The sequence below is a fragment of the Bradyrhizobium sp. LVM 105 genome (assembly GCF_003957705.1).
GTDB lineage: Bacteria > Pseudomonadota > Alphaproteobacteria > Rhizobiales > Xanthobacteraceae > Bradyrhizobium > Bradyrhizobium frederickii.
Map to the genome: position 1 here is coordinate 1 of NZ_QZMV01000010.1, position 57,671 is coordinate 57,671.

Annotated in this window: 44 protein-coding genes and 1 pseudogene (1 of these 45 running past the window's edge); 30 read left to right on the forward strand and 15 right to left on the reverse strand. The window is 64.8% G+C overall.

The window, feature by feature from the left end; all coding sequences use genetic code 11:
• Positions 1–184: 184 nt before the first annotated feature.
• The 6 genes from D6B98_RS25050 to D6B98_RS25075 form a co-directional block, all read right to left on the reverse strand.
• Positions 185–670, reverse strand: a complete 486-nt coding sequence (locus D6B98_RS25050; protein WP_126259570.1) for a peroxiredoxin — start codon at positions 668–670, stop codon at positions 185–187.
• 108 nt (positions 671–778) lie between these two features.
• Positions 779–1,351: a DUF924 family protein gene (locus D6B98_RS25055; RefSeq protein ID WP_126259571.1), complete on the reverse strand. Its 573-nt coding sequence runs from the start codon at positions 1,349–1,351 to the stop codon at positions 779–781.
• Positions 1,352–1,363: 12 nt separating this feature from the next.
• The gene (locus D6B98_RS25060) at positions 1,364–3,049 is read right to left on the reverse strand and encodes a long-chain fatty acid--CoA ligase (RefSeq protein ID WP_126259572.1); all 1,686 of its coding nucleotides are present in this window, start codon (positions 3,047–3,049) and stop codon (positions 1,364–1,366) included.
• Between the two features lie 188 nt (positions 3,050–3,237).
• Entirely contained in the window at positions 3,238–4,764 is a 1,527-nt protein-coding gene (locus D6B98_RS25065) for a D-alanyl-D-alanine carboxypeptidase family protein (RefSeq protein ID WP_126259573.1), read from the reverse strand.
• Between the two features lie 189 nt (positions 4,765–4,953).
• Positions 4,954–6,750: a glucan ABC transporter ATP-binding protein/ permease gene (locus tag D6B98_RS25070; RefSeq protein WP_126259791.1), complete on the reverse strand. Its 1,797-nt coding sequence runs from the start codon at positions 6,748–6,750 to the stop codon at positions 4,954–4,956.
• Between the two features lie 86 nt (positions 6,751–6,836).
• On the reverse strand, positions 6,837–7,889 hold the full coding sequence (locus D6B98_RS25075; protein ID WP_126259574.1) for an ABC transporter substrate-binding protein: 1,053 nt from the start codon (positions 7,887–7,889) through the stop codon (positions 6,837–6,839).
• A 228-nt stretch (positions 7,890–8,117) separates the two neighbouring features.
• Here D6B98_RS25075 and D6B98_RS25080 point away from each other — a divergent pair, with 228 nt between their 5' ends.
• The 7 genes from D6B98_RS25080 (at position 8,118) to D6B98_RS25110 (ending at position 13,922) form a co-directional block, all read left to right on the forward strand.
• Positions 8,118–8,477, forward strand: coding sequence for a hypothetical protein (locus D6B98_RS25080; protein WP_126259575.1), 360 nt, complete (start codon positions 8,118–8,120; stop codon positions 8,475–8,477).
• A gap of 118 nt (positions 8,478–8,595) precedes the next feature.
• Positions 8,596–9,000 carry a phosphoribosyl-ATP diphosphatase gene (gene hisE, locus D6B98_RS25085; RefSeq protein ID WP_126259576.1) on the forward strand — a complete coding sequence of 135 codons (405 nt, stop codon included), beginning with the start codon at positions 8,596–8,598 and terminating at the stop codon, positions 8,998–9,000.
• Between the two features lie 45 nt (positions 9,001–9,045).
• Complete coding sequence (locus D6B98_RS25090; protein WP_205680526.1) at positions 9,046–9,648, forward strand: YqaA family protein; 603 nt, start codon at positions 9,046–9,048, stop codon at positions 9,646–9,648.
• A gap of 47 nt (positions 9,649–9,695) precedes the next feature.
• Positions 9,696–10,235 carry a hypothetical protein gene (locus tag D6B98_RS25095; RefSeq protein ID WP_126259577.1) on the forward strand — a complete coding sequence of 180 codons (540 nt, stop codon included), beginning with the start codon at positions 9,696–9,698 and terminating at the stop codon, positions 10,233–10,235.
• A 131-nt stretch (positions 10,236–10,366) separates the two neighbouring features.
• Positions 10,367–11,767, forward strand: a complete 1,401-nt coding sequence (locus tag D6B98_RS25100; RefSeq protein ID WP_126259578.1) for an aspartate ammonia-lyase — start codon at positions 10,367–10,369, stop codon at positions 11,765–11,767.
• A gap of 266 nt (positions 11,768–12,033) precedes the next feature.
• Entirely contained in the window at positions 12,034–13,002 is a 969-nt protein-coding gene (locus tag D6B98_RS25105; protein WP_126259579.1) for an NAD(P)H-dependent flavin oxidoreductase, read from the forward strand.
• 146 nt (positions 13,003–13,148) lie between these two features.
• The gene (locus D6B98_RS25110; RefSeq protein WP_126259580.1) at positions 13,149–13,922 is read left to right on the forward strand and encodes a thioesterase family protein; all 774 of its coding nucleotides are present in this window, start codon (positions 13,149–13,151) and stop codon (positions 13,920–13,922) included.
• 341 nt (positions 13,923–14,263) lie between these two features.
• Here the strand turns inward: D6B98_RS25110 and D6B98_RS25115 are convergent, their stop codons facing one another.
• The gene (locus tag D6B98_RS25115) at positions 14,264–15,826 is read right to left on the reverse strand and encodes an AMP-binding protein (protein ID WP_126259581.1); all 1,563 of its coding nucleotides are present in this window, start codon (positions 15,824–15,826) and stop codon (positions 14,264–14,266) included.
• A 121-nt stretch (positions 15,827–15,947) separates the two neighbouring features.
• On the opposite strand from D6B98_RS25115, the gene D6B98_RS25120 reads away from it, so the two are divergent.
• The 4 genes from D6B98_RS25120 (at position 15,948) to D6B98_RS25135 (ending at position 18,982) form a co-directional block, all read left to right on the forward strand.
• Positions 15,948–16,922 carry an NAD(P)H-dependent flavin oxidoreductase gene (locus D6B98_RS25120; RefSeq protein WP_126259582.1) on the forward strand — a complete coding sequence of 325 codons (975 nt, stop codon included), beginning with the start codon at positions 15,948–15,950 and terminating at the stop codon, positions 16,920–16,922.
• A 140-nt stretch (positions 16,923–17,062) separates the two neighbouring features.
• Positions 17,063–17,311, forward strand: coding sequence for a hypothetical protein (locus tag D6B98_RS25125; protein WP_126259583.1), 249 nt, complete (start codon positions 17,063–17,065; stop codon positions 17,309–17,311).
• Positions 17,312–17,447: 136 nt separating this feature from the next.
• Positions 17,448–18,167: a hypothetical protein gene (locus tag D6B98_RS25130; RefSeq protein ID WP_164718850.1), complete on the forward strand. Its 720-nt coding sequence runs from the start codon at positions 17,448–17,450 to the stop codon at positions 18,165–18,167.
• Between the two features lie 86 nt (positions 18,168–18,253).
• Positions 18,254–18,982 carry a hypothetical protein gene (locus tag D6B98_RS25135; RefSeq protein WP_126259584.1) on the forward strand — a complete coding sequence of 243 codons (729 nt, stop codon included), beginning with the start codon at positions 18,254–18,256 and terminating at the stop codon, positions 18,980–18,982.
• 60 nt (positions 18,983–19,042) lie between these two features.
• On the opposite strand, the pseudogene D6B98_RS40960 reads toward D6B98_RS25135, so the two are convergent.
• A pseudogene (locus tag D6B98_RS40960) lies at positions 19,043–19,266 on the reverse strand (hypothetical protein); the annotation flags it as partial.
• Positions 19,267–19,352: 86 nt separating this feature from the next.
• On the opposite strand from D6B98_RS40960, the gene pcaB reads away from it, so the two are divergent.
• The 3 genes from pcaB to D6B98_RS25155 all read left to right on the forward strand — a co-directional run bounded on the left by pcaB (position 19,353) and on the right by D6B98_RS25155 (position 22,828).
• Positions 19,353–20,714, forward strand: coding sequence for a 3-carboxy-cis,cis-muconate cycloisomerase (gene pcaB, locus D6B98_RS25145; protein ID WP_126259585.1), 1,362 nt, complete (start codon positions 19,353–19,355; stop codon positions 20,712–20,714).
• 113 nt (positions 20,715–20,827) lie between these two features.
• On the forward strand, positions 20,828–22,075 hold the full coding sequence (locus D6B98_RS25150) for an aminopeptidase (protein WP_126259586.1): 1,248 nt from the start codon (positions 20,828–20,830) through the stop codon (positions 22,073–22,075).
• Between the two features lie 303 nt (positions 22,076–22,378).
• A complete protein-coding gene (locus D6B98_RS25155) occupies positions 22,379–22,828 on the forward strand; it encodes a cupin domain-containing protein (protein ID WP_126259587.1) in 450 nt (149 codons plus the stop codon).
• A gap of 160 nt (positions 22,829–22,988) precedes the next feature.
• Here the strand turns inward: D6B98_RS25155 and D6B98_RS25160 are convergent, their stop codons facing one another.
• Together D6B98_RS25160 and D6B98_RS25165 are read right to left on the reverse strand one after the other, a co-directional pair.
• Positions 22,989–23,510, reverse strand: a complete 522-nt coding sequence (locus tag D6B98_RS25160) for a hypothetical protein (RefSeq protein WP_164718851.1) — start codon at positions 23,508–23,510, stop codon at positions 22,989–22,991.
• A 65-nt stretch (positions 23,511–23,575) separates the two neighbouring features.
• Positions 23,576–24,388: an MBL fold metallo-hydrolase gene (locus D6B98_RS25165; RefSeq protein WP_126259589.1), complete on the reverse strand. Its 813-nt coding sequence runs from the start codon at positions 24,386–24,388 to the stop codon at positions 23,576–23,578.
• Between the two features lie 122 nt (positions 24,389–24,510).
• Here D6B98_RS25165 and D6B98_RS25170 point away from each other — a divergent pair, with 122 nt between their 5' ends.
• Positions 24,511–25,695: an acyltransferase family protein gene (locus D6B98_RS25170; RefSeq protein ID WP_126259590.1), complete on the forward strand. Its 1,185-nt coding sequence runs from the start codon at positions 24,511–24,513 to the stop codon at positions 25,693–25,695.
• A gap of 20 nt (positions 25,696–25,715) precedes the next feature.
• On the opposite strand, the gene D6B98_RS25175 is transcribed toward D6B98_RS25170, so the two are convergent.
• Together D6B98_RS25175 and D6B98_RS25180 are read right to left on the reverse strand one after the other, a co-directional pair.
• Positions 25,716–27,242, reverse strand: coding sequence for a permease (locus D6B98_RS25175; protein WP_126259591.1), 1,527 nt, complete (start codon positions 27,240–27,242; stop codon positions 25,716–25,718).
• Positions 27,239–27,988, reverse strand: a complete 750-nt coding sequence (locus D6B98_RS25180; protein WP_164718852.1) for an ABC transporter ATP-binding protein — start codon at positions 27,986–27,988, stop codon at positions 27,239–27,241. Before D6B98_RS25180 ends, D6B98_RS25175 begins: the two co-directional genes overlap by 4 nt.
• A 275-nt stretch (positions 27,989–28,263) precedes the next feature.
• Between D6B98_RS25180 and D6B98_RS25185 the strand changes: the two genes are divergently transcribed.
• The 6 genes from D6B98_RS25185 (at position 28,264) to D6B98_RS25210 (ending at position 35,058) form a co-directional block, all read left to right on the forward strand.
• Positions 28,264–29,139, forward strand: a complete 876-nt coding sequence (locus tag D6B98_RS25185; RefSeq protein ID WP_126259593.1) for a branched-chain amino acid ABC transporter permease — start codon at positions 28,264–28,266, stop codon at positions 29,137–29,139.
• A gap of 5 nt (positions 29,140–29,144) precedes the next feature.
• Positions 29,145–30,296 (forward strand): branched-chain amino acid ABC transporter permease, encoded by a 1,152-nt coding sequence (locus D6B98_RS25190; protein WP_126259594.1) that lies wholly within the window; start codon positions 29,145–29,147, stop codon positions 30,294–30,296.
• Entirely contained in the window at positions 30,293–31,051 is a 759-nt protein-coding gene (locus D6B98_RS25195) for an ABC transporter ATP-binding protein (RefSeq protein ID WP_126259595.1), read from the forward strand. Before D6B98_RS25190 ends, D6B98_RS25195 begins: the two co-directional genes overlap by 4 nt.
• A gap of 3 nt (positions 31,052–31,054) precedes the next feature.
• Positions 31,055–31,843, forward strand: coding sequence for an ABC transporter ATP-binding protein (locus tag D6B98_RS25200; RefSeq protein WP_126259596.1), 789 nt, complete (start codon positions 31,055–31,057; stop codon positions 31,841–31,843).
• Positions 31,844–31,938: 95 nt separating this feature from the next.
• Positions 31,939–33,777, forward strand: a complete 1,839-nt coding sequence (locus tag D6B98_RS25205; RefSeq protein WP_126259597.1) for an AMP-dependent synthetase/ligase — start codon at positions 31,939–31,941, stop codon at positions 33,775–33,777.
• An 81-nt stretch (positions 33,778–33,858) separates the two neighbouring features.
• The gene (locus D6B98_RS25210) at positions 33,859–35,058 is read left to right on the forward strand and encodes an ABC transporter substrate-binding protein (RefSeq protein ID WP_126259598.1); all 1,200 of its coding nucleotides are present in this window, start codon (positions 33,859–33,861) and stop codon (positions 35,056–35,058) included.
• 130 nt (positions 35,059–35,188) lie between these two features.
• Here the strand turns inward: D6B98_RS25210 and D6B98_RS25215 are convergent, their stop codons facing one another.
• Positions 35,189–36,313 carry a lysozyme inhibitor LprI family protein gene (locus tag D6B98_RS25215; RefSeq protein WP_126259599.1) on the reverse strand — a complete coding sequence of 375 codons (1,125 nt, stop codon included), beginning with the start codon at positions 36,311–36,313 and terminating at the stop codon, positions 35,189–35,191.
• Between the two features lie 110 nt (positions 36,314–36,423).
• Complete coding sequence (locus tag D6B98_RS25220; protein WP_126259600.1) at positions 36,424–37,155, reverse strand: transglutaminase-like cysteine peptidase; 732 nt, start codon at positions 37,153–37,155, stop codon at positions 36,424–36,426.
• A 621-nt stretch (positions 37,156–37,776) separates the two neighbouring features.
• On the opposite strand from D6B98_RS25220, the gene D6B98_RS25225 reads away from it, so the two are divergent.
• Positions 37,777–46,386, forward strand: a complete 8,610-nt coding sequence (locus D6B98_RS25225; RefSeq protein WP_126259601.1) for a VCBS domain-containing protein — start codon at positions 37,777–37,779, stop codon at positions 46,384–46,386.
• A gap of 144 nt (positions 46,387–46,530) precedes the next feature.
• A complete protein-coding gene (locus tag D6B98_RS25230; protein WP_126259602.1) occupies positions 46,531–48,762 on the forward strand; it encodes a CHASE2 domain-containing protein in 2,232 nt (743 codons plus the stop codon).
• A 270-nt stretch (positions 48,763–49,032) separates the two neighbouring features.
• Here the strand turns inward: D6B98_RS25230 and D6B98_RS25235 are convergent, their stop codons facing one another.
• On the reverse strand, positions 49,033–50,628 hold the full coding sequence (locus D6B98_RS25235; RefSeq protein WP_126259603.1) for an ABC transporter substrate-binding protein: 1,596 nt from the start codon (positions 50,626–50,628) through the stop codon (positions 49,033–49,035).
• Between the two features lie 198 nt (positions 50,629–50,826).
• Between D6B98_RS25235 and D6B98_RS25240 the strand changes: the two genes are divergently transcribed.
• From D6B98_RS25240 to D6B98_RS25270, 7 genes are all read left to right on the forward strand, one after another.
• Positions 50,827–52,485 (forward strand): ABC transporter substrate-binding protein, encoded by a 1,659-nt coding sequence (locus D6B98_RS25240; RefSeq protein WP_126259604.1) that lies wholly within the window; start codon positions 50,827–50,829, stop codon positions 52,483–52,485.
• 190 nt (positions 52,486–52,675) lie between these two features.
• On the forward strand, positions 52,676–53,629 hold the full coding sequence (locus tag D6B98_RS25245; RefSeq protein WP_126259605.1) for an ABC transporter permease: 954 nt from the start codon (positions 52,676–52,678) through the stop codon (positions 53,627–53,629).
• Positions 53,630–53,844: 215 nt separating this feature from the next.
• Positions 53,845–54,747, forward strand: coding sequence for an ABC transporter permease (locus tag D6B98_RS25250; RefSeq protein WP_126259606.1), 903 nt, complete (start codon positions 53,845–53,847; stop codon positions 54,745–54,747).
• Between the two features lie 196 nt (positions 54,748–54,943).
• Positions 54,944–56,005 (forward strand): ABC transporter ATP-binding protein, encoded by a 1,062-nt coding sequence (locus tag D6B98_RS25255; RefSeq protein WP_164718853.1) that lies wholly within the window; start codon positions 54,944–54,946, stop codon positions 56,003–56,005.
• The gene (locus tag D6B98_RS25260) at positions 56,002–56,199 is read left to right on the forward strand and encodes a hypothetical protein (RefSeq protein WP_126259607.1); all 198 of its coding nucleotides are present in this window, start codon (positions 56,002–56,004) and stop codon (positions 56,197–56,199) included. The genes D6B98_RS25255 and D6B98_RS25260 overlap by 4 nt, the downstream gene beginning before the upstream one ends.
• Positions 56,196–57,611: an amidase gene (locus D6B98_RS25265; RefSeq protein WP_126259608.1), complete on the forward strand. Its 1,416-nt coding sequence runs from the start codon at positions 56,196–56,198 to the stop codon at positions 57,609–57,611. Before D6B98_RS25260 ends, D6B98_RS25265 begins: the two co-directional genes overlap by 4 nt.
• Positions 57,608–57,671, forward strand: the beginning of a protein-coding gene (locus D6B98_RS25270; protein WP_126259609.1) for an ABC transporter ATP-binding protein. The gene runs 911 nt beyond the window's last position; the window shows 64 of its 975 coding nt (coding positions 1–64); the start codon lies at positions 57,608–57,610; its stop codon lies beyond the right edge, outside the window. Before D6B98_RS25265 ends, D6B98_RS25270 begins: the two co-directional genes overlap by 4 nt.

The following is a 57,671-nucleotide window of genomic DNA, read 5'->3' on the forward strand; positions in this document are numbered from 1 at the left end:
CATCAATCGACTTGACCAACGGCCAACCTGTCAGTGATGTGTCCGAACAGGTGTCAGCCATGTCCCCGGACTAAACATAAGGCGGGCGATCCAGTATTCCAGAGGCGGGTGTGATTGAGAGGCCGCGGCGTACTGGATGCCCCGGTCAAGCCGGGGCATGACAGCGTCTGTTGTCGCGAAGCGCTTACAGCTGCCCGAGCAGCGTATCGCCGCCGGAGACCTCGACCTTGCCGGGCATCGCCTCGAGGTTCAGCTTCTTGACCACGCCGTCCTCGACCAGCATCGAATAGCGCTTGGAGCGGATGCCGAGGCCGTTGGCGGAGGCGTCGAGCTCCATGCCGATCGCCTTGGCGAAGTCGGCATTGCCGTCGGCGAGGAAGATGGCCTCGTCGCGCTGGTCGGTGTCGCGCTTCCAGGCGTTCATGACGAAGGCGTCGTTGACCGAGACGATTGCGATGGTGTCGACGCCCTTGTCCTTCATGGCATAGGCGTTGAGGAAGATGCTCGGCAGATGCATCTTGTGGCAGGTGCCGGTGTAGGCGCCGGGCACCGCGAACAGCGCCACCTTCTTGCCCTTGAAAATATCGTCGGTGGTCTTCACCTGCGGGCCTTCCGCCGTCATCACGCGGAATTTGGCCTCGGGCAGCTTGTCGCCAATCTGGATCGCCATGGTCAGTCTCCCTGAAAATCGGTCCCGCTTTTTAGACCGTGCGGCGGGGCTGCACAATATTGCCGGCGGTGAAAGCGGCGGAGGCGGCGGCTCTTCACCTCGATGTCATCAGCCGGAAAAGCCGCCACTGTCGAGGAAGGCCTGCTCTTCCTCGGTGGACGAACGCCCGAGGACGCGGTTGCGGTGAGGGAAGCGGCCGAAGCGGCGGATGATGTCGGCATGCTCCCGGGCGTATTTCAGGTTCTCGGCATTGTCAGCTTCGTTGGCATTGTCGGCGTTTTGAAACAGCGCGACGCAATGCAGCTGGTCGGCCAGGTGCTCCGAATGCATGAAGGGCAGATAGAGGAATTCGAGCAGGATCGGATCGACCCTGGTGTCGACACCTCGATCGATGGCGCGGCGAGCAACCTCGCGCGCCAGCGCGTCGCTGGCAAAGGCCTCGGGCGTGCCGCGAAACATGTTGCGGGGAAATTGGTCGAGGACGATGACGAGCGCCAATGCGCCTGCGTCACTGTCTTCCCATGATGCCAGTTCGCCGGCGACCGCCTTCTGCCACAGCGCAAGAAAGCGGCGCCTGATCTCCGCGTCGAAAGCGTCGTCGCGCTTGTACCAGCGCTCGCGGCCGGCATCGCGCCAAAAGGTGAGAATTCCTGATGGCGCGATATCGCCGACGTCCGTCATCGGCGGTGCAGCCTACGCCGCCTCTGCCTTCTTCTCGTCGCGCAGCTGCCGGCGCAGGATCTTGCCGACATTGGTCTTGGGCAGGTCGGTGCGGAATTCGATGTGCTTGGGCACCTTGTAGCCGGTGAGCTGCTCGTGACAGAACTTGATCACCGCCTCGGCGGTGAGGTTGGGATCCTTCTTCACCACGAAAGCCTTCACCGCTTCGCCCGATCTGGAATCGGGGATGCCGATCACGGCACATTCGAGCACGCCCGGATGGCTCGCGATCACCTCCTCGATCTCGTTCGGATAGACGTTGAAGCCGGAGACCAGGATCATGTCCTTCTTGCGGTCGACGATCTTGGTGTAGCCCTTCTCGTCCATGATGCCGATATCGCCGGTGCGGAAATAGCCGTCCGCGGTCATCACCTTGGCGGTCTCCTCCGGCCTGTTCCAGTAGCCCGACATCACCTGCGGACCCTTGGCGCAGATCTCGCCGGGCTGACCGAGCGGGATCTCGTTGCCGTCGTCATCGCGGATCGAGATCCAGGTCGACGGCACGGGGATGCCGATCGACCCCGTGAATTCGGTTGCCGTTGCCGGATTGCAGGTCAGCGTCGGCGAAGTCTCCGACAGGCCGTATCCCTCGGCGATGAAGCAGCCGGTGATCGCCTTCCATTGATCGGCCACGGGGCGCTGCACCGCCATGCCGCCGCCGTTGGAGATCTTCAGCTTGGAGAAGTCGAGCTTCTTGAAGTCGGGATGGTGCATCAGGCCGTTGTAGAGCGTGTTGACGGCCGGGAAGCTGTTGACCTGGTATTTCGCCAGCTCCTTGATGAAGCCGGGAATGTCGCGCGGGTTGGGGATCAGGAGATTGCATCCGCCGGCGCGGACCGCGAGCAGGTAGCAGGCCGTCAGCGCGAAGATGTGGTAGAGCGGCAGCGCGCAGACGATCATGAGCTGATCGACATGCGGCGGCGCGGCGAGCGCCGGCTGCAGCCAGGCGTCGTTCTGCAGGACGTTGGCGACGATATTGCGATGGAGCAGTGTGGCGCCCTTGGAGAGGCCGGTGGTGCCGCCGGTATATTGCAGGAAGGCGACGTCGCCCGGCGAGAGCTTGGGCTTGCTGAAGGTCATGCCGCGGCCGGCGGACAGCGCGTCGTTGAAGGAGACCGAGCCCGGCAGCGACCACGCCGGAACCATCTTCTTGACGCGGCGAACGACCAGATTGACGATCACGCCCTTGAAGCCGAGCAGGTCGCCCATGCTGGCGACGATGACATGCTTCACCGCCGTCCTGGCGATCACCTGCTCGACCGTGTGGGCGAAATTCTCCAGCACGATGATGGCTTCGGCGCCGGAATCCTTGAGCTGGTGCTCGAGTTCGCGCGGGGTGTAGAGCGGGTTGACGTTGACGACGGCGAAGCCGGCACGCAGCACCGCGGCGGTCGCAACCGGATATTGCAGCACGTTCGGCATCATGATGGCGACGCGGGCGCCACGCTGCAGCCCGCGGCCCTGCAAGTAGGCCGCGAGCGCGACCGACATCTGGTCGAGGTCGCGGTAGCTGATCGACTTGTCCATGCAGATGAACGCCTTGCGGTCGGCGAACTTGGTGAAGCTCTCCTCCAGCAGGTCAACCAGCGACGCGTATTGGGTCGGCTCGATATCGGCGGGCACGCCGGGCGGATATTGCTTGAGCCAGATGCGCTCCATGGAAAACTCCCCTCATTGACCAGAGCCCGTTGTGTCTCGGGCTTGCCTCATTACCGCCAGTATCGAGCCTGCCTGAACCGCTGGCAAGCCGTCGACGCTTAGGGCAAAGGTCGGAAGGTGGCTACCGGAATCGTCGCGAACGGCTGCCGCAGGTGCGAAGCCGGGCCGGATCGGCCCGGGGTGCGCCGTTAACTGTTGTTGGCCGGCTTGGCCGCGGGCTTGGTCGCGGCCTTGGGCTTGGCTGGCTTCTGATCGCCGCTGGCCGCAGGCTTCTCGGCGGGTTTAGCCGCCGCATCAGGCTTGGCGGCAGCATGCTTGGGCGCTGCCGGCTTCGCCGTACTCTTAGGATCGCTCTTGGGGTCGCTCTTTGCGTCGGTCTTGCCGTCGCTCTTGCCATTGTTCTTGACCCCAGCCGGCTTGGCATCCGGCTTCACCGCTGCGGTCTTGGTGTCCTTGCTGGCGTCCTTGGCCGCGTCTTTCGGCTTGTCGGCCGCATCCGGCTTCTTGGCCACGCGCGACTTCTTGCCACGCGGCTTGGAGGACGCCGCCTGCTGGTCGGCATCGGCCGCGACCGCCGCGATCAGGGCGGTGCCGGTGCGGGTCGGGCCGGTATAGACCAGCACGGGCTCGGTCGGCGCCGCCGCCGAGGCCATCAGCTCGGAGGCCTTCATCAGGGGCGGCTGCAGGCCGGCGGTGAAGAAGGTCACCTGGGCTTCGCCGCCGGTGGCCGAGGCCGATCCTGATGCGCCGCCATTGGCGGCAATCAGCGCATCGTCGTCGTCGCTGGCCGGCCGCTTGCGGTGCGGCCCGCACATCTCGTCGCGCAGGTTCGGCGGCGAGGCGTCGACCGGCACGAGGTTATCGACCGTGCCGAGCGAGGGACGCAGCCAGGTGAGATTGTCCTGGGCAAAACCGCGCTCCAGCAGCTGTGCCGCCTTCACCGCGCGCGCCGTGCCGGAGCCTGCGCCCAGCACCACAGCGATCAGCCGGCGGCCGTTGCGCGTGGCCGAGGCGACGAGATTGTAGCCGGAGGCGCAGATGAAGCCGGTCTTGAAACCGTCGGCGCCGGGATAGCGGCCGATCAGCTTGTTGAAATTACCGGTGATGCGCTTGCCGAAGCGGATCGCCGGGATGTGCACGAAATATTCGTATTCCGGCAGGTCGCGCAGGAACGCGCGCGCGAGGATGCCGAGGTCGCGCGCCGACGTGATCTGGCCGTCGGCGGGCAGGCCGTTCGGATTGACGTAGCTGGTCTGCGTCATGCCGAGCCTCTTCGCGGTATTGTTCATTATCGCGGAGAAGCCGTCGATCGAACCGCCGACGCCTTCGGCCAGCACCACGGCCATGTCGTTCGCCGACTTGACCATCATCATCTTCAGCGCGTTGTCGACGGTGAGCTGCGTTCCCGGGCGGAACCCCATCTTCGAAGGCGATTGCGAGGCCGCGACCGGCGAAACCGTGAGCAGCGTGTCGAGCGTCAGTCTGCCATCCTTGACCGCCTTCAGCGTCACATAGGCGGTCATGATCTTGGTGACGGAGGCCGGATACCAGGGAATGGTGGCGTTATCCGCCTGCAGCACCTTGCCGCTGTCGGCCTCGATCAGCAGCAGCGCTTCGGCGCTCGCCGCGCGCGGCGCCAGCAGCGCGGCGCATGCGACACTCGCAGCGACCAGGTTGAACAAGGATTTGCGAAGCAGCGGGCGTAGGGCGTGCACTATCCGATTCCGGTCCTTGGAGATCCGCCGGTTCCCGGGGTTCTCGTGATCTGATTGTCGGTTCTGAAAATCCAGCGCCGCCGCTTGCGGCGCCGCAAACCTATACCGGCTGATGCGTCGAGAATAGGGGGCTGGGTGCGGTATTCCGCAATGAAATAGGCCGAATTTCGACGGCGCCGTGGGGACTTGCTAGGGGGATTTGGCTGCCGTCGCGGCAGCCTCAGAGGCCGTCACGCTGGCCCGTGCGTTTTCCTGCACCATGAACTGAGCCCGGGCGAGCTCGGCAAAATGGCCGCCTTTGGCCACCAGTTCATCGAAAGTTCCGCTTTCGATCACCCGGCCGTTCTCGAACACGAGGATCCGCGTGGCGTTGCGGATGGTGGAAAGGCGATGGGCGATCACGAAGGTGGTGCGGCCCTTCATCACTTCGTCGAGAGCGGCATTCAACTTGGCCTCGGTGATGGCGTCGAGCGCGGAGGTGGCTTCGTCCAGGATCAGGATCGGCGGGTCCTTCAGCAGCGCGCGGGCGATCGACAGGCGCTGCCGTTCGCCGCCGGACAGCATGCGGCCGCGCTCACCGGCATTGGTCTCGAAGCCGCCGCTGCGCTCGATGAATTCGAGCGCCTGCGCGCGCGCCGCCGCCTGGCGCATCTCGGCCTCGGTCGCATCCGGCTTGCCGACGCGCAAATTCTCCGCGATCGACCGGTTGAACAGCAGCGCCTCCTGGAACACAACGCCGATGTTCCGCCGCAGCGAGGTCAGCGTCACGCCGCGCACGTCCATGCCGTCGATCTTGATGACGCCGGATTGCGGGTCGAAGGCGCGATGCAAGAGCGCGATCGCGGTCGATTTGCCGGCGCCGGTCGGGCCGACCAGCGCGATGGTCTGGCCGGGCAGCGCGGTGAAGGTGAGATCCTCGATCGCCGGCCGCTTGCCGTCATAGGAGAAGGTGACGTCGTTGAACTCGACGAGGCCCGACAGCCTGCCGGCATCGATCGCGTCGGGCCGGTCGTGCACCGCGGGCACGGCGTCGAGCACATTGAAGAACTCGCGCAGGCGCGGAGCTTCCATGAACACGTTGTTGATGAAGCTCACGACCTGCTCGAGCTTCTGGATCAACATCGTCGCGAAGCTCACGAACATCACGATCTCGCCGACCGATGTCAGCCCCTGGTCGTGCAGCGCGATGCCGAAGGTGAAGATCGCCAGCACCGTGATGGTGGTGGAGGCGCGGGTGATCACCGTCACCAGCGCCCACCAGGACAGCACCGGCATCTGCGCCGCGAGCAGCTCGTCGGCGACGGAGCGCAGGCCTTTGACCTCGGATTCGACGCGCACGAAGCTCTGCACCAGCGCGACGTTGCCGAGCGCATCCGACGCGCGCGCGGAAAGCTCGCTGTAGTGCTCCTCGACCTCCATCTGCATGCCGAACGTCCTGCGCACCACGAAGGTGGTCAGCGCCGTGAAGACGATGCAGAGCACGAACAGCAAGATCGCGAGGCGCCAGTTCAGGTAAAGCGACAGTGGCAGCAGCACCAGGACAGAGAGGATCGCGGCAAAATGCTCGCGGAAGAAGCCGAGCCACAGCCGCCACAGCGCGTCGGTGCCGTTGAGCATCACCTTCATCAGCCGGCCCGAATGGGTGCCGGAGTGGAACGTTAACGGCAGTTGCAGGATGTGCTCGAAATAGTCGGTCAGCACCGCCTGGCGCTGACGGTGCGAGAGCCGGTCGGCTTGCAAGGCCACGAGCGCGCTGCACAGGATGGTGAAGAGCCCGAACCCGACCCAGGCGGCCAGGAACGGCCAGGCCGAGTTCGAGCCGGCCACGGTCTTGCCGGAGAGCACGTCGACGATCCGGCCGAACAACACGGGTTCGGCGAATTGCGAGGCCGCCAGCAGAAGATTGGCGACCGCGAGCAGCCAGCCCAGCCGCGCCTCGTTGCCGAGCAACTCGAGAACGCGGGTATAGAGGCGCAGGATGGACATGTGGGTGACGAAACTCGAGCGGATGACGGAGCTCATATTCTAAGCAGGGATCGCGCGCGAGATATAGCCGAAGCTGCCGGTTTTTCTCAATTGATCAGCCGCCCCGCGACCGGCGGCAGGAATTGGTCGTCGAAAATGTCGCCGGGGGTCGGCCGCTTGCGGAATTTGAAGTCCTGCGCGATCTGCTCGATCGAGCGCTGCAGGCGCAGCGGCTCGATACCGCCGAGCCCGTTGCGTTTGACCTCGTCGGTCAGGATGTCGTCGGCAAGGACGGCGCGCAGGCGTTCCAGCTCCAGGTCGCGGTCGCCGCCGTCGATGCGGCTCGCGGCCTCGTCCGCCGCGCGCGCCGGCTCCTTGACGGTTGCGGCGATGCCGGCGATCAAGGCGCGGACGAAGCCTTTCACGGCGTCCGGCTTTGCCGCGGCGAAGGCGGCATTGGCCACCACGGCGAAGCCATAGGCCTCGCAGCCGTAATCGGCATAACGCAGCACGACGAGATCGGCACCGGGCACGCCGCGATCGCGCAGGTTCACCGCCGAGAGATGGCTGAAGCCCGCGACGGCATCGACCTGTCCCGCGGACAGGATCGGCTCGCGCACGGCCGCGCCGATCTTGTGGAATTTGACGCGCGATGCCTTGATGCCGTTCTGCTGCGCCAGCGCCGGCCACAGCCGCATCGACAGATCGCCCTCGGCAACCCCGACGGTCTTGCCGTCGAGATCGGGCAACAGATGGATGCCGCGGCTCCTGCGCGCCACGATCGCGTAAGGCGCGCGGTTGAACAGCACGAACACCGCCTTGACCGGCGCCGCATCCTCCTTGTCGCGAAACCGGATCAGCTCGTTGATGTCGACGAGCGCAAGCTCGCTGTCGCCTTTGGCGACGCGTGCGAGTGCCTCCGGCGATCCGGTCGCGCTGCCGAAGGACACGTTGAGACGCTCGGCGCCGAACCTGCCGTCCTTCGCGGCAAGGAAGAACGGCGCCATGCTCGCGTCGGGCGGGCGGTCGAAGGTGAAGTGAATGGCAACGGAGGGCGGCGCAGGCGACTCGGCCGCGCCGACACCGCGTGGACTCAGTGCCGCAAGCGAGATCGAGAGGGTCAGCAGGCAACGAAGCGCGATCGTCTTGAATTGAGACATCGGTTGCGCCGGTCCCGCATTGTTATGGTTTCGTGACGCTTGCAGCGCCGGCCGACGACACCGTGCGCGCGCCAACATGAACGGCGGATGAGCGGCGGTTGCGTCACGATTACGCAACCCCGTTCAGCTTGTGTTGGGGTTGGGGAACCCAACTTAGGTCATGCGGGTTTGAAAGGCATGAGCCTGTCCGCAGGCGTCCGTTCCAGGTCCCAAAGGAGGGCCCAAGACATGTTCGACCGATTCTCCAAGATTGCGGGCCGCAAGGCCGTTCTTGCTACCGCCGCCGTGGTGGCTCTGACTGCCGCTGCACCCAACGCCTCCTACGCGGGCGGCCGTCATTGGCACGGTGGTGGTGGCGGCGCCGCCGCTGCTGCGATGTTCGGCCTGGCCGCGACCGGCCTGGCGATCGCAGCCAGCCGCAATGCCTACGCCTATGATCCGGGTCCGGGTTACTATTACGACAGTGGCCCGGTCTATTACAGCAGCCCCGGCTATGGTCCCTATTATTACGACTCGAGCAGACGCTACACCTATGGCGGCTACAAGAATCCCTGCGCCCACGGCTATTCCGGCTACAGCTGCTATTAACCGGTCGGCCATGCGTCATCGGCGAACAGGCCGGCGCGCTTGCCGCGCCGGCCTGTTTTCTGCTTTTATTGTCGAGCGTTAACACGCCGGCCATTTGTTTAGAGTAGTTTTGAGTACCATGAGTGATTCGCTTGAGCGGCTATATCTGGCTGTGCTCGCGGCCAGGGATCTTGATCCGGCAACATCGCGGACCGCCCGGCTGTTTCAGCGTGGGCCCTCGCAAATGGCAAAGAAGCTCGCTGAAGAGGCCATCGAGGTCGTGATCGATGCCGTCAATGGCGACTCCGAGGCCGTGATCCGGGAAAGCGCCGACCTCTTGTACAATCTCACCGTGCTCTGGGCCTCAGCCGGCGTGCGCCCCGAGGACGTCTGGCGCGAGATGTCGCGGCGGGAAGATATGCTCGGCATCGCCGAGAAGCTGCCGAAATCCTCAATGAAACTGCCCAAGGTCGCGTCACCGCGCGTGGCGGCCAGGCGGCCAATTGTCGCGCTCGAGGGGCGTGCTGCGCGCAAGCGCCACTAGAAACGTCACAATTCGCCTCAATCTCGGCATGGACAAATCCGTCCCATGGTGCTTCATCGCGGCGCCATGCTGAAACGTATCTACGACTGGTGCATCGACGCCGCCCACAAGCCCTACGCGCTCTGGATCATGGGTGTCGTCTCCTTCGCCGAAAGCTCATTCTTTCCGGTCCCGCCGGATGTGATGCTGATTCCGATGTCACTGGCGCGCCCGCAGCGCGCCTGGCTCTATGCGGCGGTCTGCACCGCGACGTCGGTGCTTGGCGGCATCGTCGGCTACGCCATCGGAGCGCTGCTGTTCGACTCGGTCGGCCAGTGGCTGATCCAGGTCTACGGCCTCGGCGACAAGGTCGACGCCTTCCGCGCCTCCTATGCGGAATGGGGCGCGGTGATCATCCTGCTCAAGGGGCTGACGCCGATCCCCTACAAGCTCGTCACCATCACCTCGGGCTTTGCCGGCTACAACATCATCCTGTTCATCCTCTGCTCGATTATCGCCCGTGGCGGACGCTTCTTCGTCGTCGCGATCCTGCTCAACCGCTATGGCGACTGGATCCGGGTTCGGATCGAGAAGCATCTCGGATTGTGGGTCGCGCTCGGTGCCATCGTGCTGGTGCTCGGCTTCGTGGTGGCGGTCAAGTTGATCTAGGCGCTGGCGGCTTTGCCGCAGGGCCGGCTTCGGCTACGGTTGCCGCCATGATGGTTCGATCCGGCAATCCGGCGGTGCGGCTCGGGACGCTGATGTCAGCGGCGCTGCTGCTCCTCCTCAGTGGCGGCGGCATCGGATGGACGCAATCTGCACCGCCATCGCTCGGCCTCCAGCAGCAGGGGGGGCCGGCCGCGCCGTCGCCCTCGACGCCGGCCTCTTCCGCCGCGCCGGCACGCGAGGAAAATCCCGGGCTGATCAATGAAATGGGCAAGCTGTTCGACAAGCTGCCCTCGATCCTGCCGCCGATCAAAAGCCCCAGTGAAACCATGAACGACCTGTCACGGCTGGCCAAGCCCTCGACCATGGTGTCGGGGCGCGTGGCCTGCCCGCTCTCGTCGAACGGCGCGCCCGACTGCAAGCAGGCCGCCGACCAGCTCTGCCAGAGCAAGGGCTACAAGGAAGGCAAGAGCCTGAATGCCGATTCCGCGGAAAAATGCTCAGCCAAGGTTCTGATCCCCGGCCGGCAACGCAAACCGGACGACTGCCGCACCGATACTTTCGTGACCAGCGCGCTGTGCCAGAACTAAAGCGCGATGCGACTAGGATGAATCATCATCGCGCTTTAGGTTGTTGTTTAAGCATGATCTTTTCGGAAAACCGCTGCGCACTTTTCCGGACCATGCTTTAGAGGACGTCGCGCGAGCAGCAAGGAGCGCCCATGAGTCGTACGGAGCAGGACTTCCTCGGACCGCGTGAGATCGCCGACGACATCTATTACGGCGTCCAGACCATCCGGGGTAAGGAGAACTTCCACATCACCGGCATTTCGATGAACCAGGAGCCTTACTTCGTGAAGGCGCTCGGTTACGTCAAGAAGGCCGCCGCGATGGCCAATCGCGATCTCGGCGCGATCGACGCCAGGGTCGCGGACGCGATCATTCTCGGCTGCGACCGCGTCATCGCCGGCGAGATGATGGATCAGTTCGTCACCGACTTCATCCAGGGCGGTGCCGGCACCTCCACCAACATGAATGCCAACGAGGTGATCGCGAACCTCGCGCTGGAATCGCTCGGCTTCGGCAAGGGCGACTATCAGCACGTCAGTCCCAACGACCACGTCAATTACGGCCAGTCGACCAACGACACCTATCCGACTGCCTTTCGCCTCGCGCTGATCCTGCGGCTCGAGAGCTACATGACCGCGCTGCGCCAGCTCCAGGAAGCTTTCTTCAGCAAGGGGCGCGAGTTCGACCGTGTTCTGAAGATGGGCCGCACGCATCTGCAGGATGCCGTGCCGATGTCGCTCGGCGCGGAATTCCGGGGCTGGGGCACCACGATCGGTGAGGAGGTCGACCGCATCTCGGAAGCGCGTGCGCTGCTGCGCGAGATCAATCTCGGCGCCACCGCGATCGGCACCTCCGTCACGGCTGCGGTCGGCTATCCCAAGCTCGCGGTCCGGCATCTGAGCGCGCTCACCGGCGTCGACTTCATCCTCGCCGGCGATCTCGTCGAGGCGACCTCGGATACCGGCGCCTATGTGCAGCTCTCGGGCGTCCTGAAGCGCACCGCGAGCAAACTGACGAAGATCTGCAACGACATCCGCCTGCTCGCCTCGGGCCCGCGCGCCGGCTTCAACGAGATCAACCTGCCGCAGTTGCAGCCGGGCTCTTCGATCATGCCCGGCAAGGTCAATCCCGTGATCCCCGAAGTGGTCAACCAGACCAGCTTCCTCGTCATCGGGCTCGACACGACGGTGACGCTCGCGGCCTCGGCGGGCCAGCTCCAGCTCAACGTGATGGAGCCGGTGATCTCGTTCGCGCTGTTCTTCTCGATCCGCACCATGGAACGCGCGGTCAACAGCCTGCGCGAGAATTGCGTCGTCGGCATTACCGCCAACGAAGAGCACACCCGCAACATGGTGCTGAACTCGCTCGGCATCGTCACGGTGCTGAAGCCGCTGCTCGGCTACAAGCAATGCGCCGAGATCGCGCGCGAGGGCTACAAGAGCGGCAAGTCGCTACACCAGATCGTGGTGGTCGAGCGCAAGCTGCTGACGCAGGAGAAGTGGGACGAGATGTTCTCGTTCGAGCGGCTGATCAATCCGGATTTGCTCGGGTAGCTGTCAGTGACCACAGTTCTCTCCTCGTCATTGCGAGGAGCCCTTGCGACGAAGCAATCCAGGACTGCTTCCGCGGAGACAGTCTGGATTGCTTCGCTACGCTCGCAATGACGGAGGAGAGATGTGGGGTTAAGAATTCCGCTGCTTGGAATTGCGGCAGCGGCATCCGTGACGGCGTCAAAACGCAATACTTGACAGTGGAAAGATTGCCTTGTTGGTATGGCGCCCAACCTTCCATTGACCGGCCAACAGAGGATCGTCTCGCAATGTCCATGCCTGCCTTGTTCAAAGGGCGCCTGTCGATCCCCGTGATCGGCTCGCCGCTCTTCATCATCTCGGTGCCCGATCTGGTGATCGCGCAATGCAAGGCGGGGGTGGTCGGTTCGTTTCCGGCGCTGAACGCGCGGCCGCCGGAGCTGCTCGACGAATGGCTGGCACGGATCACCGAGGAGCTCGCGGCCTATGACCGCGCGCATCCGGAACGGCCGTCGGCGCCGTTTGCGGTCAACCAGATCGTGCACAAGTCGAACAACCGGCTCGACCACGACATGCAGCTCTGCGCCAAGTACAAGGTGCCGATGATCATCTCCTCGCTCGGCGCCCGCGAGGAGCTGAACCAGGCCGTGCACGGCTGGGGCGGCATCGTCTTCCACGACGTGATCAACCAGAAGTTCGCGCACAAGGCGATCGAGAAAGGCGCCGACGGCCTGATCCTGGTCGCGGCCGGGGCCGGCGGCCATGCCGGCACCATCTCGCCGCTCGCTTTCGTTGCCGAGACCCGCAAGTGGTTCGACGGCCCGATCGCGCTGTCGGGCGCGATCGGCAACGGCCAGGCGATCCGCGCCGCGCGCATCCTCGGTGCCGACTTCGCCTATATCGGCTCGGCCTTCATCGCCACCAAGGAGGCCAACGCGGTCGAGCGCTACAAGGAGATGATCGCCGGCTCGAGCGCCGACGACATCGTCTATTCCAACCTCTTCACCGGCGTGCACGGCAATTATTTGAAGCCCTCGATCCTCGCCGCCGGCATGGATCCGGAGAACCTTCCGACCTCCGATCCCTCCAAGATGAATTTCGGCACCGACGCCTCCGGCGAACGCGCCAAGCCGAAAGCCTGGAAGGAGATCTGGGGGAGCGGCCAGGGCATCGGCAGCATCGACAAGGTGCTGCCTGCAGCGGAGCTGATCGCGCGCTTCAAGAAGGAATACGACGAAGCGATCGATCCGCCGTTGTGACGATCTCGTGTCCCGGACGCGCTGCAGCGCGCAACGCTGCTGCGCAGAGCCGGGACCCACCGCAGCAACGTATGGACCCCGGATCAGCAGCGCACCGCTACGCGCGGCACAGCATCCGGGGAACGTCAACCGAGGCTGATTGAACGATGACCGCCATCTACCGCGTCGACGGCGACAGCGTCGTCACCAGCCCGGATGCCGCCGGCCCCTGGGATCGGCGCATGCAGCACGGCTCGGCGCCGGCTTCGCTGGTGACGTGGGCGGCCGAGCGCGTTCCGACGCCGGCTCCGATGGACATCGCGCGCGTCACCATCGACCTGATGCGCCCGGTGCCGGTGGCGCCGCTCACGATCGCGACCGAGGTCCTGCGCGAGGGCCGCAAGATCCAGCTCTGCAACATCAAGCTGCTTGCCGATGGCGTGCAGGTGGTCGGCGCGACCGTGCTCAAGATCCGGCGCCAGGCACTGGCGCTGCCCGACGATGTCGAGGAGCTGCCGGTCACGCTGCCCTCGCCGGAGGACTCGCTGGCCGAGGATGGTCACGCCGCCACCAGCCCGTTCGTGCGTTCGGTCTCGATGCGTGCCGCGCGCGGCCGCTTCGGTCAGGCCGGCGCCGGCGCGATCTGGTTTCGCGTCGATCATCCGCTGATCGAGGGGGAGCCGATCTCGCAGGCCATGCGCGCCGTGGTCGCCGCCGATTTCTCCAACGGCACCGCCTCGACGCTCGACTTCCGCGCCTGGACCTACATCAATGCCGACCTCACCGTGAGCTTCGCGCGTCAGCCGGTCGGCGAGTGGATTCTGCTCGACGGCGAGTCCTGGATCGGCGCCGACGGCACCGGGCTTGCAATGTCGCGCCTTGCCGACCGCCAGGGCTATTTCGGCCGCGCGGTGCAGAGCCTGGTGATCGAGAAACGTTGAGGCGTGACGGCAAGCGTCGCTGTTCGGGCCGCCCAATTGAACGGCAGGCTTCCGCCGCCGCGGAAGGGATGCAAGGTCGTGTTCGACCGGGGCATCCTGCCAGTTCACATTCCGTAGAAGATCTTGATCTCCCACAGCACCACAATGATAGCCGTGATCAACGTGATCGCGGCGACTGCACTTTCCAGGGAAGCGACTCTCATCTCTTACTCCGCTTCCCAGCCCCGTCAGCGGTCTAGGTGATTCCCCGATTCGGCGGCAATTGCGTGCGCCGCGCCGCCATCCACTCCGTTCCGCGTTGTGGTGTCCGGGACACAGTGGCCCCGTAGAATCCCGGGTATTTATCCCACCATCCGGTCCCGGCCGCTCCAGAAGCCTGCGCGCAGCACCTTCTTGTCGACCTTGCCGACTCCGGTCATCGGCAATTGCTTGACGAACTGGATCTGCTTGGGCGCATGCGCCGAGCCTTTTCGCGTCTTGACCAGGTTGATCAGCTCGTCCGGATCCGGCCTTGCGCCCTCGCGCGGCACGACGATGGCGGTGACGGCCTCGCCCCACTTTTCGTCGGGAATGCCGACGACCGCGACCATGGCGACATCGGCATGTTGCGACAGCACGTCCTCGACCTCGCGCGGGAAGATGTTGAAGCCGCCGGTCACGATCATGTCCTTCTTGCGGTCGAGAATGAACATGTAGCCGCGCTCGTCCTGGCGCGCGATGTCGCCGGTGTGGACCCAGCCGTTCTTCAGCGTCTCGGCGGTGATGTCGGGCCGTCTCCAGTACTCTGCCATCGCATGCGGGGCGCGCACGCAGATCTCGCCGGCCTCGCCCGTCTTCACCTCCCGGTCGTTGTCGTCGAGAATCCTGACCTCGCACGCCGCGATCGGAAAGCCGCAGGACAGGAACAGCTCCGGCGTCTTCGGATCGTGATCCGCCTTGCGCAGCACCGAGACCGGATAGCATTCGGTCTGGCCGTAGAGCTGCGAGAACACCGGTCCGATGCGCTCGATGCCCTCGACCAGCCGGCTTGGCGACATCGCCGACGCCCCGTAGAGCACCAGCTCCAGCGAGGACAGATCGGTTTTGTCCAGCACGGGATGATCGAGCAGCACGTAGATCATGGTCGGCACGAACAGCGTGAAATTGATGCGTTCGCGTGCGATCGTCGTCAGCACCGCCTCGGGATCGAAACCTTTGAGCATGTGCACGGTGCCGCCGCGCATCAGGGTCGGCAGCACTTTCGTGCCGGCCACATGGCTGATCGGGGCGACGGTGAGGTAGCGTGCCGCGTCGGGGATTTCGAAATCGGCGAGGATCGCGGCCGCGGCTCCGGCATTCTCGCGGTGATAGCGCAGCGCGCCCTTGGATTTGCCGGTGGTGCCGCCTGTGTAGTTCAGCGTGGAGAGATCATCGAGGCTGGCGAGGTTCCGCGCGCTGGCGTGTCCCGCGCTCTCGATGGCTGCCAACAGATCGGCACCGTAACCGGCCCAGCCCATGGTGAAGATGGCCTTCAGCCGCGGCGCTCTCGCCGCAAGCTCGCCACCGCGGTCGCGGAAGGCGGCCGCATCGACCACCAGCATCTCGGCTTCGGAATCATCGAGCTGGAACAGCTGGTCCTCCAGCGATCCCAGCGGATGCAGCCAGGTGATGCAGAGCCGCGACAATTGCGCGGCGACGCCGGCGCACCAGGTGTCGGCGCGGTTCGCGGTGAGGAAGGCGACGCGCGCGCCCGCCTGCAAGCCGAGACGCATGAAGACGCCCTGGATGCGTCCGATGAGGTCGATGGTGCCCTGATAGCTCAACGATCCGCCGGGCCAGGCGAAGGCGGTGCGGCCGGGATAGCGCGACAGCGCCCGTAGCGTCTGCGCACAAGTCGGGGACGATGCGTGGAGCGGATCGGACATATGTTTCCTCGTTGCTTGTCACCGGCTTCTGACGTGCCAATGTTGCCGATGACGCTAGCACACGGACTGCGGGAGGAAACCACAAAGCCCGCGAGGAGGCATGCGTGACAAGGAGATTTGCGTGACGTCAGATCGGCTGCAACGCTTCGGCGATCGTCTCGCTCTGCCGCTGATCGCAGCGCCGATGTTCCTGGTGTCGGGCGTCGAGCTCATGGTCGCCGCGTGCCGGAGCGGCGTGATCGGCAGCTTCCCCACCGCGAATTGCCGCAGCACGGACCAGCTCGATGAATGGCTCACCACCATCGAGACGCGGCTGTGCCAGCACGAAGCTCAGACCGGCCGCAAGGCAGCGCCGCTCTGCCCGAACCTGATCGTGCATCGCTCCAATGCGCGGCTGGAGCAGGATCTCGCGGTGCTGCTGCGGCACAGGCCGGAGATCGTCATCACGTCGGTCGGCTCGCCTGCGCCCGTGGTGAAGCCGCTGCACGATGCCGGCGCGCTGGTACTGGCGGACGTCGCTTCCATCCGCCATGCCGAACGTGCGGCGGAAGCAGGCGTCGACGGACTGGTGCTGCTCACCGCGGGCGCCGGCGGGCAGACCGGCTGGCTCAACCCATTCGCCTTCGTCCGCGCGGTGCGCGCGTTCTATGACGGCGTCATCGTGCTCGCGGGCGGCATCAGCGACGGCCGCGCGCTGTATGCGGCCGAAGTGCTCGGCTGCGATCTCGCCTATATGGGCACCAAGTTCATCGCGACGCGCGAGAGCATGGCGGACGACCGCCACAAGCGAATGCTGGTCGACAGCAGCGCCGACGACATCCTGCTCACGACCGCGTTCACAGGCCTGCAGACCAGCATGCTGAGGCCGTCGATCGTGGCCGCCGGGCTTGATCCTGACGATCTGCCGGCGCGCGGGGCGATCGACATCGCCAGGGATATCGACGTTGGCGCGCGCGAGAGCCGTCCGAAACGCTGGCGCGACATCTGGAGCGGGGGGCATTCCACCTCGGGCGTCACCGACGTGCTCGGGGTCGACGATCTCGTTGCGCGGACGGCGGCCGAATATCGTGAGGCGAGGGCGCGCTGCCTCCCGTAGAATTGCGGAAAGGGCAGGCGCCGCTCGTCCCGATCACGGTTAATCCCGCGCTCTTCCGCCCCGCTCACTTAACGGCAGATTAACCATCGCCCGCCAAGAATCCTCTCACGGCCGCCAATCAGGACCGAGAGGGACAGGCGATGGACTTCGATTATCTCAACACCAAGACGGCGGCTTCGCTGGACGAAATCCGCGTTCGCGTCGCTCATGCCCTGGCCCGCCACCCGCTGTGCCGCAACGTTCGCTTCGACATCGTCAGCGTCCCCCGCACCCGCCGGGGCGGCAACTGGACGGTGGCGCTGCAATCGGTCGAGCCGCGCGCGGTCTGGGAGGCCTCGGAGATCGTCGCGGACATCCAGGACGCCTACGATCTGGCCGCAGCTGCCTGATATCCTTTGCCTTTTACGCAAAATGTCGCTGCAGACATGCTGATTGTCGCGACGAAGGCGCACTCAAGCCATAATTCGTGCCCTTTTCCCGGGCATCTCTAACAAACTCGTGAAGCGTCCGTTCCCGGAGAGACGTTTGTCCAAAGCCATCACCATCGTTGTGCTGACCTGCTTCCTCGTCCTCGGCGCCGCGACCACCGCCATTCTTGGCCGCGACAGCGTCCCCAGCGTCAGTGAAGACATGATCGCGCAGACGCCTCCGCCCAAGCCGCTCGCAACCAACCGCGCCGCCAAGGCCGACCGTCTGGTCCCGACCCTCGCCTTGGCATCGGCCGCGATCGAGCCGGTCCTGGTGCCCGCCGACAGGCTTTCGCAGGCGCCCGTGCTGACCGAGCCGCTGCGCCAGGCCTTCGCTGCTGCCACACCGTCCGATTTCCCGATGCCCAAGGCGGCGCCCGGCGTGTCCGAAGCGCCCGCCGCGGCGGAGGTTCCCGCTGTCGAAGTCCCCGCCAAGCCGAAGGTGGTCGCCAAGCCGCAGTCGCAGAAGCATTATACCCTGCTGTCCGACGCACAGATTGCGGGGATCAGGGACCGCCTGAAACTGTCCTCGTCGCAGGAATATTACTGGCCCTCGGTCGAGAGCGCGCTACGCAACGTTGTCCGCAAGATCTCGGCGAACAAGCTCTCCAATCCGAACGCGCCGCCCAGTGCGCAGATCGACCCGAATTGCGATGAGGTCCAGCAGTTGAAGTCGGCGGCCATGCCGTTGCTGTTCCAGCTGCGTGACGATCAGAAAGAGGAAGTGCGCAAGCTCGCTCGCCTCATCGGGCTCGAGAAGGTCGCGCAGCAGATCTGAGGCTTAAGTTCCTTTGGGAACTGCTTCCGTATCAGGAACATCCGGCAATCAACGCGCGTTGCTCGCCCCAAAGAGGGAGTGGATCAATGCGCGCCTCGACAGCCTATTTCGTCGGTGCCGGAACCATTGTCGCAGCCATTGCCATTGGTTTGGGCGGCGGGATCGTGGCCGGCAACATCATGAATCCGGTCGCGTCCAAACAGGGCCCGGACACCAGCAAGATGGCGCAGCGTGCCGAATCCGCTAGCGCGCCGGCGGCGACAAACGCACCCTCGGAACGCGTCAATTACCTCACCGGCTCGCAAGCCTTTGGCGCGATGATCGCCGCACCGGCCCAAGCCGAACTGAAGCCCGAAGCCGTCAAGTCTGAGGCCGCAAAGCCTGGCACCCAGCCCGCTCAGGCGACTGCCGAACCGCCGGCACCGCCGCCTTCACAGGCGGCCGCGGTCGAGCCACCCAAGGACCAGTCCAAGGACCAGTTCAAGCCAACCGTCGCATCGTCGCCGAAGGCCGCAAAACCCGGCGAGCAGCAAGCATCGGTCGATCCGGCCTCTTCACTCGACAACGCCTATGCCAAGGCGAAGGATTCCGACGTGAGGCGCGCTGCGTCCGAGCGGCGTCGGATCGAGCGGCGCGAACGCTGGGCCGAGCGCCGCCATTATTACGAGGGCCGCGAGCCGCGCGGCATGCGCGACCGCACCGATTGGGACGACGTCGCGCGCAACATCCGCGAAGATTCCGATGCGCGCGACTATGCCGGCCGGCCGCGCGGCGGCTTCCCGCAGATCAGGCTGTTCGGGCCCGACGACGATTAGCGCTTAGCCCGCGATCACCGCTGCCGGCGAAGAAGGTGCGGCGTCATTGTCGAGCCGCTGTCACCTCATTCCCGCGCGCCGCAATCCTTCCAGGTAATGCGCCCGATCCTCGTCCCGCAGCATCGGCAGCTCGTGAATGATCCAGGCGAGTGAGACCCCCGGGGCTGAGCGCGGCGTAGACCGTCCAGGGCGGACGCCGCGGGCGCCGTGTCTCCTGACATCCCGGCGGCAGCCGTCAGCACGCGGTGCGCGCCGACGAAATCGCCGCGTTGCCGCAGCGATTCCGGCGAAACTGCGAATGTGCTTTGCGCAAGCTGCGCCGCCTCCGTAAGCTACCTCCCACACAAACGCCAACCACGAAGAAACGCCCATGCCCGCCTTCCGCGCTTCCACCACCGTGCTCGATTCGATGCTGTTCCGCGACGCCTTCGGCACGCCTGAGATGCGCGAGGTGTTCTCCGACGTCGCGCTGGTGGCGCGCTATGCCGAGGTCGAGGTGGCGCTGGCGAAGGCGGAAGCCAGCTGTGGCGTGATCCCGCAGCAGGCGGCCGAGGCGATCGCGACGCGGACCGACGTCGCCGCGCTCGATTTCGATCTGCTCAGGCAGGAGACCGACATCGTCGGCTATCCGATCCTCCCCTTGGTGCACCAGATGGTGAAGCAGTGCGGCGAGGCCGGCCGCTACGTGCATTGGGGCGCGACCACCCAGGACATCATGGACACCGCCGTGGTGCTGCAGCTCCGCGCTGCGCTCGAGATCGTGGCGCGCGACATCGACGAGCTCCGCGGCATCCTGGCGAACCTCTCGAGACGCCATCGCGACACGCCGATGGCCGGCCGTACCCACCTCCAGCAGGCACTTCCGGTGACCTTCGGCTACAAGACCGCGATCTGGCTCGCCATGTTCGATCGCCACGCCGAGCGGCTGGCGCAGCTGAAGCCGCGCGTGCTGGTCGGTCAGTTCGCCGGCGCCGCCGGCACGCTGGCCTCGCTCGGCGACAAGGGATTCGAAGTGCAGGAGGCACTCTGCGCCGAGCTGAAGCTCGGCGTTCCCGTCTCGACCTGGCACGTCGCGCGCGATGGATTTGCCGAGGCGGTGAACTTCCTTGCGCTCGTCACCGGCTCGCTCGGCAAGATCGCGCTCGACATCATGATCATGGCCTCGACCGAGTTTGGCGAAGTCTACGAGCCGTTCGTCAAGGGGCGCGGCGCCTCCTCGACCATGCCGCAGAAGCGCAATCCGATCTCGTCGGAACTGATGCTGGCGGCGTCCAAGGCGGTGCGCCAGCACGCCGGCCTGATGCTTGACGCCATGGTGCAGGATTTCGAGCGCGCCACGGGTCCCTGGCACGCCGAATGGATGGCCATCCCCGAAAGCTTCGTGCTGACCGCCGGCGCGCTGCATCAGGCGAAGTTTGCACTTGCGGGCCTCATCGTGGACGAGGCGAAGATGAACGACAATCTCGCGATCAGCCGCGGCCTGATCGTGGCCGAAGCGGTCATGATGGGGCTCGCGCCGCAGCTCGGCCGGCAAGAGGCCCATGACGTGGTTTATGACGCTTGCCGGCTCGCCAACGACAAAGGCTTGAGCCTGGCGGATGCGCTGTCCTCCGACTCCCGCGTCTCGAGCCGCATCGACCGTGTCACAATCGAGGCGCTCACCTCACCGAAAAATTACCTCGGACTCGCGCCCGCCATGGTTGACCGGGTGCTGAAATCGGCAACGCGTTGAAAACCAATATGCGTGAAACTGCGTATCTTCTCCGTGTCGCAAGGTGCTCGCGCACTTGCGCCTTGCGGTGCTAGGCTTAGATTGAACCAGAGACTTTCGGCAGAGGGCCCGGCATGACTGATCACCGCAATTCCATTGATCCCGCGAAGCTCGACCGGCTGGCCGAGGTGGCGGTGAAGGTGGGCCTGGGCTTGCGGCCAGGACAGGATCTGCTTCTGACGGCGCCCGCGATCGCGCTACCGCTGGTCAGGCGGATCGCCGTGCATGCCTACAAGGCCGGCGCTGGCCTTGTGACGCCGATCCTGTCGGACGAGGAGATGACGCTGGCGCGCTACCGCCATGGCCATGACAGCAGTTTCGATCGCGCCGCTGGCTGGCTCTATGAGGGCATGGCCAAGGCGTTCTCGGAGAACACCGCGCGGCTCGCCATCGTCGGCGACAACCCGATGCTGCTGTCGGGCGAGGATCCGTCCAAGGTGGCACGCGCGAGCAAGGCGAATTCGATGGCCTATCAGCCCGCGCTGGAGAAGATCGTCAATTTCGACACCAACTGGAATATCATCGCCTATCCAAGCCCGTCCTGGGCCAAGCAGGTCTTCCCCAACGATCCCGAGGACGTCGCGGTCGGCAAGCTCGCGGATGCGATTTTCGCCGCGTCCCGCGTCGATCGCGAGGATGCGATGGGCAATTGGGCCAGCCACAATGCGGTGCTGCGCGAGCGGACCAACTGGCTCAACGGCCAGCGCTTTCGCGCCCTGCAATATTCGGGACCGGGCACCGACCTCACCATCGGCCTGGCCGACGGCCACGAATGGGAGGGCGGTGCCTCGCTCTCCAAGAACGGCATCAGCTGCAACGCCAATATCCCGACCGAAGAGGTGTTCACCACGCCGCATTGCCGCCGCGTCTACGGCCATGTCGTGAGCTCGAAACCGCTGTCCTATCAGGGCACGCTGATCGACAACATCGCGGTGCGCTTCGAGGACGGCAAGATCGTGGACGCAAAGGCCTCGCGCGGCGCGGAGGTGCTGAACAAGGTGCTCGACACCGACGAGGGCGCCCGCCGCCTCGGCGAAGTGGCGCTGGTGCCGCATTCCTCGCCGATCTCACAGAGCGGGCTGCTGTTCTACAACACGCTGTTCGACGAGAACGCGGCGTCTCACATCGCGCTCGGCCAGTGCTATTCGAAATGCTTCGTCAACGGTGCGCAGCTCACCCCGCAGCAGATCGCGGCGCAAGGCGGCAACCAGAGCCTGATCCATATCGACTGGATGATCGGCTCCGCCGAGACCGATATCGACGGCATCTTGCCCGATGGCAGCAAAGTGCCGGTGTTCCGCAAGGGCGAGTGGGCGAAGTAGTCTGCCTACCTCTCTTCCGGGAGGGATTGGTGCGGCGACAGATTTTCCGTGCGCTCGTTCCTTGCGTGCGGAAAGGTATGTGGGTTCTGGTGCCTTCGCGCATTTTGTCGCACCCCGGGAATGGACCGGGTCATGTGCGCGGATTTGCAAGGGAATTGCGACGTTAACCGTTTGCACTTGTCGCTTCCGGATGATTCTCGAAATGGATGTAAGAAAGAATTAAAAACGGGCTACTAGCGTCCGAACATCTTTCGAAACACTCCCGGCCGGATCGGCCGCAAATATCATTTCCCGAGGAAGCAAATGGCATTGATTGAAGTCGGTAGTTGCAACGTGGACCTCGAGCTGCGGCCGATCGAGCCGTCCTGGATCATCGAAGGCAACCCGGTGTCGCGCTCGCGCGTCCTGTCGACCAGTGCCGACGGCACCGCCCAGACCATCATCTGGTACTGCACCGAAGGGCGCTTCAACTGGTACTACGACATCGACGAGACGATCATGATCATGGAAGGATCGATCGTGCTCGAAAGCGAGGGCATGCCGCCGAAGCGTTACGGCCCCGGTGACGTCATTTTCTTCCGCGATGGCGCGCATGCCAAATGGCACGTCGAAGGCCACGTCAAGAAGATCGCCTTCTGCCGCAAGACCAATCCCGTGATGATCGGCTTCCTGATCCGGGTCGTGAACAAGCTCAAGAAGATCTTCACCTCGACCGGCGAGCGCCGCCCCGCCTCGCTGATGGGCGCAGGCTAGAGCTCACAACAACTTTCAAGGACGCTTCCCAGCGGCTACGACGAAGACGGGTTCGGGAATCAACATCCCGGCCCGTCTTCTCGTTATGACGGCAGCTCGAGCTAGTAGATATCTGTTGCGGTTTGCGAGAACCTTCACCGCCGGCACAGCGGCGCCTTTGTCAGCCCTTGTGTCGCCTGGCCCTGACGTCGACGATCAGCCGCCAATCGGCCGCGGCGGCCGGCCTCGCCTCGCCGAGCCAATGGAAGGAGTCCCCGGTGATCTCCGTGAAGCTCCACCGCGTCAGCTCGCCGGCTTCGGTCGTGCCTTCCTGCACGATGTCCTCGCCGCGGGGACGGCCGATCTGCTGGCGGAAGACGCTGCGACCCGGATCGAACCAGGAGATCCGCCATGCATCGATGGTCGGATCGTAAACGCGAAGCGTCGTGCCGTACCAATTGCCGGCGATTGGAAAGGCCGGCGCGCCCGCGGGCCGGGGTATCATCCAGACGTCCTGGACGGCTCGGCCTTCCAGCACCCAGCCGAAATGAATCTCGCCGGGCGCTACGTGCTTCGTGCCATCGGATCCATGGGCGGTGATCTCGGCATCCCAGTCGCCGACGAAGCGGCCATAGAGTTGAAGCGCCGCCGCATGCTCGGGGTTCGGTCCGTCCGCGTGCAAAAGTCTGGCAAAGTCGGTCATGTTGCTCTCCTGTTGCCGGCAGATCAACACGACCGGCCGGCGGCCGGCTTGGAGAAAATTGCGGCTCAGACCCCGTCGAGGATGATCACCGTCGGCTTCGACGGCAGCGCATCGCGCGACATCCGGAAGGTCCGCTCGGAGCGCCGGTCGATCTCGAACTGCTGGCCGATCCGGCGCATGAAGTCGTCGAGCGGGGTGGCGAAGCGGTGCATCGGCAGCACCACCGAGGCGCGCAACCGCTTGGTGATTTCGGAGATGCCCTCCAGCGACATGGTGTAGGTGCCGTCGATCGGCACCATCACGATATCGAGCCGCCCGATCTGGGCGAAATGGCTGTCGTCGAGCTTGTGATGGAGGTGGCCGAGATGGCCGATGCAGAGGCCCGCGGCCTCGAAGATGAAGATCGAATTGCCGTCGCGGATCATGTCGGTGCCGGCATCGTCGCCGAAATAACGGCGGATGTCGGTCGTGACATTTCGGATGAAGGCATCGCCGATGCGTTGCGACACGATTGCCGGCTTGCCGTCCTCGCTCCAGCCATGCAGCACGTGGGGAATTCGCCTGTCGGGAAAAAGAGTGTAGTGGGTGCTATGGGCGCGGTTCATGGTGGCGACGTCGGGCAGCCGTCCCACCTGATAGGCGCCGCTGTAATCGGTCGCGATGCGCAAGCCGCCGGGCGTGTCGACGTAATAGGTGGAATGGCCGGCATAGGTGATCTCGACCTCGGCCGCGGCCGCCACCTGCCGGAATGCGACCGGCATCGCACGGGGCGCCGCGTTCGCCATCGCCAGGCACTCGCTGCGCTGCGGCTGCTGGGCAAGGGCTGGGGCCAGCAGCCAGCCGAGGAAACCGAAGGCCGTCAGCAATAGTCGAGACATCACTGGTCCATCCGCCATTCAGTCGACGATCCGGTCAGTGTATCTTCGAATTGTTGCGGCGTCATGCCGTCGCGTGCCACATTAAGCATAGAGTCATCCTCCGCTTGTTCCGGTGTCGGGTCTTGCCTACCCATTACCCGATGGACGCGGCCGCAAATATCGAGCGATATCGCGCGCTCGACAGTTGGCGCGGCATTTGCGCTTGCATGGTTGCGCTGTTCCACTTCGACGTGATCAGCCATCTGTCCTTCCTGCCGCTCACCAGACATGCCTATCTGTTCGTCGATTTCTTCTTCGTATTGAGCGGCTTCGTCATCGCGTCGAATTACCGTTCACGCCTTGCCGAGGGCTTCGGCATCGGCCGCTTTCTCCTCCTGAGGCTTGGGCGGATCTATCCGCTGCATCTTGTGACGTTGCTGCTGTTCATTCCCGTCGACGCTGCGAAGGACGGCATCGGCCCGAACCTGCTGCAGGCCATCGTCACCAACCTGCTCCTCTTGCAGGGACTCGGCGTCAATCCGCAGAACTGGCTGAATTTCGCGAGCTGGAGCATCAGCGCCGAGTTCGCCGCCTATGTGATCTTCGCCGCGGTCGTCAGCAGGATCGGGCCGACGATCTGGCCCTGGCTGCTCCCGATCATCGCCGGGCCGATCGTCCTCGCCACGATAAGCCCGGACGGCATGAACGCGACTTACGATTACGGTCTGGTGCGCTGTCTGTATGGCTTCGCGCTTGGCGTTCTCTCCTTCGATCTACGAGAGCGATTCACGGTGTTGCGCGCAGGCCTGACGCCGTTCGGCGAGACGTTGCTGGAGACGGCGAGCCTTCTGCTCGTCATCGGCTATGTTTCGGCGGCCGGGCGCAGCGCCGCTTTGCAGGTGGGCTCGCCGGTGGTGTTCACGCTGGTCGTTCTGGTGTTCGCCCGCGAAGCTGGGGCGGTCAGTCGCCGGCTGACGATGCCGTTCATGCTCGTGGTCGGGACGCTGACCTATTCGATCTACATGCTGCATCCGCTCGTCAGGGCCGTGGTGCGGGCGATCCTCATGGTCGTCGAGCGGCTGGGGCATACCAACCTGTTCGTCTCCTCCGCGTTGAGCTCGGGCCATGAGCCGACGAAGGTGGTCTCCATCGATGGATCGCTGTGGCTTGGCGATCTGCTGCAAATAGCGATGCTGCTGCTGACCGTCCTGCTGTCGGTTGCAACGTATCGTCTTGTCGAGGAGCCCGGGCGCAACTGGGTCAGGCGCCTGGTTGATCGGCGGAAGGTCGCCACGGTACGCCGCGCACAGCCGGCTTTCGACACCTGACGTTTGCGGCTCGATCAGCCTCACTCCCGCCTTGGGCTGAACTTCCAGGTGACCGCAACGAGGCTCGCGGTGATCAGGCCGCTGATGAGGCCCGCAACGGGGAGCGCGAGCAGCAGCGCTGCGGTCGCGGCCCAGCCGATCGAGGAGAAGGCTTCGGCAATGGTCGCCAGCCGCGACGAGGTCTGGCGGCGCCGGAATTGGCTGCGCCGGGCCTGCACCCGGAACCAGAGCTGGATCGCCGTCGCGGAGGCCGCACTGACGATGACCGCGCCGGCACTGATCGCGGCCTGATACGGCGAAGCGAAAGCGAGTGCCGCGACCAACGGGCAGAAGATGACGGCGACCGCGATCAGCACCACCTCGATCTTGGCGCGGATGAGGCTGGCTGGCGTCAATGGCGCAGTCGCGACCAGGTCGGGAGCGTCCTCGCCCGAGATAGTCAGCCAGGCAAGTCCGCCGGCGAGCTGTCCGGCCGCCATCACGATGACAGGCGTGATCAGCGTCAGCGCCGCCGAGCTGTCGGCAAAATTGCGCCAGAGCAGCAGCGCCGGCGGCACCAGATAGAGCAGCTGCATCAGCGTCTGCGAGATCAGCCAGGGATCGCGCCAGAGCAGCGAGAATTCCTTGCGCCGCAGCGCCTGTTGCCGCGAGCCGATGCGGAACGGCCGCTCCTTCGCGCGCCTCATGCCAGAGGTGCCGTAGGCCGCGGCATCGATCGCCGTGTCGGCAAAGCGGTGCGAGAAGACCGCCATGACGCTTCCGAGCAGCACCAAAGCGAGCCCCAGGAGCAGCAGCAGGGCCTCGTTGTCGCCCATCACCGCCCGCGCCGGCCACCACCAGATGCTGTCGACGTCGGGGGCGTAGGCGGCCAATGTGCCGGAGGTCAAAAGGGTGAAGCGCGACAGCGTGCCGTAGGACATGATCGCGGCGACCTGGAGCGCGATCACGAAGCCGGCGCCGATGATCGCGGCGAGGATCTGGGCAATCAGGCGCGTCCGCGCCGGGCCGATCAGGCGAAACAACAGGATGGTGACGGCGATCGCGATCGCCGCGCCCGACAGGCCCAGGGCGACGACGACCCCGAACGCAGTGAGCCAGCGCGCACCCCCGCCGATCACGAGCACGTCGATGAAGGGCGTCGAGAACAGCAGCGCCATCATCGTGACGGTCAGCGCGATCGCGGCGATGCGGACCGAGAACAGATTGGCTAGCCGCGCCGGCGAGGACATGATCAGATCGAGATCGGCGCGGGCGTAGAACACCCGCGTCACCGATTCGATCGCCTGCGACAGCATCAAGGTCCAGGCGAGAAAGATCGTCGCCGAGATCACGATCAGCGAGGACTTGTCGAGCGGCAGTTGCAGCTCGGCGAAACGGCCGATCACCGCCCAGGCCGGCAGGTGCAGCAGCGCGGCGAAGCAGACGAGGCCGATGATTGCGGCGCGCGTCCGCTTGCGGCGTCCGCCGGTCATCATGGCGAACCATTCGCGCCAGGCGAGCCGGAGCTCGTGACGGGCAAACCAGGAGAGCGCGGTCGCCGAGCTCATGCGGCTTCCGGCAGCGTCACCAGCGCGATGAAGAGATCCTCCAGGCTGGTATCGGCATCGCCGTTCTGCTGGCGCAATTCGGTCAGCGTGCCTTCGGCGACGAGGCGTCCCGAGGCGATCACGCCGATGCGATCGGCCATGCGCTCGGCCACCTCGAGAATATGCGTGGTCATGATGACGGTGCAGCCGGCGCGGACACGCTCGCCGAGCAGGCCTTTCACATGGCGGGCCGAGACCGCATCGAGCCCTGTCAGCGGCTCGTCGAGGATGATGAGGCGGGGATCGTGCACCAGCGCACCAGCCAGCGCCACCTTCTGACGCATGCCCTTGGAGAACCCCTCGCAGCGCTCGTGCCGGTGCGGCGCGAGGCCGAGCGAGGAGAGCAGGTCCTGGGCGACCGGCTCGGACACCGACGGCGCGATGCCCCAGAGGCCGGCGACGAATTCGAGATATTCGAGCGGGGTCAGCTTGTCGTAGATCATCGGCTCGTCGGAGACCCACGCCATCACCTGCTTGGCGACCACAGGGTCTTGGAGCGCATCGATGCCGAAGATCGAGACGCGGCCGGCATCGGGGCGCAGCAGGCCCGCCACCATGCGCAAAGTCGTGGTTTTGCCGGCGCCGTTGGGGCCGACCAGCGCATAGAATTCGCCGGCGTGGACGGTGAGATCGAGGCTGTCGACCGCCAGACGGTCAAAACGCTTCGTTAACCCCAGGACTTCGAGCGCCGAGCTGTCCGGCTTCATGACGGCCATACCATCCGGTTTTGCATCGCTTCCGACCATGATCCGAAGATGTTTCGGCGCGGTGAATCGCGCCGCAGCAAATTCCGTCATCCGGATTGGACTAAAGGCAAGTCACCCGTACAAGTCACCGTTTGTTGACAGCGCTTGGCGGTTCAGGCTGAATTGGTTCCGGACAAATGGCGCTAGCGCAGCGAAACGACTGCCTAGCGACTGGACACAAGATGCGGCACGGCGGCCGGGAAGAGCCGCCGGTTGCATCGGGAGGACGCGCGTCAATGCTGGATTTCGTTCAGCAGCTGGTCAGCGGTGTTGCGCTCGGCTGCGTCTACGGCCTGATCGCGCTCGGCTTCGTGCTCGTCTACAAGGCCACCGAGGTCGTCAATTTCGCCCAGGGCGATCTGATGATGATCGGCGGTTTCTTCGCCTTCACCTTCATCGGTATGATGGGCCTGAACTACTGGATCGGCTTTGCCGGTGCGGTGGCCGCGATGGCGCTGTTCGGCATGCTGACGGAGCGCGTGGTGGTGCGGCCGATCCTCGGCTATCCGCAATTCTCCATCATCATGGTGACCATCGGCCTCGGCTATTTCCTGCGCTCGATCGCCGGCATGATCTGGGGCACCGATGATCTGAAGATCGAGACCCCGTTCAGCCAGGGCGTGCTGCGGATCGGCTCGCTGGTGCTCGCCTACGACAAGCTGTCGGTGATCGCGGCGACGATGATCCTGTGCACGCTGCTGTGGCTGTTCTTCAACAAGACCACGCTCGGCACCGCGATGCGTGCCAGCTCCGAGAACATGCTCGCGGCCTACTACATGGGCATTCCGGTCAAGCGCGTGGTGTCGATCGTCTGGGCGATCAGCGCGGCGGTCGCGACCTGCGCCGGAGTGCTGCTGGCGCCGATCACCTTCATCCATTCCAATGTCGGCCTCGTGCTCGGCCTCAAGGCGTTTCCGGCCGCGGTGCTCGGCGGCTTCGGCTCGATCCCGGGCGCCGTGGTCGGCGGCGTGCTGATCGGCGTGATCGAGAGCATGGCCGGCTTCTACCTGCCCGAAGGCTGGAAGGACGTCGCGCCCTATGTCGTGCTGCTCGCGGTGCTGCTCCTGAAGCCCGAAGGCCTGTTCGGCCACCACGTCCGCAAGAAGGTCTGAACGCCATGCGCTTCCTGTTCAAGACCGACTACGAGGACGACATCAAGCTGTTCCCGCATTCGGGCTATTGGGTCTCGTACGGCGTCCTGCTCGCGCTGCTGCTGATCGCGCCCCATGTGCTCTCCAGCTATCTGATGAGCCAGCTGGTTTTCGTCTGCATCTACGCGATCGTCGGCGTCGCGCTTCTGATCCTGACTGGCTTCACCGGCCAGGCCTCGCTCGGCCACGCCGCGTTCCTCGCCATCGGGGCCTACACGGCCGCTTATTTGCAGACATACAACGTACCGTTCCCGGTCTACTTCCTCGCCGCCGGGCTCCTGACCGGCATCATCGGCGCGATGGTCGGGTTTCCCGCCCTGCGCCTGACCGGCATCTACCTCGTCATCGCCACCATCTCCTTTGCCCTGATCGTCGAGGAGATCCTGGCGCGCTGGGAAAGCGTCACCCACGGCAATGAGGGCATGCGGGTCAAGACGCTGTCGCTGCTCGGCGTCGCGGTGCCGCGCGACAGCCCGACCTTCTATTATCTCTGCCTTGCCGTGCTGGTGCTGACCATCGTCGGCACGCTCAACCTGCTGCGCTCGCCGACCGGACGCGCCTTCGTCGCGATCCGCGACAGCGAGACCGCGGCGCGCAGCATGGGCGTCAATGTCGCGCTCTACAAGGTGAAGTCCTTTGCGATCTCGGCGGCGATCACCGGCTTTGCCGGCGTGCTGTTCGCGCACAAGCTCTCCTTCATCTCGCCGGAAATGTTCACGCTGCAGCTCTCGATCGAGTTCATCATCGTGATCCTGATCGGCGGCACCTTCAGCCTGCACGGCGCGGTGCTGGGCGCGATCTTCATCGTGATGATCGATCCGTTCCTGACTTACCTCAAGGACGACATGCCCGGCATGATCGCCGGGATCGCGGCGGCATTCGGCGCCGGCCCGGCCACCGCGGGAGATATCCAGGCGAAGGTCGCGGCCTTCGCCTCGCTCAACGGCCTGAAAGGCGCGATCTACGGCATCATCATCGTGCTGTTCGTGTTGTTCGAGCCGCTCGGCCTCTACGGCCGCTGGCTGAAGATCAAGCTCTTCTTCCAGCTGTTCCCGCTCTACAAGCGCGCCACCTTCAAGCGGCAGAAGATCTACGTGAAGTCGGAGCGGAATCGATGAGCTATTTCCGCGCCGAGAACCTGTCGCTGCATTTCGGGGGCCTCAAGGCCGTCGATGCGGTATCCTTCGCGCTCGAGAAGGGCGAGATCCTGTCGATCATCGGGCCGAACGGCGCCGGCAAGAGCTCGATCTTCAACCTGATCTCGCGGATCTACCGGCCGACCTCGGGCCGGATCTTCTTCGAGGACCAGGACATCACGGAAGAGGCGCCCTACGACATCGCCAAGCTCGGCATCGCGCGCACCTTCCAGAACATCGAGCTGTTCGAGAATGCGACCGTGCTCTCCAACCTTCTGGTCGGCCGCCATCGGCACTCGACCACGCAGCTCTGGCAGGAGCTGCTGTTCCTGCCGAGCGTGCGGGCCAACGAGAAGGTGCACCGCCGCAGGGTCGAGCAGGTCATCGAATTCCTCGATCTCGAACCCTATCGCGACAAGCTGATCTCCGGCCTGCCTTACGGCGTGCGCAAGGTGATCGAGCTGGCGCGCGCCCTGTGCTCGGAGCCGAAGCTGATCCTGCTCGACGAGCCGTCCTCCGGTCTCAACGTCGAGGAGACCGACGACATGTCATTCTGGATCCGCGACATGAAGAGCGAGCTCGGCATCACCGTGCTGATGGTCGAGCACGACATGTCGCTGGTCAATCGCGTCTCCGACCGGGTCATCGCGCTGAACTACGGCAGGGTGCTGGCGATGGGCTCGCCCGCCGAAGTGCAGCAGCACCCCGACGTCGTCGCCGCGTATCTGGGAGCCTGACGCATGGATGCTGCGGTGACACCCGATATCATCCTGAAGCTCTCCAACATCGAGAGCTATTACGGGCCGATCATGGCGATCCGCGGCATCTCGCTGGAGGTTCCGCGCGGCCGCATCGTCACGCTATTGGGGGCGAACGGCGCCGGCAAGACCACCGTGCTGAAGACGATCTCGGGCATTCTCGATCCGCAGAAGGGCTCGATCGAATTCCTGGGCAAGCCGATCCAGCGCATGGAGGCCGACCGGATCGTGCGGCTCGGCCTCAGCCATGTGCCGGAGGGGAGGGAGGTGTTCCCGTTCCTGTCGGTGCGCGAGAACCTGATGATGGGCGCCTATCCGCGCAAGGACCGTGACGGCGTGGCGGAGGACCTGGAGCGCGTCTACGGCTATTTCCCGCGCCTGAAGGAGCGCATCAACCAGCCGGCCGGCCAGCTCTCCGGCGGCGAGCAGCAGATGCTCGCGATCGGACGCGCCCTGATGAACCGGCCGACGCTGCTCTTGCTCGACGAGCCCTCGCTCGGCCTGTCGCCGCTGCTGGTGAAGGAGATCTTCACCATCATCCGGCGCGTCAACGAGGAGCAGGGCATGTCGATCCTGCTGGTCGAGCAGAACGCCAAGGTGGCGCTGGAGACGGCGCATTACGGCTACGTGCTGGAGATCGGCCGCATCGTGATGAACGACAGCTGCGACCGCTTGATGCATTCCCAGGACATCCAGGAGTTCTACCTTGGCGCCAAGGAAGCCGGCGCCCGCGGCGAGCGGCGCTGGAAGAAGAAGAAGACGTGGCGGTGAGGAAGAGCTGGCAGTAAGATGGAATTGCCCATCCGCATGCAAAGACCGCCGGCAAGGCAGGCCGCGGAGGGGAGAGCGACAAGGAGGAGACGCGCATGGCCCGACCGGCGGTGCTGACGGTCGCTGATACGATCGCAAGGAGCTTTTTGCGCGCTGCGGAGACGCGGGGCGATCGGCCGGCTATCCGCGAGAAGAAGTTCGGAATCTGGCAGCCGACGAGCTGGCGCGAATGGCTGGAGATATCCAAGGACATTGCCTACGCGCTTCACGCGTCCGGCTTCAGGCCCGGTGACGTCGCCTCCATCATCGCCAACGCCGTCCCGGAGTGGGTTTATGTCGACATGGGCATCCTGTGCGCCGGCGGCGTCTCCTCGGGCATCTATCCGACCGACGCATCGTCCCAGGTCGAATACCTCGTCAACGACTCCGGGACGAAAGTCATCTTCGCCGAGGACGAGGAGCAGCTTGACAAGATTCTCGCCTGCCGTGCCCGCTGTCCGTCCCTGCAGAAGATCATCGTGTTCGACATGGAGGGTCTCAGCGGCTTCTCCGACGACATGGTGATGTCGCTCGACGAATTTCGCGCGCTCGGCCGCAATCACATGGTCGGGCGCGAGGCGCTGTGGCAGGAGATGATCGACAGCCGCAGCGCCGGCGACCTCGCCATCCTCGTTTACACGTCCGGCACGACCGGCCCGCCCAAGGGCGCGATGCACGCCAACCGCAGCGTCACGCACCAGATGCGCCACGCCAACGACTTCATCCCGGCGCGGGAGGACGAGGACAGGCTGATCTTCCTGCCGCTCTGCCACGTCGCCGAGCGCATCGGCGGCTATTACATCTCGGTCGCGCTGGGCTCGGTGATGAATTTCGCCGAGAGCCCGGAGACAGTGCCGGACAATCTGCGCGAGGTGCAGCCGACCGTTTTCCTCGCGGTGCCGCGCATCTGGGAGAAATTCTACTCCGCCATCACCATCGCGCTGAAGGATGCGACGCCGCTGCAGCAATGGGTCTATCGCCGCGCCATCGGCCTCGGCTACCGCATGGTCGAGTACCGGCTCGAGGGCAAGCCGCCGCCGCTGTCGCTGCGGCTCGCAAACCGCATCGCCTACCGGGTCGCATTCCGCAACATCCGACGCATGATCGGGCTCGACCGCTGCCGCATCGCCTTCACCGGCGCAGCGCCGATCGCGCCGGAGCTGATCCGCTGGTATCTCGCGCTCGGCATCGACATGCACGAGGTCTACGGCCAGACCGAGAATTGCGGCGTCGCCACCATGATGCCGGCGGAGCGGGTCAAGCTCGGCTCGGTCGGCACCGCGGTGCCCTGGGGCGAGGTCGCGCTGTCGCCCGAGGGCGAGATCCTGATCAAGGGCGACTTCCTGTTCATGGGTTATTTGAACCAGCCGGAGAAGACCGCCGAGACCATCGATTCACGCGGCTGGCTGCATACCGGCGACGTCGGCACCATCGACAATGAAGGCTTCGTCCGGATCACCGACCGGATGAAGGACATCATCATCACCTCCGGCGGCAAGAACATCACGCCGTCCGAGATCGAGAACCAGCTCAAATTCTCGCCCTACATCTCCGATGCGGTCGTGATCGGCGACAAGCGGCCGTATCTCACCTGCCTCGTGATGATCGACCAGGAGAATGTCGAGAAGTTCGCCCAGGACCACGACATTCCCTTCACCAATTATGCCAGCCTGTGCCGGGCAGTGGAGATTCAGGACCTGATCTGGCGCGAGATCGAGCAGGTCAACGGCAATTTTGCCCGCGTCGAGACCATCAAGAGGTTCTACTTGATCGAGCGCCAGCTCACGCCCGAGGACGAGGAGCTGACGCCGACCATGAAGCTGAAGCGCGGCTTCGTGAACAAGCGCTATGCCGCCGAGATCGAAGCGATGTATCGCCAGCGCGCCGTGGCATGAGGCGCCGGACTATCTGAGAAAGCGAAGGAGCGACGGCCCCCGCCCTTCGCGTAATACGGGCCTTTAGGAGAGGAGACGTCAATGTCGAAATCGTTCAGCGCGTTCGGCCTTGCTGTGAGTGCCGTGGTGCTCACCTGTCTGCCGGCCGCGGCGCAGACCAAGGTCACCAACGAGGGCATCTCGGCAACCGAGATCGTCATCGGTACCCACCAGGACCTGTCGGGTCCGATCAAGGGCTGGGGCGTCCCGGTCGCAAACGGCATGAAGATGGCCGCCGAGGAGATTAATGCGTCCGGCGGGATCAACGGCCGCAAGATCCGGCTGGTCGTCGAGGACAGCGGCTATGACCCGAAAAAGGCCGTGCTGGCTTCGCAAAAGCTGATCGAGCGCGACAAGATCTTCGCGATGGTGGGACCGATGGGGTCGCCCACCGTGCTCGCCGCGCAGGACATCCTGTTCGACGCCGGCGTGCTGCAGCTGTTCCCGCTCACGGCGGCCGAGTTCACCTTCAAGTTCGATCCGGCCAAGCCGCAGGAGCGACTGAAGTTCAACAATCTGCTGCCCTACGTCGAGAGCACCCGAGCCGCGCTGAAATACATGATGGAATGGAAGGGCTTCAAGAAGGCCTGCATCATGCATCAGGACGACGAGTACGGTAAGAACGTGCTCGACGGCTTCAATCAGCAGCTCACCGCCATGAAGGCGCAGCCGGCTTCGATCACGAGCTACAAGCGCGGCGCCTCCGATTTCAGCGCGCAGATCGCCAAGATGAAGTCCGACGGCTGCGACCTCGTCGTGCTCGGCACCGTGCTCCGCGAGACCATCGGGGCAATGTCCGAGGCCAAGAAGCTGGGCTGGGATGTCACCTTCCTCGGTGCCACCCCCACCAACGTGATGGAGGTTCCTGCATTGGGCAAGGAAGCCGTCGAGGGTCTCTACGCCGCCAGCGGCTTCGAGATCCCCTATGAGGACACCGCCAAGGGCAAGGTGAAAGACTGGCTCGTCAACTACAAGAAGATGTTCGGCACCGACGCCAACACGCAGGCGATCATCGGCTACAATGCGATGATGACCTTCGCCTTCTACGCGCAGAAGGCGGGCAAGGATCTCACGGGCCAGAAGATGCTTGATGCGCTGGAATCGGGTGAGAAATTCCTCGACATCTTCAACTCGCCGCCGACCAAGTTCTCCAAGACCGACCACCTCGCCAACACCATCACCCAGGTGCAGCAGGTCAAGGGCGGCCGCTGGGTGCTGGTGAAGGACAATCTGATGTTCTGATGCTTCTTGCCTCGCCCCGCGTGCGGGTGAGGGGGACTCTCCGCGAGTCCAACTCTCACCGTGATCGCAGAGACCGCCCATCACCCCAACCCTCTCCCCGCGAAGAGCGGGGAGAGGGAGAAGAGACAAGCTACGATCCCCCGCCCGCCGTTCCTGAATTCACCGGCGCCAGCTCATCCTCCCGGCACCGCCAGCCGTCGGCGGCTTTCACGAAAGCAAAGGTCCGCTGGATGCGTAGGCGGCGCGTCACGTTGAAGGATCCCGCCTGGCGCTCGTTGTTGGCGGCGCCTGCCTGCGGACGGCCCGTCCTTGCGTCCCAGCAGGTGCCGGTGCAGGTGGTCGCGACCTTGCTGCACATGGTGAAGGGCGCCAGCACGGCCATCTCGATCTCGCCCGTGACCTGCGCCTCCTGCTCGGTCACCTGGCTGTCGAGCGCGTAGACGCGGTTGATGCGCAGGAAGCTGCCGCAGGAATTGGCCGCATGGATCCGCGCCGCGCAGAAGTCGATCGCGTCGGTGTCGGGGAGGCGGGCCGCGACCTGCCGGCCGAACACCTTCCTGGGGTCTGCCTTCGCCGCGCGGATTTCCTCGGTCTTGCGCCTCAAATAATCGGCAAGACAGTCCTCGGCGGATTCAAGCTCCTGCAGCGGCACGTTCTCCTTGCCGACCAGATTGCATTTGCGGTCGCGCTCGCGGCTCCACCTGCCATATTCGGCGAAGGCAAAGCGCGCCGCGGTCGGGTCCAGCTTGCCGATCAGGCCGAGCACCTGGGCATTGAGCTCCGTCTCCGCCAGCGCCAGCGCTGGGTCCGCACAGATCAGCGCGCCCGCTGCGGTGTTGGCCGCCAGGCAGTCGAAGTCGGGATCGCGCACGATCGCGGCGCGCTCCTCGGTCACCTTGAGCAGGCACGCCTTCACCCGATCGAGATCGTCGGCGCGGACGGGGCTCTGCCCGACGATGCCGCAGCTGAGATTGCGCTGGCGGACCCAGATCGCATTCTCCTCGATCGCAGGCAGGCGATCGGGCAGGCGGGCGAGCCGCGCCTCGATCGCCGCGCTCAGCTTCTCGGCAGCCGCCGCAAGCGTGGCATCACCGCAGAACAATTGGTTGCCGGGGTCGCGAATCTGCTGGCAGTTGTTCTTGGCGAATAGCGGCAGCCGATCGGCGATGGAGCGGTCGGATGGCGCGGATTGCGCGAAGGCCGGGACGGCCGGCAATGCCAGTAGCGCAAGCACAGACAGCACGGTGATGCGCATTCTCGTCGTCCCCCAGCGTGGCCCCGGCCATGCTAGCGTTCCGCATGGCGCGGTGGAATGGCCTTGTGGGGAAGTCGCAGTGATGCGCAGCTATGAGGCTGCCGAACCGATCAACGTGCCTCGGCAGCGACCATCGAGAATCGCACGGGTTCGTCGACATATTTCAGCACGCCCGACTGGTCCAGTGCGAACAGCGGCTGGTAGCTCCGCGCAGCGTCGTCCTCGAGCATCGCCATGCGGCGGTTGTCGAGCATCAGCCAGTGGCCGTCGAGCTTTGCCGCGGCGACCGCATGATCTTCACCGGCCCTGACGTCGCGCACCACGACGATGCGAAGGTCTTCGGCGGCAATTCCTGCCAGCCGCAGCGCGGCCAGCTTGGCGATGGCGTAGTCCTCGCAATCGCCGGCGCCGTTCGCGAAGGTCGCAAGCGGCGAGCTCCAGACGTCGTCGATGCCGTCATTGGCGGCCCGGATGGCGAGGTTGACGGCGCGGTTGGTCTCGCCGAGCCGTGCGCGGCCGTCGCGGGCGCGGGCCTGGTCGACGATGGCGAGCAGCTTCAGGGCCGCAGGCGATGCGCAATTGTCCCGGTCGCCGTCGCACAGCGCAAGCTGCACCATGTCGTCGTCCAGCCTGTCCCTCAGCGCGAGCCATTTTTGCCGCAGGCTGCCGGACGAAATGGCGAAGGCGAACACGCCGAACGGCTCGGCGGATTTGCGCACGAGAAGGCCGGCTCCCGGCGACAGCAGCGAGCCGGCGCGAAGCTCGGCGGCCGATCCGAACAGGATCAATCCGCACAGAACAAGGATTGCGCGCCAGGCGCGCGAGCGAGCAGCGGTCTCCATCTGACATCCCCTTGCCTGGCTTCGCCGGGTCCCCCTCGACCTCGACGTGCCGGGCTTTGTTGCTTTCGGGGAGATAGTGCGAGACGGGCTGTTTTGTTCTGCTTAACGCGCCCGGCTGGGGTGGCAAAACCGGGCAACAGGCTGAAATAGACCTGCGCGAATTGCGTAAAATTTTACGATTCGCTAGCTAGAGGGTACCCGGCTGCCGCCAAACGGAGGGCAATTGCAGGTGCAGGTTGTAGGAAGGCCGAATCCGCGCGTCATGGCTAACACCCCCCAATTTCATGGGGTTCTGTTAGTTAGATCACAGATTTAACCCCGTATTTGCCGCAGGATGTGGCGGGACTTCGCGAAGGAAAGATGACGCAAGTATCTGCTCCGCAATTATACAGCAGATTACTTTGGATGACTTGAAATGAGCGCAAAAAGGCCGAATTCGACTTCGGAATATTTGATGGATTACTTCGGCTTCTCTCGCGTGGGCCGACCCGCGGGGGCTTCTGAAGCCCAAGTGATGCGAAATCACACAAGCAATAGATGGTATCGCTAAGGACTTGCTAATGCTATGCAAGCTTAGGCAATTGATACTTACTTAAATTTTAACCCTTTTACGGTGCCCGGTTGAATTACGCTGGCCAATTTGACGGCGCGATTTCCTTGGACGGCCAGGGTTCCCGCTCGCCCGGCAATGCCCATGTCGATTCCTTTACGGCGAAGGCACATGGTCACGTGCCCGAGGGCGCGTTCGTCGTTCCCGACCCCAACCTGATCTTCAACGGCGAGTTCAAGCGCACAGGCCTCGATCTCGTCTTGTCCCATGAGGGGCACGAGTTCGTCGTTCACGATTATTTCCGGGGCGACAAGCGCGCCGCGCTCGCCTCGCCCGATGGCGCCCACCTCACCGGTGAAATCGTCAGCGCGCTTACCGGCCATGTCCAGGTTGCGCAAGCCGCGCCCGGCGCTGCCGCGGCCCAGGTCATCGGGCACGTCACCAAGCTCGTGGGCAGCGCGACCGCGATCCGCAACGGCGTCTCGGTCATCCTGAACAACGGCGACAACGTCGAGAAGGGCGACGTGGTTTCGACCGGCGCCGACTCGACCCTCGGCATAACCTTCATCGACGGCACCGTGTTCGGCCTGTCCTCGAACGCGCGGATGGTGCTGAACGAAATGGTCTACGACCCCAACGGGTCGAGCAATTCCTCGTTGCTGAGCCTCGTCGCCGGCACCATCACCTTCGTCGCCGGCGAGACCGCCAAGCACGGCGACATGAAGATCGACACCCCGGTCGCCACCATGGGCATCCGCGGCACCGCGGTGCTCACCCAGATCAATTTCGTCGTTCCCGCCGGCGGCGGCGATCCGCAGCCGCAGGCGAGCTTCCAGGTGCTGGTCGAGCCGAACGGCACGACGGGCTCCTACATCCTGTTCGACAAGGTCACGCTGCTGCCGATCGCGACGGTCAACCAGGCCGGCCAGATGATCCAGATCAGCGGCGGCAACGTCTCGATCTCAAATGCGCTGATGTCGCCGGACGTGCAGAAGCTGATCACCGACGTGTTCACGCTGAAGTTCACCGACAACAACACCAACACCAAGCTGACCACGAACTTCACCGACACGCTCACGCCGATGAGCCTGGACGTGGTGTTCAAGTCGAGTTCCGGCCCCACCGCGGTCGCGACCTTCGTCAACCTCACTCCGCAGGGATCGGAAGGGCCCAGCACGCCCACGCCGCCCGTCGTGCGTATTCCCGGCCAGCCGATCGCGCAGAGCTTTGACGCCAGCGGCATTGTGAAGACGGCGTTCGCGTTGACCGAGCGTGCCGGCGCGACCGGCGACACGCATGCCGATACGATTACCGGCCTGATCAGATTCGTGGATCAAAACCTCGGCGACAAGCCGACGGTGAGCATCAGCCTCGCCGAAGCGCCGAACTATGTCTACAAGGACGCCGGCCAGCACGACGTCACCGGTTCGCTGACTGATCTGCAGAAGCACGCCATCGCAGCGACGCAGATCCAGATCAGCGTCGTCCCCGACCCCGGCAACAACAACAACGGCTCGGCGATCTGGACCTACACGCTCCCGGACCACGTCTTCGACTTCCTCGCTGCCGGCGAAACGGTGACCCTGACCTACATGGTCCGCGTCGACACCAATTTCGCTGTGAACCCCGAGTCGAAGTTCATCCCGATCACGATCACGATCACGGGGACCAACGACAAGCCTGCGATCACCACCGATGTCCCGATCATCACCTTCGAGGGCGGCACCAGCGTGCCGGGTGGCCCGCTCACCAGCGATGTGCCGACGTCGGGTACGCTGAATTTCAACGACGTCGATCTCACCGACAAGCATACCGTGTCGGTGGCGCTGACCAGTGCGACTCTGCCTGATGGCAGCGTGCCGCCGGGTCCGCTTGCGGCGTTCCAGAGCGCGATGTCCGTCGCGATCGCGGCCGGCGCAGACAGCACCGGGGACGGCACCGGCACCATCAACTGGTCGCTGGCCGATCTGCCGGTCTATTTGGCCGATTTCATCCCCCAAGGCGCGGTGCTGACGCTGGTCTACACCGTGACGCTCACGGACTCGCAAGGCGCGGCCTCGCAGCAAACCATCACCGTCACGATCACGGGCACCGATGCGCCTGCCGTGGTGTGGATCGCGACCGACAAGCCCGGCGTTCCCTCCGGCGGGTTCTGGAAGGACGCGGGCAACTGGGCCACCGGCACGGTCCCGACCGACCAGGACGACGTCATCGTCATCACCGATCAGCTCCACGGCCTGACCCCGTCCTATCCGGTGACGATCGACGTGGCGGCCTTCGCCAAGTCGTTGACGCTCGACGACTACGACACCACGCCGGGCCACAAGGTGCCGGAGGTGATCAACGAGAGCACGCTGACCATCGGCGGCAAGCTCACCCTGAATGCCGACGCGAAGTTCACCAACTCGCTCGGAGGCCACGTCACCGTCGGCGGGGCGATCGACGTCGAAACCATCACCCGGACATCCGGTGTGGTCGTCACCAACACCAGCACGATCACGAATGAGGGCACGCTCACCCTGGAAGCAGGCGGCACGATCGATACGCTCACCGCCATCGCCAATTCCGGCCTGATCGACCTGTCCGGCGGAACGCTGGTGCTGAAGAGCGATGTCACCAATAGCGGCGGCACCATCCAGACCGATGCCGGTGCGACGCTGGTCGTCGACGGTGCGACGATCGACGGCGGCACCGTCGCCATTCTCGGCACGCTGGAATCGACCGGCATCAGCGCCATCGATGATGCCGAGATCACGATCGCCAGCACCGGCATGCTGTCCGTCACCAGCGGCACGCTGACGATCGACCCGGCTACGATCCACGCCATCACCAATCAAGGCCTGATCGAGGCGGTGACCGGCGGCACGCTGAAGCTGACGGCCGCCATCATCGCCAATACCGGCGGGACGATTTCGGTCGACAACGCCTCAAAGCTCTATCTGACCGGCGTCTCGATCAACGGCGGCAGCCTGAGCAATGCCGGCAATCTCTACAGCGTCTCGGGCTCCAACACGATCACGGCTGGTGTCACCAACACCGGCGGCACCATCAAAGTCCAGGCCGGCACGCTCAACCTCGCCGGCGGCATCATCGGCGCCGGTACGCTGATCATCGAGAATGGCGCGAAGCTCGAGCTCGGCGGTGCCGACGCGCAGAATGTCACGTTCGCCGGCGGCACCGGCACGCTGCAGCTCGACAAGGTCGCCGGCCAGAGCTTCACCGGCACCATCTCGGGCGAGCTCTCGGCCGACGGCATATTCACGATCACAGGCAACGCCGACATCACAACGTCGACGGGCGATGCGCTCGACTTTACGGTATCGCAGGCGGCGCATGCCGGCGTCGTGCTGACGCCAACCGGCACGCTCACGGGCGCGATCAACGGCATCGACGTGACCCAGAACGGCGTCGGCGACATCACGCTGACCGCGACGGGCGACATCACCGGCCTCGCCGGCCACGGCATCTGGCTGAGCGATAGTGCGACCGGCTCCGGCGATATCACGGTCAACGATCTCACCGGCAAGGCGACCGGCACCGGCGCGAATTCGGTCGGCGTCCTCGTCGAGAATATCAACATCGCCAATGCTGGTGACATCTCGATCACCCAGCTCGGCGGCGCGGTGGGTGGCGCATACGGTATCGACGCGCTCACGCAGGGCGACGGCGACATCATCATTGATGCCGGCGGCGCGATCACCGGCAGCTCGATCTATGGCATCCGCTCGCGCAGCTATGGCAGCGGCAACCAGACCGTCACGACGGAGGCGGGCAGCGCCATCACCTCGGGCAGTTCCGGCATCGTTGCCGTCAACCGTGCGAACTCGCTCGACGCGGCCGACCTGAGCACGATCACGGTCAACGCCTACGGCACGATCAATTCCGGCAGCAGCCTGAACCTGGCCGGCAATGCGCCGGCCGGCATCGAGGCTGGCTACACCGGTGCCACGACCGGCACCAGTGCGAACACGAGTGTCAATGCCACCGTGATCGTCAACAATCACGCCGCCATCACCGCGGTCGGCCACGGCATCAACGCCTTCAATTACGGAAATGGCGACGTCACGGTGAACAGCTTCGCCGGGACGGCGATATCGGTCTCGGGCGCCCAGAGCATCGGCATCAACGCCGCGGCCTTGAGCGGCGGCACGGGCGACGTGACGGTCACGCTCGGCGAGGATGTCACGATCTCGGGCGCGACGAGCTACGGCATAAGGGCCTACAGCCTCGATGCCGGTGACATCACGGTCACCCTTGCGGATGGCGACAATATTACCTCGGGCAGCTCGGGCATCGTCGCGGTCAACTACGCCGTCGCGATCGCGGCCGGCCTGGGCAGCACGATTTCGGTCGAGGCGCACGGCGCGATCCATTCCGGCGCGACACTGAACAACGACGGCACGACGCCGGGCGGGATCATCGCCGGCTACAAGCCGGGCGGCACCGGCACTTTCTCGAGCGCAGTCAACGGCGACGTCATCGTCGCCAGCGATGCGACGATCACAGCCGGCGCAGGTTACGGCATCGAGGCGTTCACCTGGGGCGCCGGGGACGTCACGGTCACGACCGGCGCGCTGTCGTCCATCACGGCCGCGGGCATTGCCATCGGCGCGTTCAACAATGGCGGCGGCGACGTCAGCGTCACCAACCAGGGCTCCGCCATTGGTTCGGTCGGCCTCGCCGCCGTCGCGAACGGCGCCGGCGATATCACCATCGTCAACGATGGCAGCATCACCAGCACGAATCTGGCCGGCATCAGCGTCACGCAGAACGCGGCCGGTGCGACCGGCTCGACACACATCACCAATACCGGATCGATCGCAGCTCCGACCGGCCACACCGCGATCTTCATCCAGGAGAACGCGACCGGGACGGCGACGATCGACAATTCCGGCACGATCGGTCCCGCCGTCGCTTCCAGCGTCACGTCGGCGACCTACGCCATCGTCGAGACCGGCGGCGCCGTCGAGATCAACAACACCGGCGACATCAACGGTAACATCTCGGTCGCGCGCGCCACGTTCAACAACAACGCGGGCGGCACCTGGACGGTCGCCGGGACCAGCGTCTTCGGCAACGCGTCGTCGATCATCAACCACGGCGATATCGATCTGCTCAACGGCGCGTCGATCTCCGGGACCGGGCTGAGCATCGAGAATGATGGCGATATCGACAGCTGGGGCACGGCGTCGATCTCGGGCACGATTACCAATACTGGCAACATCGAGGTCAATGGCGGGACCCTGACCCTGTTCGGCTCGCTGTCCGGCACGGGATCGGTCACCGTCGACGCCGGCGCGCTCCTGAAGCTCGAAGGCACGGTGGCGCAGACGATCACGCTCGAGGATGACGGCGCGGGCCTTCAGATCGATACCGCGACCTTTGGCGGTTCGATCGCAGGGCTGTCCGCGAACGATACGATCGACCTGTCAACCATCAATTACGGGCTCGGCACCAGCGCGGTTTATGTCGCCAATTCCGACCCCTCGACCGGCGGCGTGCTGACGGTCTCCGACTCCGACGGCCACCAGATCAGCCTGAACCTGACCGGCGCCGATTACAGCGATTTTCACTTTGCCGGAAGCAGCGATGGTCATGGCGGCACGCTGATTACGATCCACGCGAACGACGATGCGCCGACGTTCACCGCGACCGAAGCGTCTCCGACCTTGGCCTTCTCCGAGCTGGAAAATACCACGGGCTCCACGACGCTCGACCCGGTCTCGGGCGGGAGCGGTACGGTTCACTTCAAGGACATCGACCTGACCGACCGTCCGACGGCGACGATCACGCACCAGGCCACGACATGGCTGGCTGCCGATCACAGCACGGAACTGACCTTGACGTCTGGTCAGGCCGCCGCACTCGAGCAGGCCTTGGCGATCCTCGGGACCGGCAAGAACAACGGCGCGGTCGACTGGAGCTATTCGATCGTCGACAGCGCGCTGGATTTCCTTGGCGAGGGGCAGACCGCAACGGTGGTCTCGACCATCACCCTCGACGACCATCAAGGCCAGTGTACCACGGCCGATGTCACGGTGACGATCACCGGCAAGAACGACGCGCCGACGCTGAATGGCGCGACGCTCGGCGCGATCAGCGAAGATGCAACTGCTCCCGCCGGGTCCAGCGTCGGGGCGCTCTTTGCCGCCGGATTCCACGATGCCGATGCGGGCGCGAGCTTCAAGGCCGTCGCCGTCACGGCCTCCCATGCAACCGCCGCGGAAGGCGTCTGGCAGTACCATGTTGCCGGTAGCAATCAGTGGATAGATATCGCGGGTGTCAGCGACAGCAGCGCGCTCGTGCTTGCCACCGACACGCTGGTCCGCTTCGTGCCGGCCGCGAATTTCAGCGGCGCGCCGGGTAGCCTCGACGTGCATGCCCTGGATGATACCTATGGCGGCAATGTCACGACGCCCGTCCTGATCGATATCACGTCGCCCTCGATCGGCTCCAGCGTCTCAGCGGCGGCGACGCTGAGCACGGAAGTGACCCCCGTGGCCGATGCGCCGGCGTTCAACATCGACCATACGCCGATCGCGGATGCGGGAGAGTTCCTGGTCAACACCACGACCGCGAACGACCAGACTTACAGCGCGATCGGCGCGCTCTCGGACGGCGGCTACGTTATCGCTTGGGTGTCGCAGGGGCAGGACGGCGACGGCGCCGGCATCTACGCTCAGCACTATGCCAGCTCCGGCGCAAAGATCGGGGGCGAGTTCCGTGTCAACACGGCGACCGCGGGCAGTCAGTCGAGCCCGTATGTCGTCGGGCTGGAGGGCGGAGGGTTCGTCGTGAGCTGGACCACCGGCAGCGACAACGGAGCGACCATCCACCTGCAGCGCTTTGATTCTTCGGGTTCGCCGGCAGGCGGCGAGGTCTCCCTCGCCGGATATGGCGAGAACGCGACGCTTGCCGCGCTGTCGAACGGCGGCTTCGTCATCAGCTACGTCACGTCCGACGCCAGCGCGTCAGGCACTTACGGGATCGTCTACGATTCCAGCGGGGTCCCGACGTCCGGACCTTTCTTGATCAACACGACGACAGCCAGCCAGCAGCAGGGTGATTCAGTCGCCGGGACCGCCGATGGCGGCTTCGTGGCGTCTTGGCATTCCTATGGTCAGGACGAGGTATCGGGCAGCTGGGGCGTCTACTTCCAGCGGTTCGATGCGCAAGGTAACAAGCTCGGCGGAGAGGTGCAGGTCAACACCAACACCGCAGGCGATCAATATGGCGGCGAACTCGCCGTCCTGAAGGACGGGTCGATCGTCGTGTCGTACACCGACGCGAACACGCTCGTGCTGAGGCATTTCAGTTCGACCGGTGCGCCAATCGGCAACGAGGTGAGCATCTCGGATGCCACCACCGCTACCTTGCAAGCCCTGCCGGACGGCGGCTTCCTCGTCACCTATCAGGGCCATGACGCTCCCGGCAGCCTCGGACTTCTGGGTCAGCGCTTTGATGCATCGTTGCACGCGGTCGGCTCGTCGTTCGTCATCAACGAAACCACGACCGGCGACCAGCTGTTCCTGGCCGATCGCTCCAATCCGACCGCCGTGACCTCGGACGGCAAGATCGTCTCGACCTGGTTCTCCCCGGGCGACGGCGGCAACGACGTCGAAGCGCGCGTGTTCGCGGTGCCTGGATTTGGCTCCAACAGTCCGATCAAGCTGCCGGCCATCACTGCGGCGGCAGTCGATAGCGACGGGTCCGAAACGCTCCTGATCAAGCTCTCGGGCTATCCGGCTGGCGCGACCTTCTCGGTCGGTCATGCTGGAACCGGCGCTGATGCCGGCCAGTGGCTGATCGGGGCGGCAGAAATCGCATCGCTGGCGGCCTCGGGACTGACGATGACTGCCCCGGCCGGGTACCACGGCGAGTTCAACCTGCACGTCGGCGTCACCGTCATCGACTCCGCTAATGGCCTTGGCGGGCCGCTGACGGACACCTATACGATAACCGAGGATGTGGTCGTTAGAGCCGGCGGCGGGCCTGTCATCGATACCTCCGGCTTCCAGGTCGAGCACATCATCGAGAACAGCAACGACATCATCACCGACCTCGTCGTCATCGACACCGACCCCGGTGCTGCGACCGATACGTTCACGGTCACGCTGTCGACCGCAAATCCGGACGTTAGCCTCGCCAGCGTTTATCCGACGGCCGGCACGCTCGAGCAGATCAACGCCGGGCTCGCGGAGGGCGCGGGTATCGCCTACGATCCGATCGGCGCCGATCCCGACGCGGCGCCGCCCGCGACCGACCAGATCACACTGACCGTTGCCGACTCGGCCGGCCATTACGACACCGTCAACTTCATCTTCGTCGAGGGCGCCGACAGCCAGGGCATCACTCTGGAAGGCACCAGCGGCAAGGACGTCATTTTCGCGACCGAGTCGAGCGACACCTTGACCGGTGGCGGCGCGAAAGACCAGTTCGTGTTCGCGCCGACTTCGTCGCTGGATCCGATCCAGCACGCTGTGACCGATTTCGAGACCGGGCTCGACAAAATCGACCTGCGGCAGTTCACCAATATCACGTCGTGGACGCAAGTCTCCGCGCTCGCGGAGCAGCAGGGCGCCGATACCCTGCTCACGCTCGATGCCAATGACAAGGTTCTCCTGAAGAATGTCGTTGTCGGCAATCTCCACGCCAGCGATTTCATCCTTCATGTGAGCTAGAGCGACGCCCCTGCCGGGGGCGCGGCTCTTCCTTGCGCCTCGACCGCGGCAAAAAATCCCTATCCTTGGCTGCCGAAGCGATGGCCATTTGCGTCCTGGCGATCCAAGATTGGGCTCCAGGCGGTTGCAGGAAGTCCGATCGAAATGAGACGTCTCAAGATCCTGCGGCGGTGGTTTGCGCGGAAGCTGGGCTTCGCGCGGCTGATGTGCCTTGCGCTGCTGGTGCTGTTCGCCGGCGCGCGGCTGTGGGATCCGCCGCCGATCCAGGAATTGCGGCTGCGCACCTTCGACATGTTCCAGCTGATCGATCCACGCCACAAGGCGGCGCGGCCGGTCGTCATCGTCGACATCGACGACAAGAGCCTCGCCAAGCTGGGCCAGTGGCCGTGGCCGCGCACGCGAATCGCCGACCTGATCCAGAACCTCACCAGCAGCGGTGCGGTGGCGATCGGCTTCGACGTGGTGTTTTCGGAGCCCGACCGGCTCAACCCGGATCTGGTTGCGGGCCAGATGCGCTATCTCGACGACGCCACGCGCGCCAAGCTGCGTGAGTTGCCGACCAACGACCAGATTCTCGCCGATGCGATCAAGCGCTCGCGTGTGGTGCTGGGCGAGACCGGGCTTCCAGAGGTCTTGTCCGAACTGGACAAATCGCTTCCGTTCACGGGGGTGGCGACGGTCGGGGAGGAGGGTGCCGAACGCTTCCTGTTCGAATTTCCAGGCTTGCTGCGCAACGTGCCGGTGATCGAGAATGTTGCGGCCGGCCGCGGCCTGTTTTCAATCAGGAAAGAACGGGACGGATTCATCCGCCGCGTGCCAATGATCATGCGCGCGCAGGGCACCATCATGCCCTCGCTCAGCCTCGAGATCCTGCGCGTCGTCACGGGCACGCCGACGCTGTTGGTCCGGACCGACAAGACCGGTATCAGGTCGATCCGCATCAAGGGTGTCGAGATCCCCACCGACAAGAACGGCCAGTTCTGGGTGCACTACGCGCGTCGGGACCCCTCGATCTACGTCTCCGCCGCCGACGTGCTCGACAACAGCGTGTCGCCGAGCAGGTTCGCCGGCAAGCTGGTGCTGGTCGGAACCTCTGCGGCCGGGCTCAACGACATCAAGACCACGCCGGTCTCTGCGACCATGCCGGGGGTCGAGATCCATGCCCAGGTGCTGGAGAGCGTGTTGAGCGGCGCGGTGATCTCGCAGCCGAACTACGCGCTCGGGGTCGAATTGCTCGCCGCGCTGATCATCGGCCTGCTCGTCATTATCTTCACGCCGAATCTCGGTCCCGTGCGCCTCGTGCTCGCGGGTGCGACGTTCGCGGCGATCCTGGTCGGCACGTCCTGGTTCTTCTACGTGCAGTACCGCTACCTCATCGACTTCACCTATCCGCTGCTCTCGACCACGGCGGTTTATCTGACGCTGATCTTCGCCAGCTTCGTGCGCGAGCAGCGCCAGCGCGTGCAGATCCGCGGGCAGTTCGCGCAATACATGTCGCCGGTCCTGGTCGAGCAGCTGGCGCAGTCGCCGGAAAAGCTCGTGCTCGGCGGCGAGGAGCGCGTGATGACGATCATGTTCTCGGACGTGCGCGGCTTCACCACGATCTCGGAGAGCTACAAGCACGACCCGCAAGGCCTGATCGCGCTGATGAACCGCTTCCTGACGCCGCTGACCGACGTCATCATCGAGCGGAAGGGATACATCGACAAATACATGGGCGACGCCATCATGGCGTTCTGGAACGCGCCGCTCGACGATGCCGAGCACGAGGTCAACGCCTGCGAAGCCGCGATCCGGATGCTGGAGCAGATCGACGCGGTCAACAAGGAGCGCGAGGAAGAGGCCGCCGAGGGCGGCCACGTCTACATTCCGCTCAATGTCGGCATCGGCCTCAACACCGGCATCGGCGTGGTCGGCAACATGGGCTCAGACCTGAAGAAGAACTATTCGGTGCTCGGCGACAGCGTGAACCTCGCCTCGCGCCTGGAGGGCCAGTCGAAGGAATACGGCTTTCCCATCATCGTCGGCTCCCGCACCGCGCTCGCCGCCAAGGAGAAGTTCGCGATCCTCGAGCTCGACTTCATCATGGTCAAGGGCAAGACCGAGCCTGAGGTGATCTACGCCATCGCCGGCCGCGAGGACGTGATGCATTCGGCCGCTTTCCAGCGCCTGCGCAACATCACCATCGAGATGCTCAGCTGCTATCGCGGCCGCGACTGGCAGGGCGCCCTGGATGCCATCGAGCGCGGCCGCAAGAGCGAGGACGCTGACACGCTGGAAAAGCTGTTCAGGCTCTACGAGGCGCGCATCAAGGATTTCCAGCTCAATCCGCCGCCGGAGAACTGGACCGGGGCATATGCGCTGCTGACGAAGTAGTCGACGCATCGGCGCTGCCGTAGGGTGGGCAAAGGCGCGTCAGCGCCGTGCCCACGATCTCGCGCCGCAATGTTGAAATGGTGGGCACGCTTGCGCTTTTCCCACCCTGGGGCAGCTGCGTTTGCCGCCCTCACTCCATCCCGATCGTCGTCAGCTCTTGTAGGGTGGGGCAAAGGCGCGTCAGCGCCGTGCCCGCCATCTCGCGCCGCAATGTTGAAATGGTGGGCACGCTGCGCTTTGCCCACCCTACGGCAGCTGCGTTTGCCGCCCTCACTCCGTCCCGATCGTCGTCAGATCCTGAAACCAGTGCTGGGCCTGCACGAACTGCTTCACCTTCGGCGACAGCGCGTGCGGGTTGGTGTCGTGGACGACCCAGACCAGCGTGGCGTCGTCCACGATCAGCGCGTGCGCCTGCGCCAGCAGCTCGTCCTGTTTGGTGGAATCGAACGTCTGCTTGGCCTCGTCGATCAGCGCGTCGACCTTCGGATTCTTGTAGCCGCCCCAGTTGACGCCCACCGGCGCGATCTGGCCCGAATGGAAGAAGCGGACGATGGCGTAGAGCGGGTCGGAGGTGACGTAGGCGATGTTGTTGGCGGTGATGCCGGCATTCATCTCGTCGGCCGCGCCCTTGCGCCAATGCGTGTAGAGCGTCTCCAGCTCGACCACCTTGAAATCGATCTCGATGCCGATCTCCTTGAAGCTCTGCTGCAGGAATTCGTTCATCGGCAGCGACAGCATCTGCCCGGTGCCGCCCTGCGCGATGATGAAGGTGGCCTTCAGCGGCTTTGTTTTCGAATAGCCGGCTTCCTCGACCAGCTTCCTGGCGGCGGCCGGATCGTATTTCAGCTCGAAGCCCGGCTTGCCGAACCACGGGCTGGACGGATCGACCTGGCCCTTGGCGGGCTTTGCGAGGCCGTTCATCAAGCCGACCACCGCGTCGCGGTCGATCGCGAGGTTCAGCGCCTTGCGCAGGCGGATATCGGTCCAGGGCGAGCCCGGCAGCACGGACAGATGGTAATTCCAGACATGCGGCGTGACGTTGTCGACGAGCTTCATGCCGGCGGCCTTGAGCTGCGGCACCGCATCCGGCGCCGGCGTCTCGATCAGATCGACCTGGCCCGCGAGCAGCGCATTGGTGCGCGTCAGCGCCTCCGGCATCGGCACCAGCACGATCTTGTCGGCCTTCGGGATCCGCTTCTTGTTCCAGTAGTCGGGATTCTTGCTGAGTTCTGCGAGCTCGCGCGGCACCAGTTTCGTCAATTTGAACGGGCCGGTGCCGGAGGGCTGGCTGGCGAACTTGTCCCAATCCTTGCCGAGCTTGTCGTACTGCGCGGGGCTCGACACCAGAAACCACAGCATCTGATAGGGGAAGAAGGAATCGACCGTCTTGGTGGTGATCTCCACCGTGAAGTCGTCGATCCTGGCGTAGCTCGCGACCGAGGGCAGGCGGGTCTTCACCTGCGCGCTCTGCCGCTTGTCGAATTGCGGCGCCTTGTCGTTGAGCACCTTGTCCAGATTCCAGATCACCGCATCGGCATTGAACTCGCTGCCGTCGTGAAACTTGACGCCCTTGCGAAGCGTGAAGCGCCATTTGGTCTTGTCGGCGTCATCCACCTTCCACTCGGTCGCAAGCCCCGGCACCAGCTTGCCGGGACGATCGGCGACGTCCATCTCCCACGCCACCAGCGGATCGTAGATCGTGTAGGCCGTGAACTGGTAGGCGCCGGCGCCGCGATCGGGCTGGCCTGTCGTCAGCGGGATGTCCGCCATCGAGATGCCGTAACGCAGCACGGTTTCGGCGCGCGCCGAGATTGCGGACGACGCCAGTGCAAGCACGGCGAGACAAATCGACAGACGAATACGCATGGTCCAGAGCTCCCAGGGATTTCGGGACCAAACTTGCAATCTTGATGCCAGAATAGGCAGCGCGACGCGCACACCGGCGTAGTGCCTACAAGGACTTGTCGTCGCAGGGCCAAATTGCAGAATAAGTTTCTCTTTGGCATAGCCATTGCATACGATTGCATCAAAAATAGTCATCGAAGCCGGAAAAGGATTGAGGCGATGCTTACTAAGAAGAACACACGCGCGGCATTGATCGCGATGCTCGCTCTAACGACGGCGGCCGCCTGGCCGCGCGTGGCCGGCGCGGAGACCGTGCTGCGCATCGGCATGACCGCTGCCGATATTCCGCGCACGCTGGGCCAGCCCGATCAGGGTTTTGAAGGCAATCGCTTCACCGGCCTCACCATGTACGACGCGCTCACCGGCTGGGACCTGTCTTCTGCCGACAAGGCAAGCGTGGTGATCCCCGGCCTTGCGACCGAGTGGAAGGTCGACGATGCCGACAAGACCAAGTGGACCTTCAAGCTGCGCCCCGGCGTGACCTTCCACGACGGCTCGCCGTTCAACGCGGACGCGGTGGTGTGGAACGTCGAGAAGGTGCTGAAGCAGGATGCGCCGCAATTCGATGCCAGCCAGGTCGGCGTCACGGCCTCGCGCATGCCGACGCTGGCGTCGGCGAAGAAGATCGACGACATGACGGTCGAGCTCACCACCAAGGAGCCCGACAGCTTCCTGCCCATCAACCTCACCAATCTGTTCATGGCGAGCCCGGCGAAGTGGCAGCACTTCTACGACAAGGCGGAAGGCGCCGATGCCAAGGCCAAGTCGCAGGCGGCCTGGACGGCGTTTGCCAAGGACGCGGCGGGCACCGGTCCGTGGAAAATGGCGAGCTTCACGCCGCGCGAGCGGCTCGAGCTGGTGAAGAACGCGAGCTATTGGGACAAGGCGCGCGTGCCCAAGGTCGACAAGATGGTGCTGCTGCCGATGCCGGAGGCGAACGCGCGCACCGCGGCGCTGCTCTCCGGGCAGGTCGATTGGGTCGAGGCGCCGGCGCCGGACGCGCTGCCCGAGCTCAAGCAGCGCGGCTTCAAGCTCTACGCCAACGAGCAGCCGCATGTCTGGCCGTGGCAGTTCTCGCGCGTCGAGGGCTCGCCCTGGAACGACATCCGCGTGCGCAAGGCGGCGAACCTCTGCGTCGATCGCGAAGGCCTCAAGGACGGCCTGCTCGCCGGACTGATGGTGCCGGCAACCGGCACCTTCGAGCCCGGCCATCCCTGGCGCGGCAAGCCGAGCTTCGAGATCAAATACGACAAGGCGGCCGCCCAGAAGCTGATGCAGGAAGCGGGCTTTGGCCCGAACAAGAAGCTGACGGTGAAGACGCAGACCTCGGCCTCCGGCTCCGGTCAGATGCAGCCGCTGGCGATGAACGAATATCTGCAGCAGGCGCTCGCCGAATGCTATTTCGACGTGAAGCTTGACGTCATCGAGTGGAATACGCTGTTCACCAACTGGCGCCGCGGTGCCAAGGATCCCAGCGCCAACGGCTCGAACGCCACCAACGTCACCTATGCCGCGATGGACCCGTTCTTCGCGCTGGTGCGCTTCCTGCAATCGGGCATGGCGCCGCCGGTCTCGAACAATTGGGGCTTCATCAACAATCCCAAGTTCGACGAGCTGGTGAAGAAGGCGCGGCAGACCTTCGATCCCGCCGCGCGCGACGCCGCGCTCGCCGAGCTGCACGCGGCCTCCGTCGACGACGCCGCCTTCCTCTACGTGGCCCACGACGTCGGCCCCCGCGCCATGAGCCCGAAGGTCACGGGCGTGGTGCAGCCGAAGAGCTGGTTCATCGACTTCTCGCTGGTGTCGATGAAGGAGTGAGGCGGGTACGCTGGTAGGGCTCCCCTCCCCCTTGCGGGGAGGGGTTGGGGAAGGGGGTCCACACGGGCGGTCCCTGTGTGGCCACCCCTCTCCCTAACCCTCCCCCGCAAGGGGGGAGGGAACCCTCGCATAGTGCGTCCCTTACTATCCCCAGCGCCATCAGTCGCCCGACATCACGTTAGGTAAATCAGTGCTCGCCTATATCGCCAGACGCATCGTCTATGTCGTCCCGATCGTCATCAGCGTCGCGCTGGTGTGTTTCCTGCTCGTGCATATCACGCCGGGCGATCCGCTCGTTGCCGTGCTGCCGGCCGACGCCTCGCAGGAGCTCGCCGCGCAACTGCGCACCGCCTATGGCTTTGACCGCCCGTTGCCGGTGCAGTTCGGGCTTTGGTTGCTCCGTGCCCTGCATGGCGATCTCGGCAATTCCATCGCGACGGGGCGTCCCGTGCTGGCCGAGGTCATGCGCGCGGTCGGCAACACCGTGACGCTGGCGATCGCCGCCGCCATCATCGGCTTCACCATGGGCATCCTGCTTGGCCTGATCGCCGGCTATTTCCGCGAGACCTGGATCGACAAGGTCGCGACCTCCTTCGCCATCGCCGGCGTGTCGGTGCCGCATTACTGGCTCGGCATGCTGCTCGTCATCATCTTCTCGGTGCAGCTGAACTGGTTGCCCGCCGTCGGCGCCGGGCCCAGCGGCTCCAATTCCTGGGCCTGGGACTGGGCGCATCTGAAATATCTGGTGCTCCCGGCGATCACGACGTCGGTGATTCCAATGGGTATCGTCACCCGCACCGTGCGCGCGCTCACCGGTGACATTCTCTCGCAGGATTTCGTCGAGGCCTTGCGCGCCAAGGGGCTGCACGAGCGCGGCGTATTCCGCCACGTCATCAAGAACGCCGCGCCGACCGCGCTGGCGGTCATGGGGCTTCAGCTCGGCTACATGCTCGGCGGCTCGATCCTGATCGAGACCGTGTTCTCCTGGCCGGGTTCGGGCTTCCTGCTCAACTCGGCGATCTTCCAGCGCGACCTGCCACTGCTGCAGGGCACGATCCTGATCCTGGCGCTGTTCTTCGTCTTCCTCAATCTCCTGGTCGATATCGCCCAAGCCGCGATCGACCCGCGCATCAAGCGGGGCTAGAAGATGGGATCGAACTCAGCTATCGCCGCGAAGGCAGTGCGCTCCCTCCCCCGCGAGCGGGGGAGGGTCGGGGAGAGGGTGTCTCCTCAATCGAGAGCCCCCAAGAGGAGAAAGCCCTCACCCGCGCCTGCGGCGCGACCTCTCCCGCACGCGGGAGAGGTGCACTGCCTTCCGGGCTTGCACCGATTGAAGCGATGCGCACCGGGAGCCAGCCGATGAGCGAGCTTCCGTTGTCCGCCACCGCCGATGCCGCGTTGCAGGCCGCGCCCGCGACCAAGGCGCGGGGCTATTGGGCGACCGTCGGCCGCCGCATCCGGCGCGACAAGGTCAGCATGGCCTGCGCGCTGGTGCTGCTGCTGATCTTTCTCTCGGCGATCCTCGCGCCCTGGCTTGGCCTTGAAGATCCCTACAAGGGCTCGATGATCCGCCGCCTTCGTCACATCGGCACGCCTGGCTATCCGCTCGGCACCGACGAGCTCGGCCGCGACATGCTGGCGCGCCTCATCTATGGCGGGCGGCTGTCGCTGGTGATCGGCATCCTGCCCGTGATCCTCGCCTTCGGCATCGGCACCTCGCTCGGCCTCATTGCCGGTTATGTCGGCGGCAAGCTCAACACCGCCATCATGCGCACGATCGACGTGTTCTATGCCTTTCCGTCGGTGCTGCTGGCGATCGCGATCTCCGGCGCTCTTGGGGCCGGCATCCTCAATTCCATCGTGTCGCTCACGGTCGTGTTCGTGCCGCAGATCACCCGCGTTGCCGAAAGCGTCACCACCGGCGTGCGCAACATGGACTTCGTCGAGGCGGCGCGTGCCTCCGGCGCCGGGCCCTTCACCATCATGCGCGTGCACATCCTCGGCAACGTGCTGGGCGCGATCTTCGTCTATGCCACCAGCCTCATCTCGGTCTCGATGATCCTGGCCGCCGGTCTGTCCTTCCTCGGCCTCGGCACCAAGCCGCCGGAGCCGGAATGGGGCCTGATGCTCAACACCTTGCGCACCGCGATCTACGTCAATCCCTGGGTTGCAGCCCTGCCCGGCGCGATGATCTTCGCGGTCTCGATCTGCTTCAATCTGCTCTCGGACGGCCTGCGCAGCGCCATGGACATCAGGAACTGACGATGGTGATGGAGATGCGCAATGGCGCCGTATGGACGGCCGTCATGCCCGGGCTTGTCCCGGGCATCCACGTTCTTCGTTCCGCGTGGCAAGGCGTGGATGGCCGGGACAAGCCCGGCCATGACGGCATGGAGGCTTTAGTACCAGCCATATGCGGTCGCCCTGTCTCGATGCGCAAAGGTGGGAGGCATGGGCCATGAGCGAAACTAACACCTCCGCCGCCATGCTGGAGCCGGTCGAGGACGTCGGCGGCCTCGCGCAGCCGCTGCTGCAGGTTAACGGGCTGACCAAGCATTTTCCCGTGCGGGGCGGGCTGTTCGCCGCCAAGCGCACCGTGCGTGCGGTCGACAACGTCACCTTTGCCGTCGCCAAGGGCGAGACCGTCGGCATTGTCGGCGAATCCGGCTGCGGCAAGTCGACCACCGCGCGGCTTTTGATGCATCTGATGCCGCGCGATACCGGCGACATCATCTATGACGGCATGACCGTGGGACAGTCGCTGAGCCTGCGCGAGCTGCGCCGCGGCATGCAGATGGTGTTCCAGGATTCCTACGCCTCGCTCAATCCGCGCCTGACCATCGAGGAATCCATCGCCTTCGGCCCCAAGGTGCACGGCATGGCCGATGGCGCGGCGCGCACCCTCGCGCGTGAGCTGCTCGGCAAGGTCGGACTGCGCCCTGAGAACTTCGCCAACCGCTATCCGCACGAGATCTCCGGCGGCCAGCGCCAGCGGGTCAACATCGCACGTGCCCTGGCGCTGTCGCCGCGCCTGGTGATCCTGGACGAAGCCGTCTCCGCGCTCGACAAATCCGTCGAGGCGCAGGTGCTCAATCTGCTTGTCGACCTCAAGCGCGAGTTCGGCCTGACCTATCTGTTCATCAGCCACGACCTCAACGTCGTCCGTTACATCTCGGACCGCGTCCTGGTGATGTATCTCGGCGAGGTGGTCGAGCTCGGTCCGGTCGATCAGGTCTGGGATAGCCCTGCGCATCCCTACACCCGCGCACTGCTTGCTGCGATGCCGTCCTCCGATCCCGACAGGCGCACCGAAACGCCGCCGATCACGGGCGATCCGCCCAACCCGATCGATCCGCCCTCGGGGTGCCGCTTCCACACCCGTTGCCCGTTTGCGGAGCCGCTCTGCGCAAATGCGACCCCAAAGCTCACCGCGCTCGATAGAATGGGCCACGAGGCCGCGTGTTACATGGCTATACCGGGTTCTGGCCATAGCCGCGCGCCCAGGGAGAAGACCGCATGACGAGACCGACGCCGAAAGAGATCAAGCCCATCGCGCAAATCGCCGGCGTGCCCGTGGATGACGAGATCGCGACCCGCATCTCCAGCTCCATCGGACCTGCCTTCGAAGGCTTTGCAACCATCGCCGGTACGCTGCCGTTCGATCTCGAGCCCGCGCTCTACCCGATCGTGCAGACGCAGAAGGTGTCGAAATGAGCCTTGAGCCTGCCTTGATGACGCTCACCGAGGTCGCGCGCGCGATCGCGATGAAGCAGCTGTCCTCGCATGAGGTGACGCGCGCGCTGCTCAGCCGTATCGCGCAATGGCAGCCGCATCTCAACGCCTTCATGTCGATTGAGGCGGAGGCTGCGCTAAAGGCGGCCGAGGCCGCCGATGCCGAGCTCGCCGCGGGCAAGGTCCGCGGTCCGCTGCACGGCGTGCCGCTCGCGCACAAGGACATGTATTACGACGCTGGCCATGTCGCGACCTGCGGCTCGCTGATCCGCCGCGACTTCGTGCCGACCGTGACCTCCACCGCCTTGCAACGGCTCAAGGACGCCGGCCAGGTCCGCCTCGGCACGCTGCATCTGGCCGAATTCGCCTATGGCCCGACCGGCCACAACGCCCATTACGGTCCGGTGCGCAATCCCTGGAACGTCGCGCACATCACCGGCGGCTCGTCCTCGGGCTCCGGCTCGGCGGTCGCGGCGCGGCTGACCTATGCGGCGCTCGGTTCTGACACCGGCGGCTCGATCCGCATGCCCGCGCATTTCTGCGGTGTGACGGGGCTGAAGACCACGGTCGGCCGCGTCAGCCGCGCCGGCGCGATGCCGCTGTCGCAATCGCTCGACACCGTCGGCCCGCTGGCCCGCACCGCCGAGGACTGCGCGCTGCTGTTGGCGCTGATGGCCGGCCCTGATCCCGCCGACTCGACCTGCAGCCAGGAGCCGCTGTCGGACTACGTCGGCGCCACCAAAGGCTCGTTGAAAGGCCTCAAGATCGGCGTCCCCACCTCGTTCTACGTCGACGATCTCGACGCCGAGGTCGCGCGCGTGCTGGACGAGACCATCGCGGTGCTCAAGCGCGAGGGGGCCGACATCGTCAAGGTCGAGCTGCCGGATCAGCGGCAATTGTCCTCGGCGAGCCAGCTCGTGCTCGCCGCGGAAGCTGCCGCCTTCCACAAGCGCTGGATGATCGAGCGCCCGCAGGATTATGGCCCGCAGGTGCTGATGCGGCTTCAGAACGGCCTCGCCGTTCCCGCCATCACCTATCTGGAGGCCATGCGCTGGCGCGGGCCGGCGCTGGCCGCGCACAACGCCGCCACAGCCGGCGTCAATGCGGTGATCGCGCCGGCTTCGCCGGTGCCGGCACCAACGATCGAGGAGAGCGATGTCGGCGGCGGCCCGAACGCGCCGGCGCTGCTGCAACGGCTGACGCTGTTCACCCGCCCGGTGAACTTCCTTGGTCTGCCCTCGCTCACCGTGCCCTCGGGTTTCACCAGAAGCGGCCTGCCTGTCGGCATGCAGCTGATCGGCCGCTCCTTCGATGAAGCGACCCTGCTCACCATCGGCGCCGCCTTCCAGCGCGCCACCGACTATCACGATCGATTGCCGAAACTGCCGTCATGACCAAGCTCGTCGAGATCTCAGGCCTCAATATCCGCTTCACCGGTGAGCGCACGGTCTATG

Coding starts and splice junctions, on each gene's coding strand:
- D6B98_RS25195 (WP_126259595.1), top strand. CDS start 30,293: ATGAGCTATTTCCGCGCCGAGAACCTGTCGCTGCATTTCGGGGGCCTC.
- D6B98_RS25075 (WP_126259574.1), bottom strand. CDS start 7,889: ATGTCTCAATTCAAGACGATCGCGCTTCGTTGCCTGCTGACCCTCTCG.
- hisE (WP_126259576.1), top strand. CDS start 8,596: ATGAGTGATTCGCTTGAGCGGCTATATCTGGCTGTGCTCGCGGCCAGG.
- D6B98_RS25090 (WP_205680526.1), top strand. CDS start 9,046: ATGGTGCTTCATCGCGGCGCCATGCTGAAACGTATCTACGACTGGTGC.
- D6B98_RS25050 (WP_126259570.1), bottom strand. CDS start 670: ATGGCGATCCAGATTGGCGACAAGCTGCCCGAGGCCAAATTCCGCGTG.
- D6B98_RS25235 (WP_126259603.1), bottom strand. CDS start 50,628: ATGCGTATTCGTCTGTCGATTTGTCTCGCCGTGCTTGCACTGGCGTCG.
- D6B98_RS25255 (WP_164718853.1), top strand. CDS start 54,944: ATGAGCGAAACTAACACCTCCGCCGCCATGCTGGAGCCGGTCGAGGAC.
- D6B98_RS25095 (WP_126259577.1), top strand. CDS start 9,696: ATGATGGTTCGATCCGGCAATCCGGCGGTGCGGCTCGGGACGCTGATG.
- D6B98_RS25185 (WP_126259593.1), top strand. CDS start 28,264: ATGCTGGATTTCGTTCAGCAGCTGGTCAGCGGTGTTGCGCTCGGCTGC.
- D6B98_RS25200 (WP_126259596.1), top strand. CDS start 31,055: ATGGATGCTGCGGTGACACCCGATATCATCCTGAAGCTCTCCAACATC.
- D6B98_RS25080 (WP_126259575.1), top strand. CDS start 8,118: ATGTTCGACCGATTCTCCAAGATTGCGGGCCGCAAGGCCGTTCTTGCT.
- D6B98_RS25220 (WP_126259600.1), bottom strand. CDS start 37,155: ATGGAGACCGCTGCTCGCTCGCGCGCCTGGCGCGCAATCCTTGTTCTG.
- D6B98_RS25260 (WP_126259607.1), top strand. CDS start 56,002: ATGACGAGACCGACGCCGAAAGAGATCAAGCCCATCGCGCAAATCGCC.
- D6B98_RS25210 (WP_126259598.1), top strand. CDS start 33,859: ATGTCGAAATCGTTCAGCGCGTTCGGCCTTGCTGTGAGTGCCGTGGTG.
- D6B98_RS25165 (WP_126259589.1), bottom strand. CDS start 24,388: ATGTCTCGACTATTGCTGACGGCCTTCGGTTTCCTCGGCTGGCTGCTG.
- D6B98_RS25135 (WP_126259584.1), top strand. CDS start 18,254: ATGCGCGCCTCGACAGCCTATTTCGTCGGTGCCGGAACCATTGTCGCA.
- D6B98_RS25175 (WP_126259591.1), bottom strand. CDS start 27,242: ATGAGCTCGGCGACCGCGCTCTCCTGGTTTGCCCGTCACGAGCTCCGG.
- D6B98_RS25230 (WP_126259602.1), top strand. CDS start 46,531: ATGAGACGTCTCAAGATCCTGCGGCGGTGGTTTGCGCGGAAGCTGGGC.
- D6B98_RS25070 (WP_126259791.1), bottom strand. CDS start 6,750: ATGTCCATCCTGCGCCTCTATACCCGCGTTCTCGAGTTGCTCGGCAAC.
- D6B98_RS25240 (WP_126259604.1), top strand. CDS start 50,827: ATGCTTACTAAGAAGAACACACGCGCGGCATTGATCGCGATGCTCGCT.
- D6B98_RS25155 (WP_126259587.1), top strand. CDS start 22,379: ATGGCATTGATTGAAGTCGGTAGTTGCAACGTGGACCTCGAGCTGCGG.
- pcaB (WP_126259585.1), top strand. CDS start 19,353: ATGCCCGCCTTCCGCGCTTCCACCACCGTGCTCGATTCGATGCTGTTC.
- D6B98_RS25180 (WP_164718852.1), bottom strand. CDS start 27,988: ATGAAGCCGGACAGCTCGGCGCTCGAAGTCCTGGGGTTAACGAAGCGT.
- D6B98_RS25100 (WP_126259578.1), top strand. CDS start 10,367: ATGAGTCGTACGGAGCAGGACTTCCTCGGACCGCGTGAGATCGCCGAC.
- D6B98_RS25115 (WP_126259581.1), bottom strand. CDS start 15,826: ATGTCCGATCCGCTCCACGCATCGTCCCCGACTTGTGCGCAGACGCTA.
- D6B98_RS25215 (WP_126259599.1), bottom strand. CDS start 36,313: ATGCGCATCACCGTGCTGTCTGTGCTTGCGCTACTGGCATTGCCGGCC.
- D6B98_RS25105 (WP_126259579.1), top strand. CDS start 12,034: ATGTCCATGCCTGCCTTGTTCAAAGGGCGCCTGTCGATCCCCGTGATC.
- D6B98_RS25265 (WP_126259608.1), top strand. CDS start 56,196: ATGAGCCTTGAGCCTGCCTTGATGACGCTCACCGAGGTCGCGCGCGCG.
- D6B98_RS25055 (WP_126259571.1), bottom strand. CDS start 1,351: ATGACGGACGTCGGCGATATCGCGCCATCAGGAATTCTCACCTTTTGG.
- D6B98_RS25125 (WP_126259583.1), top strand. CDS start 17,063: ATGGACTTCGATTATCTCAACACCAAGACGGCGGCTTCGCTGGACGAA.
- D6B98_RS25190 (WP_126259594.1), top strand. CDS start 29,145: ATGCGCTTCCTGTTCAAGACCGACTACGAGGACGACATCAAGCTGTTC.
- D6B98_RS25110 (WP_126259580.1), top strand. CDS start 13,149: ATGACCGCCATCTACCGCGTCGACGGCGACAGCGTCGTCACCAGCCCG.
- D6B98_RS25150 (WP_126259586.1), top strand. CDS start 20,828: ATGACTGATCACCGCAATTCCATTGATCCCGCGAAGCTCGACCGGCTG.
- D6B98_RS25160 (WP_164718851.1), bottom strand. CDS start 23,510: ATGACCGACTTTGCCAGACTTTTGCACGCGGACGGACCGAACCCCGAG.
- D6B98_RS25205 (WP_126259597.1), top strand. CDS start 31,939: ATGGCCCGACCGGCGGTGCTGACGGTCGCTGATACGATCGCAAGGAGC.
- D6B98_RS25060 (WP_126259572.1), bottom strand. CDS start 3,049: ATGGAGCGCATCTGGCTCAAGCAATATCCGCCCGGCGTGCCCGCCGAT.
- D6B98_RS25250 (WP_126259606.1), top strand. CDS start 53,845: ATGAGCGAGCTTCCGTTGTCCGCCACCGCCGATGCCGCGTTGCAGGCC.